Origin of the sequence: Pseudomonas sp. 65/3-MNA-CIBAN-0223 (assembly GCF_040310425.1) — a bacterium.
Classification (GTDB): domain Bacteria; phylum Pseudomonadota; class Gammaproteobacteria; order Pseudomonadales; family Pseudomonadaceae; genus Aquipseudomonas; species Aquipseudomonas gregormendelii.
Genome location: NZ_JBEOPV010000003.1, coordinates 113,588 through 170,696, shown reverse-complemented (window position 1 = coordinate 170,696; position 57,109 = coordinate 113,588). Strand labels below are relative to the sequence as shown.

The 57,109-nt window shown below is 58.9% G+C and carries 53 protein-coding genes (1 of these 53 only partly in view); 13 read left to right on the top strand and 40 right to left on the bottom strand.

Going from position 1 to position 57,109, the window contains the following annotated elements:
- From AAEZ09_RS04105 to AAEZ09_RS04080, 6 genes are all read right to left on the bottom strand, one after another.
- Positions 1-6, bottom strand: the start of a protein-coding gene (locus AAEZ09_RS04105; protein ID WP_169850674.1) for a carboxymuconolactone decarboxylase family protein. Its footprint begins 498 nt before the window's first position; only the first 6 of its 504 coding nucleotides appear in the window; the start codon lies at positions 4-6; its stop codon lies off the left edge, out of view.
- A 1-nt stretch (position 7) separates the two neighbouring features.
- A complete protein-coding gene (locus AAEZ09_RS04100; protein WP_057005054.1) occupies positions 8-1,183 on the bottom strand; it encodes a thiolase family protein in 1,176 nt (391 codons plus the stop codon).
- The gene (locus AAEZ09_RS04095) at positions 1,180-2,082 is read right to left on the bottom strand and encodes a 3-hydroxyacyl-CoA dehydrogenase (protein ID WP_057005053.1); all 903 of its coding nucleotides are present in this window, start codon (positions 2,080-2,082) and stop codon (positions 1,180-1,182) included. The genes AAEZ09_RS04100 and AAEZ09_RS04095 overlap by 4 nt, the downstream gene beginning before the upstream one ends.
- A gap of 13 nt (positions 2,083-2,095) precedes the next feature.
- Positions 2,096-2,947: a fumarylacetoacetate hydrolase family protein gene (locus AAEZ09_RS04090; protein ID WP_057005052.1), complete on the bottom strand. Its 852-nt coding sequence runs from the start codon at positions 2,945-2,947 to the stop codon at positions 2,096-2,098.
- Positions 2,947-4,011, bottom strand: coding sequence for an amidohydrolase family protein (locus AAEZ09_RS04085; protein ID WP_020300781.1), 1,065 nt, complete (start codon positions 4,009-4,011; stop codon positions 2,947-2,949). The genes AAEZ09_RS04090 and AAEZ09_RS04085 overlap by 1 nt, the downstream gene beginning before the upstream one ends.
- Before the next feature lie 346 nt (positions 4,012-4,357).
- Positions 4,358-5,089 (bottom strand): TetR/AcrR family transcriptional regulator, encoded by a 732-nt coding sequence (locus AAEZ09_RS04080; protein ID WP_057005051.1) that lies wholly within the window; start codon positions 5,087-5,089, stop codon positions 4,358-4,360.
- A gap of 183 nt (positions 5,090-5,272) precedes the next feature.
- Here AAEZ09_RS04080 and AAEZ09_RS04075 point away from each other — a divergent pair, with 183 nt between their 5' ends.
- Positions 5,273-6,904, top strand: a complete 1,632-nt coding sequence (locus tag AAEZ09_RS04075) for an ATP-dependent acyl-CoA ligase (RefSeq protein WP_057005050.1) — start codon at positions 5,273-5,275, stop codon at positions 6,902-6,904.
- A 128-nt stretch (positions 6,905-7,032) separates the two neighbouring features.
- Here AAEZ09_RS04075 and AAEZ09_RS04070 read toward each other — a convergent pair whose 3' ends face one another.
- A complete protein-coding gene (locus AAEZ09_RS04070) occupies positions 7,033-7,833 on the bottom strand; it encodes an SDR family NAD(P)-dependent oxidoreductase (protein ID WP_126588877.1) in 801 nt (266 codons plus the stop codon).
- 101 nt (positions 7,834-7,934) lie between these two features.
- Here AAEZ09_RS04070 and AAEZ09_RS04065 point away from each other — a divergent pair, with 101 nt between their 5' ends.
- The gene (locus tag AAEZ09_RS04065) at positions 7,935-8,675 is read left to right on the top strand and encodes a DUF2889 domain-containing protein (RefSeq protein ID WP_057005048.1); all 741 of its coding nucleotides are present in this window, start codon (positions 7,935-7,937) and stop codon (positions 8,673-8,675) included.
- 84 nt (positions 8,676-8,759) lie between these two features.
- On the opposite strand, the gene AAEZ09_RS04060 is transcribed toward AAEZ09_RS04065, so the two are convergent.
- The 4 genes from AAEZ09_RS04060 to AAEZ09_RS04045 form a co-directional block, all read right to left on the bottom strand.
- Complete coding sequence (locus AAEZ09_RS04060; RefSeq protein WP_057005047.1) at positions 8,760-9,335, bottom strand: aromatic-ring-hydroxylating dioxygenase subunit beta; 576 nt, start codon at positions 9,333-9,335, stop codon at positions 8,760-8,762.
- Positions 9,336-9,425: 90 nt separating this feature from the next.
- Positions 9,426-10,826, bottom strand: a complete 1,401-nt coding sequence (locus AAEZ09_RS04055; protein ID WP_057005046.1) for an aromatic ring-hydroxylating dioxygenase subunit alpha — start codon at positions 10,824-10,826, stop codon at positions 9,426-9,428.
- Between the two features lie 123 nt (positions 10,827-10,949).
- Positions 10,950-11,948 carry a fumarylacetoacetate hydrolase family protein gene (locus tag AAEZ09_RS04050; RefSeq protein ID WP_020300788.1) on the bottom strand — a complete coding sequence of 333 codons (999 nt, stop codon included), beginning with the start codon at positions 11,946-11,948 and terminating at the stop codon, positions 10,950-10,952.
- Positions 11,945-12,646 (bottom strand): SDR family NAD(P)-dependent oxidoreductase, encoded by a 702-nt coding sequence (locus AAEZ09_RS04045; protein ID WP_020300789.1) that lies wholly within the window; start codon positions 12,644-12,646, stop codon positions 11,945-11,947. The genes AAEZ09_RS04050 and AAEZ09_RS04045 overlap by 4 nt, the downstream gene beginning before the upstream one ends.
- Before the next feature lie 139 nt (positions 12,647-12,785).
- Here AAEZ09_RS04045 and AAEZ09_RS04040 point away from each other — a divergent pair, with 139 nt between their 5' ends.
- Positions 12,786-13,184 (top strand): Zn-ribbon domain-containing OB-fold protein, encoded by a 399-nt coding sequence (locus tag AAEZ09_RS04040; protein WP_020300790.1) that lies wholly within the window; start codon positions 12,786-12,788, stop codon positions 13,182-13,184.
- A complete protein-coding gene (locus AAEZ09_RS04035; protein ID WP_020300791.1) occupies positions 13,184-14,374 on the top strand; it encodes a thiolase family protein in 1,191 nt (396 codons plus the stop codon). The genes AAEZ09_RS04040 and AAEZ09_RS04035 overlap by 1 nt, the downstream gene beginning before the upstream one ends.
- Before the next feature lie 9 nt (positions 14,375-14,383).
- On the opposite strand, the gene AAEZ09_RS04030 is transcribed toward AAEZ09_RS04035, so the two are convergent.
- The 6 genes from AAEZ09_RS04030 to AAEZ09_RS04005 form a co-directional block, all read right to left on the bottom strand.
- Positions 14,384-15,169 (bottom strand): IclR family transcriptional regulator, encoded by a 786-nt coding sequence (locus tag AAEZ09_RS04030; protein WP_020300792.1) that lies wholly within the window; start codon positions 15,167-15,169, stop codon positions 14,384-14,386.
- An 88-nt stretch (positions 15,170-15,257) separates the two neighbouring features.
- Positions 15,258-16,844 (bottom strand): MFS transporter, encoded by a 1,587-nt coding sequence (locus AAEZ09_RS04025; protein ID WP_020300793.1) that lies wholly within the window; start codon positions 16,842-16,844, stop codon positions 15,258-15,260.
- 38 nt (positions 16,845-16,882) lie between these two features.
- Positions 16,883-17,767: a fumarylacetoacetate hydrolase family protein gene (locus AAEZ09_RS04020; protein ID WP_020300794.1), complete on the bottom strand. Its 885-nt coding sequence runs from the start codon at positions 17,765-17,767 to the stop codon at positions 16,883-16,885.
- Position 17,768: 1 nt separating this feature from the next.
- Complete coding sequence (locus tag AAEZ09_RS04015) at positions 17,769-18,719, bottom strand: VOC family protein (protein WP_032904513.1); 951 nt, start codon at positions 18,717-18,719, stop codon at positions 17,769-17,771.
- Positions 18,720-18,785: 66 nt separating this feature from the next.
- Entirely contained in the window at positions 18,786-19,544 is a 759-nt protein-coding gene (locus AAEZ09_RS04010) for an SDR family NAD(P)-dependent oxidoreductase (protein ID WP_020300796.1), read from the bottom strand.
- A gap of 52 nt (positions 19,545-19,596) precedes the next feature.
- The gene (locus tag AAEZ09_RS04005; RefSeq protein ID WP_020300797.1) at positions 19,597-19,833 is read right to left on the bottom strand and encodes a ferredoxin; all 237 of its coding nucleotides are present in this window, start codon (positions 19,831-19,833) and stop codon (positions 19,597-19,599) included.
- Positions 19,834-20,194: 361 nt separating this feature from the next.
- Between AAEZ09_RS04005 and AAEZ09_RS04000 the strand changes: the two genes are divergently transcribed.
- The 4 genes from AAEZ09_RS04000 (at position 20,195) to AAEZ09_RS03985 (ending at position 23,980) form a co-directional block, all read left to right on the top strand.
- Complete coding sequence (locus AAEZ09_RS04000; protein ID WP_020300798.1) at positions 20,195-21,457, top strand: MFS transporter; 1,263 nt, start codon at positions 20,195-20,197, stop codon at positions 21,455-21,457.
- A gap of 27 nt (positions 21,458-21,484) precedes the next feature.
- Positions 21,485-21,805: a 2Fe-2S iron-sulfur cluster-binding protein gene (locus AAEZ09_RS03995; RefSeq protein WP_020300799.1), complete on the top strand. Its 321-nt coding sequence runs from the start codon at positions 21,485-21,487 to the stop codon at positions 21,803-21,805.
- Between the two features lie 20 nt (positions 21,806-21,825).
- Entirely contained in the window at positions 21,826-23,061 is a 1,236-nt protein-coding gene (locus AAEZ09_RS03990; RefSeq protein WP_020300800.1) for an NAD(P)/FAD-dependent oxidoreductase, read from the top strand.
- Positions 23,062-23,146: 85 nt separating this feature from the next.
- Positions 23,147-23,980, top strand: coding sequence for an oxidoreductase (locus tag AAEZ09_RS03985; protein ID WP_020300801.1), 834 nt, complete (start codon positions 23,147-23,149; stop codon positions 23,978-23,980).
- Positions 23,981-24,023: 43 nt separating this feature from the next.
- Here the strand turns inward: AAEZ09_RS03985 and AAEZ09_RS03980 are convergent, their stop codons facing one another.
- From AAEZ09_RS03980 to AAEZ09_RS03960, 5 genes are all read right to left on the bottom strand, one after another.
- Complete coding sequence (locus AAEZ09_RS03980) at positions 24,024-24,374, bottom strand: nuclear transport factor 2 family protein (protein ID WP_020300802.1); 351 nt, start codon at positions 24,372-24,374, stop codon at positions 24,024-24,026.
- A 23-nt stretch (positions 24,375-24,397) separates the two neighbouring features.
- The gene (locus AAEZ09_RS03975; protein ID WP_057005043.1) at positions 24,398-25,699 is read right to left on the bottom strand and encodes an MFS transporter; all 1,302 of its coding nucleotides are present in this window, start codon (positions 25,697-25,699) and stop codon (positions 24,398-24,400) included.
- 32 nt (positions 25,700-25,731) lie between these two features.
- Positions 25,732-26,520, bottom strand: a complete 789-nt coding sequence (locus AAEZ09_RS03970; protein WP_020300804.1) for an SDR family NAD(P)-dependent oxidoreductase — start codon at positions 26,518-26,520, stop codon at positions 25,732-25,734.
- Between the two features lie 166 nt (positions 26,521-26,686).
- Positions 26,687-27,718: a hypothetical protein gene (locus AAEZ09_RS03965; protein WP_020300805.1), complete on the bottom strand. Its 1,032-nt coding sequence runs from the start codon at positions 27,716-27,718 to the stop codon at positions 26,687-26,689.
- A 51-nt stretch (positions 27,719-27,769) separates the two neighbouring features.
- Entirely contained in the window at positions 27,770-29,047 is a 1,278-nt protein-coding gene (locus AAEZ09_RS03960) for a cytochrome P450 (RefSeq protein WP_020300806.1), read from the bottom strand.
- Positions 29,048-29,229: 182 nt separating this feature from the next.
- Here AAEZ09_RS03960 and AAEZ09_RS03955 point away from each other — a divergent pair, with 182 nt between their 5' ends.
- Entirely contained in the window at positions 29,230-29,895 is a 666-nt protein-coding gene (locus tag AAEZ09_RS03955; protein WP_020300807.1) for a TetR/AcrR family transcriptional regulator, read from the top strand.
- Positions 29,896-29,994: 99 nt separating this feature from the next.
- Here AAEZ09_RS03955 and AAEZ09_RS03950 read toward each other — a convergent pair whose 3' ends face one another.
- The 8 genes from AAEZ09_RS03950 to AAEZ09_RS03915 form a co-directional block, all read right to left on the bottom strand.
- Complete coding sequence (locus tag AAEZ09_RS03950; protein ID WP_020300808.1) at positions 29,995-31,599, bottom strand: phytoene desaturase family protein; 1,605 nt, start codon at positions 31,597-31,599, stop codon at positions 29,995-29,997.
- A 97-nt stretch (positions 31,600-31,696) separates the two neighbouring features.
- On the bottom strand, positions 31,697-32,518 hold the full coding sequence (locus AAEZ09_RS03945) for an SDR family NAD(P)-dependent oxidoreductase (protein WP_032904481.1): 822 nt from the start codon (positions 32,516-32,518) through the stop codon (positions 31,697-31,699).
- 30 nt (positions 32,519-32,548) lie between these two features.
- The gene (locus tag AAEZ09_RS03940; RefSeq protein WP_057005042.1) at positions 32,549-33,367 is read right to left on the bottom strand and encodes an enoyl-CoA hydratase/isomerase family protein; all 819 of its coding nucleotides are present in this window, start codon (positions 33,365-33,367) and stop codon (positions 32,549-32,551) included.
- Positions 33,364-34,335 carry a VOC family protein gene (locus tag AAEZ09_RS03935; RefSeq protein WP_020300811.1) on the bottom strand — a complete coding sequence of 324 codons (972 nt, stop codon included), beginning with the start codon at positions 34,333-34,335 and terminating at the stop codon, positions 33,364-33,366. The genes AAEZ09_RS03940 and AAEZ09_RS03935 overlap by 4 nt, the downstream gene beginning before the upstream one ends.
- Before the next feature lie 46 nt (positions 34,336-34,381).
- Entirely contained in the window at positions 34,382-36,913 is a 2,532-nt protein-coding gene (locus tag AAEZ09_RS03930; protein ID WP_020300812.1) for an efflux RND transporter permease subunit, read from the bottom strand.
- A gap of 35 nt (positions 36,914-36,948) precedes the next feature.
- A complete protein-coding gene (locus AAEZ09_RS03925) occupies positions 36,949-38,079 on the bottom strand; it encodes a WD40/YVTN/BNR-like repeat-containing protein (RefSeq protein WP_020300813.1) in 1,131 nt (376 codons plus the stop codon).
- A gap of 95 nt (positions 38,080-38,174) precedes the next feature.
- Entirely contained in the window at positions 38,175-39,542 is a 1,368-nt protein-coding gene (locus tag AAEZ09_RS03920; protein ID WP_020300814.1) for a DUF1329 domain-containing protein, read from the bottom strand.
- Positions 39,543-39,572: 30 nt separating this feature from the next.
- A complete protein-coding gene (locus AAEZ09_RS03915; protein WP_149417026.1) occupies positions 39,573-41,234 on the bottom strand; it encodes a DUF1302 domain-containing protein in 1,662 nt (553 codons plus the stop codon).
- A gap of 419 nt (positions 41,235-41,653) precedes the next feature.
- Here AAEZ09_RS03915 and AAEZ09_RS03910 point away from each other — a divergent pair, with 419 nt between their 5' ends.
- Both AAEZ09_RS03910 and AAEZ09_RS03905 read left to right on the top strand, forming a co-directional pair.
- Positions 41,654-42,499 (top strand): SDR family oxidoreductase, encoded by an 846-nt coding sequence (locus tag AAEZ09_RS03910; protein ID WP_020300816.1) that lies wholly within the window; start codon positions 41,654-41,656, stop codon positions 42,497-42,499.
- Positions 42,500-42,563: 64 nt separating this feature from the next.
- Positions 42,564-43,448, top strand: a complete 885-nt coding sequence (locus AAEZ09_RS03905) for a DMT family transporter (RefSeq protein ID WP_150709208.1) — start codon at positions 42,564-42,566, stop codon at positions 43,446-43,448.
- Here the strand turns inward: AAEZ09_RS03905 and AAEZ09_RS03900 are convergent.
- The 8 genes from AAEZ09_RS03900 to AAEZ09_RS03865 form a co-directional block, all read right to left on the bottom strand.
- Positions 43,445-44,230 carry a tyrosine-protein phosphatase gene (locus AAEZ09_RS03900; RefSeq protein WP_020300818.1) on the bottom strand — a complete coding sequence of 262 codons (786 nt, stop codon included), beginning with the start codon at positions 44,228-44,230 and terminating at the stop codon, positions 43,445-43,447. The genes AAEZ09_RS03905 and AAEZ09_RS03900 overlap by 4 nt on opposite strands.
- 2 nt (positions 44,231-44,232) lie before the next feature.
- Positions 44,233-45,420 (bottom strand): phosphotransferase, encoded by a 1,188-nt coding sequence (locus AAEZ09_RS03895; RefSeq protein WP_082643858.1) that lies wholly within the window; start codon positions 45,418-45,420, stop codon positions 44,233-44,235.
- A complete protein-coding gene (locus AAEZ09_RS03890) occupies positions 45,417-46,454 on the bottom strand; it encodes an amidohydrolase family protein (protein ID WP_020300820.1) in 1,038 nt (345 codons plus the stop codon). Before AAEZ09_RS03890 ends, AAEZ09_RS03895 begins: the two co-directional genes overlap by 4 nt.
- Before the next feature lie 209 nt (positions 46,455-46,663).
- Positions 46,664-48,025, bottom strand: coding sequence for a DUF1329 domain-containing protein (locus tag AAEZ09_RS03885; protein WP_020300821.1), 1,362 nt, complete (start codon positions 48,023-48,025; stop codon positions 46,664-46,666).
- Between the two features lie 27 nt (positions 48,026-48,052).
- Positions 48,053-49,720, bottom strand: coding sequence for a DUF1302 domain-containing protein (locus AAEZ09_RS03880; protein ID WP_020300822.1), 1,668 nt, complete (start codon positions 49,718-49,720; stop codon positions 48,053-48,055).
- Positions 49,721-49,784: 64 nt separating this feature from the next.
- On the bottom strand, positions 49,785-51,275 hold the full coding sequence (locus AAEZ09_RS03875; RefSeq protein ID WP_020300823.1) for an aldehyde dehydrogenase family protein: 1,491 nt from the start codon (positions 51,273-51,275) through the stop codon (positions 49,785-49,787).
- Positions 51,272-52,891 (bottom strand): GMC family oxidoreductase, encoded by a 1,620-nt coding sequence (locus tag AAEZ09_RS03870; protein ID WP_057005038.1) that lies wholly within the window; start codon positions 52,889-52,891, stop codon positions 51,272-51,274. Before AAEZ09_RS03870 ends, AAEZ09_RS03875 begins: the two co-directional genes overlap by 4 nt.
- Positions 52,892-52,943: 52 nt before the next feature.
- The gene (locus AAEZ09_RS03865; protein WP_154220403.1) at positions 52,944-53,195 is read right to left on the bottom strand and encodes a ferredoxin; all 252 of its coding nucleotides are present in this window, start codon (positions 53,193-53,195) and stop codon (positions 52,944-52,946) included.
- A 294-nt stretch (positions 53,196-53,489) separates the two neighbouring features.
- Here AAEZ09_RS03865 and AAEZ09_RS03860 point away from each other — a divergent pair, with 294 nt between their 5' ends.
- On the top strand, positions 53,490-54,113 hold the full coding sequence (locus AAEZ09_RS03860) for a TetR/AcrR family transcriptional regulator (protein ID WP_032904483.1): 624 nt from the start codon (positions 53,490-53,492) through the stop codon (positions 54,111-54,113).
- A 5-nt stretch (positions 54,114-54,118) separates the two neighbouring features.
- On the opposite strand, the gene AAEZ09_RS03855 is transcribed toward AAEZ09_RS03860, so the two are convergent.
- Complete coding sequence (locus tag AAEZ09_RS03855) at positions 54,119-55,030, bottom strand: LysR family transcriptional regulator (RefSeq protein WP_020300825.1); 912 nt, start codon at positions 55,028-55,030, stop codon at positions 54,119-54,121.
- Between the two features lie 142 nt (positions 55,031-55,172).
- Between AAEZ09_RS03855 and AAEZ09_RS03850 the strand changes: the two genes are divergently transcribed.
- Positions 55,173-56,078, top strand: coding sequence for a helix-turn-helix domain-containing protein (locus AAEZ09_RS03850; protein WP_020300826.1), 906 nt, complete (start codon positions 55,173-55,175; stop codon positions 56,076-56,078).
- 39 nt (positions 56,079-56,117) lie between these two features.
- Here AAEZ09_RS03850 and AAEZ09_RS03845 read toward each other — a convergent pair whose 3' ends face one another.
- Complete coding sequence (locus tag AAEZ09_RS03845) at positions 56,118-57,044, bottom strand: quinone oxidoreductase family protein (RefSeq protein WP_020300827.1); 927 nt, start codon at positions 57,042-57,044, stop codon at positions 56,118-56,120.
- Positions 57,045-57,109: the final 65 nt, after the last annotated feature.

The following is a 57,109-nucleotide window of genomic DNA, read 5'->3' as shown; positions in this document are numbered from 1 at the left end:
CGCCATCTCAATCGAGCCGTTCGATAATGGTCGCCGTGCCCATGCCGCCGGCGCAGCAAATGGCTTGCAGGCCAAAACGCCCGCCGCGGCGCTCAAGCTCGTTCAACAAGGTGGTCATCAAGCGTGCACCACTGGCGCCCAATGGATGACCGAGGGCAATAGCGCCACCGTTGACGTTCAACTTGTCGTGCGACACACCGGTCTCCTGCATCCAGGCTAGCGGCACCGAGGCAAACGCTTCATTGACCTCGAACAAGTCGATGTCGTTGATGTTCAGCCCGGCCTGGCTCAACACCTTTTGGGTGGCAGCAATCGGCCCGGTGAGCATTAACGTCGGATCGGACCCGACGGTTGTGAACGCCACAATCCGCGCTCGAGCCCTGAGCCCGAGTTTTTTCGCGGTTTCGGCACTCATCAACAGCAATGCCGCTGCTCCGTCGGAGATCTGTGACGAGTTGCCAGCGGTGATTCGACCGGTGTCCGGACGAAAACTGGTTTTTAGCGTCGACAGTTTTTCCCGCGATGTATCACGGCGAATGGTTTCGTCCTCGCGCAACACAGCAACTGGCTCCGTCAGCACTTGCTCTCGTAGCTCCTCGACCGCAACCGGCACTATTTCATTATCGAAATAACCAGCATCGGACGCCGCGGCAGCACGCTGATGGCTGGCAAAAGCGAAATCATCCAGCGCATCGCGACTGAGCGCCCATTTGTCGGCGATACGTTCAGCAGCCTCGCCCTGACTGGTCAGTTCATAGCGTTGCACTGCCATCCAGCCAAACGCTTCGCCGTGAATTTCACGGTTACTGCCCATGGGCACGCGGCTCATGTTTTCCGCACCACCTGCCACCACGATATCAGCGGATCCAGCCGCGATGGCGCCAACGGCCAAATGCACGGCCACTTCGCCCGACCCACATTTACGGTCGATGGTCAGGCCCGGCACGGTGACCGGCCAACCGGCACCGAGCAAGGCTGTACGGGCGATGTTGGCGGACTGCTCGCCAATTTGCGTGACATTGCCAAATATCACATCGTCGACCAACGTCGGCGACACATCGACCCGTTCCAGCAACCGGCTGAGCACCAGCGACCCGAGGTGATCGGCGCGCACGCCGGCCAGGCTGCCGCGGAACTTGCCGATTGGCGTGCGTACCGCATCAACTATGACGATGTCTTTCATAACGCACTCGCCTTGAGCCCTGAACCTGGTACTTGTTTACCGTCTTCGTAGCGGTAAACCCCCTGCCCTGACTTTCGCCCCAGTCGCCCGGCAGCGACCATTTTGATGATCAGCGGGCACGGCCTGAATTTCTCACCCAGGGTCTGATGCAGATAACGCAGAACAGACAGCCGCGTATCCCAACCAGTCAGGTCACCCAGCTCCAATGGGCCCATCGGATGGTTAAAGCCCAGGCGCAGAGCCGTGTCGATGTCTTCAGCGGTCGCGGTGCCTTCCTGCAGCATCCACATTGCCTCGTTGCCCAACAGCGCAGACATGCGACTGGTGGTCAATCCTGGTGACTCATTGACGATGATCGAGGTTTTGCCAATCTGCTCGCACAAGGTACGCGTGCGCGCCACGACCTCATCACTGGTAGCCAGCCCCCGCACGAGCTCCACCAGTTTCATTTTGTGCACCGGATTGAAGAAGTGCATGCCGATCACGCGATCTGCACACTCCACTGACGCCGCAATTTCGGTCACGCTCAGGGCCGACGTATTGGTCGCTATAATCGCGTCCGGTGCCAGCAGTGGCGCCGCTTGCGCGAGCACCGCCTTCTTCACTGCCAACTGCTCTGAGACTGTTTCAACCAGCCAATTGGCGCCACTCGCCGCTTCAGTCAAGTCGCTGCAGGTCAGTAGATTGGCCAACGATTGCCGGGCTTTTTCTTCGCTGACTTTGCCCAGGCGCACGCCATCGGCGAGGATTTTTTCGATGCTCGCCCTGGCGTTTGTCAGGGAGGCGGCATTGGTATCGACCAACAAGGTACTGAAACCGGAGCTGGCGAACGCATGCGCAATACCGGTGCCCATCAGACCCGCACCGACGACGACTACTTTTTCTTTATTGGCGTTCATGTTTGGCTCTCGATTAGGCGCGGTTCTTTTTACTGACCACATTGCGCAACGTGCCAATGCCTTCGACGCTGGCTTCGACCACATCGCCTTCCTTGAGGAACAGACCGGTGCCCATCCCCACTCCCGCCGGCGATCCCGTGAACAACACATCGCCACAGGCAAAACTCGAGCGCTGCTGGACAAAGCGGATCAGATGATCAACACCCCAGGTCATTTCGCCGGTGGAGCCGTCCTGGCGCGTCTCACCATTTACTTTCAAGGTCAGGCGCAGCGTTGGTGACCCTTGCGCAAATTCATCCTTCGTGACGATCCAGGGACCAAGTCCAGTAGTCCGATCCTGGCTTTTGGCCGCGAACAGATCCATGCCGATGCCCGCCGGCCCACTACGCTGCAGATCGCGCGCGCTGACGTCATTGCCGACGGTGTAACCGAGCACGCAGGCAAGCGGGTTTTCCAGGTCAATCTCGTCAGTACCGATGACCGCCACCAATTCAACTTCGTGATCGAGCTCCTCAGTCAACGGTGGAAAGCGGATCGGGTCATTGGCGCCAATCAGCGCGCCATAAGCCTTGAGAAAGGCGACTGGCTGGGACGGCGCACTCAATCCAAACTCCACCAGATGCTTGGCGTAATTAGCGCCAGCCACGACCACCCGGTTGACGGGTTCTATCGGCGGCAACAGGCGCACTTTGGAAAGGGGGAGCGCTGGCCCGGCGAATCGCAACGAACTGATGCCGCGTCCGGCAGTCACGCCGGGCGCCCAATCTTTGAAATTGCCGGAAATTGGCGTCACCTGGTCCTGGGCCTCATCCACGACAGCCCAAAAAACGCCGGTAGCAAAATACTCACATCGTGCCAGCTTCATCAGGCACCTACCTTGCCCAACTTGGCAGGATCGATGTGCAGCAAGCGGCATGCGTTTTCATAGCGAATCTTGCGCAAGTCGGCGTCGGACAACTTCAGGCCATGGGTCAGGTCGTGACGCACGGCATCGCTACCGCCGAAGTTGCTGCCGTACAGCACATGGTCTGCACCGATGATATCGACCAACGCCTGGCGCATCGGTACTTCATGCAGCTCAACGTCGAAGTAGAAGTTTTTCATGTACTCGAGCAGCGGCTTTTTGTTGTATTTGACGTCGAGGTTCTCGTTGGTCTTGGCCAGACGACCGAGCTGGTACGGGACATAGCCGCCGCCATGGGTGATGTACACCTTAAGGTCAGGGAAGCGATCCAGTACGCCGCCGCAAATCAGGTTCCAGAAACAACGGCTTTCGTCGTACTGCATGCCAACGATGGCGGTGGTTTCGTAACGGTCGTCGTTGGCGTTCTTGCCCCAGGTGACCGACTGGTTGTAGCCGTGAATAAACATCGGCAGATCCAGATCACAGAGGGTTTTCCACACCACGTCGAGTTCCGGCGAATCGAACTCCAGGCCGCCGAAGTTGGCGCCGCCAGCGACCAGACCTTTAGCGCCCAGTACGGTGCAGGCGTAGCGCAATTCAGCCGCCGCCGCTTCTGGCGCATTCAAAGGCACGTGAGCCCAGAACATCAAGCGATCAGGAGCTGCGGAGCAGTATTCAGCCAATGTCTCGTTGACGGTACGGGCGAAAGGCACGGCGAATTCGGCTTCGGTCCAGTACATGTAGCAGTGGGACGGTACGGACACGACCTGCAGGTTTTGTCCCGCCGCATCCATGCCAGCCAAGCGCACTTTCGGATCAGCCCAGCGCGCAAAATACTCTTCAAGCTTGGGCCCCTTGCCGGAGCGCACGGCAGCCTTACGCTCTGGCGACCCAAGACCGAGAATCCAGTCACCGACACGCAGCTTGATATCGCCATCGGCGTGCTGCTCAAAGAACGGCCCCCAGTGAGGGTGCTGGTTGTAATAGCCAGGGTGCGGTGCGTGGGCGTGAAGATCGATAAGCATGTCTAGGTACCTCGAAGTTGGCACTTTTTGTTGGTTATTTGTGCGGTGCCTTCACGTGGCCTGGATCAAATTGCCGCGAAAAGGGGAAGCCGACGGCTCACTGCCAAGACCAGAGCTTAAGATTAAATTGAGCAGAAATCAAAATACTGTTCAATTTATTTTATTTGCGCGCGGAGAGGCCTGACCCAGAGCCCTCGACTCGCGTCGAAAAATGCTTAGAGGGGTCCAAAACTTCGAGTCAGCCTCGAAAAAGAGTGGAATGCAGGAGGGGAAAAATTAGCGTACGGAAACGCAAAGCCCCCGATAAACGGGGGCTTTTGTTTGCGCGATGGGTAGTTCTTTAAGGTCAGCGGCGGGTGCGCGAGGTAGAACCCATGATCAGCGCGCCCAGGAGTTTTTTCACCCGGACCGGGAACAATCGACGCCCCGCGGCTTCTGGCACGAGGATTTCGCTCAACACGTAACGAATGATCATTTCGCAGATCAGCTCACGGTCAAGACGCACCCCGAGGCGTTCGTCCCAGTCGTCGAAAACGATGCCCAGGCCATCCTGAAAGCGCACGATCGAATCGTGGAAAATCCGTCGGAAGAAGCCCAGCGCGTAGTCGGGTGCAACCACCAGAAGACGCCGAGCCCGACTTTGCTCCAGGTAGTTGTCGAGATAGGCAAACAGCGCATTCAAGCGCGCTTCAGGATCACTGATGTGACCGAGTTCCTGGGACAGCGAGCTGTGAAAGCTTTCGCGCTTGTGGCGTGAAAAGGTGTCCAGCAAGTCCTCTTGCGAAGCGAAATAGCGATAAAAGGTGCCACGGGAAACGCCCGCTACCTGGCACACATCCAGGATCGAAATACGATCCGCGCCAGACATCAGCACGACTTCCTCAGTGGCTTTAAGGATGTTGGCAATGGTTTCTTCCGAACGGCGATTCGGCTTGACTTTGGTTCCTGCCACTGAGTTGGCAGCAGCACGTCGCTCGACGGGTTTAGCCGGGCTCGCCCCTGCTTCAGGTGGCGCATTTTTTTTGGGTTTGCTAGCCGGCGCTGGCGCCTCTGCTTTCTTGGGTGCGGCTTTTGGCATGGCGTGACAGGCTCATGAAGAGTAAAGATTGTGCAACGTTAGCACAGGATCTGTGCATAAATAACACTATATGTTCAACTTATTGCTAAAGACATTTAAGACGTTTGTATTTAGAATCAGATTCTCTCTTCAAAATAAAATCAGGCAACCCGACCGCTTACGGATGCCTAAAGGAGAAAACTGATGGGTAGCAGTGGAAATCCAGACACCTGGGCAGTGGGAGAACGAGACACTGTCATTGACGCGTTAGATCGCGCGGTAGCAAGGCATCCAGACAAAATATTGCTGGATTTCAGCGGTGAGTTATACACATATGCTCAGGTTGACTCACTTTCCACCAAGATGGCCAACGCACTTGCCACCCTGGGCGTCAAGGCCGGTGAAACCGTGCTGACGATGCTGGATAACAATATCGATGCCGTCACCACCTGGCTGGCCATCAACAAGCTCTGCGCCGTGAGTGTGCCGATCAACACCGCGCTCAAGGGCGAGTTCCTCCGCCATCAGATCGCCGATACCGGCACCTCGGTGGTAATTTGCGAAGCAGCCTACCTGCCACGCATCACCCCGCTCGCCTCACAACTGCAGGACGTCCACCACATTCTTCACCGTGGCACCCTCGAAGCAGTTCCTGATTGCCCGATTCGTATTGCGCCACTGGATGAATGGCGTGGCCATGACGCCACCCCACTCGTCAATAAACCGCAACCTTCAGACCTCGCCTGCCTGATTTACACCTCGGGTACAACGGGCCCTTCCAAGGGCTGCATGATCAGCTACAACTTCATGTGCAATCTGGCGCGCCTGCAACTACGTGCCGGTCCGGCCAGTGCCGACGACGTCACCATCACGCCGCTGCCGCTGTTTCACATGAATGCGCTGTGTGTATCCATCATTGCCAGCATTCTGGTGGGCGCGCGCGCCGCCATTCTTGCGCGGTTCTCGGTCTCGAATTTCTGGCCGGAAGTGGAGCGCTCGGGCGCGACCATTGCCTCGATCCTGGGTGGCATGGGCGGCCTCCTCGCCCAGGCGCCAGATAACGAAGCGATGTTGCGCTGCGTCGGGCAGATCCATACCGCCCGTGGCAACCCTTATACCGAAGAAACCAAAAAGATCTGGCGCGAGCGCTTCGGCACCAAGCTGGTAGGCGGCAACGGCTATGGCCTGACCGAAGCCTGCGTTATCACTTCGCTGGCTGCCGGGGAATACGCCGCGCCCGGCTCGTCGGGTAAACGTATTGCAGATTTTGACGTTAGGATCGTCGACGACCTCGATCAGGAAGTACCGCCCAACTCCCCTGGCGAAATCGTGGTGCGCCCGCTCCGTCCCGACATCATGTTCCAGGGCTACTGGCGTCGTCCGGAGGATACCCAGAAGCTGATGCGCAACATGTGGTTCCACACCGGCGACGTTGGCAAATTCGATGATGATGGCTTCTTCTACTTTGTCGACCGCAAGAAGGACTACATGCGTCGCAGGGGGGAGAACATTTCCAGCTTTGAAATGGAAGCAGCCTTTGCTTCTCACCCGGCACTGGCCGAAGTGGCGGTGCATGCCGTGCCTTCTGATAAAGGCGAGGATGATGTGAAGGTGACTGCCGTACTGCATGAAGGCGTGACGCTAGACCCGGAGCAGCTGTTCCATTGGGCCACCGACTCGGTGCCCTACTATGCCTTGCCGCGCTACATCGAGTTTCGCAGCAGCTTGCCGAAAAACCCGCAGGGGCGGGTGTTGAAGTATCTGCTGCGCGATGAAGGTAAAACCGCCGCCACCTGGGATCTGGAAACCACATCGATCGTGGTGTCCAAAAAGTAACGGTCCTGCCCGGTATGTCTCGTCGATCCAACGTCGAAAGCCCGCTTTGAAGCGGGCTTTCGCGTCTCTTGGGCCTGGAGCCTTCTTTGCAGGAGCGAGCTTGCTCGCTCCTGCATCAACCGGGGTAATCAATACTCGCGCACGGGAATGCCTTTGGGGCGGGAGTTGTAACCGGGTAAGTGCAGGCCACCATCGACGTGAATGGTCTCGCCAGTGATAAAGCGCGACATCTCCGAAGCGAGGAATACCACCACCGGCCCGATATCAGCTTCAGGCTCGCCACAGCGCCCCAACGGACGCATCGAAGCGGACATTTCGGCAAACCCCGGGTTCTCTGCAGCGAGTTTGTGAAAGGTCGCACCCATCGCAGTCGGTGCGATGGCATTGGTTCGAATGTTGAACCGCCCCCATTCAGAAGCCGCGCTACGAGTCAGCCCCACGATCGCTGCCTTTGCCGTGTTGTAGTCGCCGTGCAACCAGGCGCCGATCTCGATATCGATGGAATAGAAGTTGATAATCTTGCCGCCGCCTCTCGCTTTCATGTGGGGCAGTGCGGCTTTCATCGCCCACCAGGCCGCCCACACTGTAGAACCGAGGGTTTTCTCCAGCATCGCGTCGGTTTTTTCTTCCAGAAGGACATTGGGTGTTGGCGCAAAGGCGTTGTTAACCAATATGTCCAGACCACCGAACTGATCAACGGCCAATTGCACGGCAGCTTCGATATCGGCCTTGCTGCACACGTCGGTCTTGATGAACACCGCTTGGGCACCCAGCGCTTTGAGTTCGGCGACTATGGCCTCGCCACTGGTGACATCCAGCTCGGCGACCACCACAGCAGCGCCCTCTTTGGCAAAGTTCAGCGCGATACCGCGGCCTATTCCGCCACCTGCACCGGTAATCAACGCGACCTGTTCGTTTAGCAGTGCCATAGCCACTCCATTTCTTGTTTTTTAGTGAACATTTTTGGTTATAGTGTTCAAATATAGCTGATTTCGTCAGCCTGAACAGCATTGAAGCAAGGATATTGAGGATGAGTGTATTTCGTCGCCGCGTAGACATCATTGCTCATCCCGGCAATGGCACGGGCGAAGTCCGAGCCGCGCTGGAAGACGACTTCCACCACTTCCGTGTCTGGGTCTGCCACCATCAAGGTGAAGTCACCGCCATTGGCGGCGAAGCGCTTCGCTACCCTTATTCCTTGTGCCCTCAGGCTTGCGATCAATTACAGCACCTGGTGGGCATGAAACTGGACCGGATAGCCCACTCGGTCACCCGTCAGACCGATGCCAGTCATCAATGCACCCATCTGCTGGACCTCGCGGGCCTCGCTGTCGCGGCGGCCGCTCGAGGCCCCCACCAGCGCCGTTATGACATCAACGTCGGCCAGCGTATTGCCAATCACACTCGCGCTACGTTGCTGTGCGACGGCGTTGAAAAGCTGAGCTGGGAAGTCGATGGCACCCTGATCGAAAGACCAGCCCCCTACTGCGGCATCAACCTTCGCGAAGGTATGGCACGCTGGGCACTGAGCACCCTCAATGAAGAAGCCGCCGAAGCGGCTCTTTTGCTTCGCCGCTGCACCCTGATTTCGATGGGGCGTGCGTACAACCTCGACGCCCAGATTCACGCCGCTACCAGCGCCCTCTGCTACAGCCAGCAACCCGAACGTGCGGAGCAGGCACTGCGCATGAAAGGCTCGACTCTGGATTTCAGCCACGAGCAGCTCAAGTTGTGCGCAGAGGATCAGCAATGGCTGAGACAACAGCAATAGCCGCTTCGCTCTTGCGTCAAGAACAGAGCGGCCAATGCCTTCAAGGTACGGCGATCCGGGTTCAAACCAGACCGCCGGTACGAACTAGAGGAAGACGGCCAGATTGGGTGTTCCAAGCACCGCCTGGTCAATGATGACTTCGCGCCGCGCCAACTTGAATCCCACTTCACTCAGGCGCAGCACATCACGCCGTTCGCCACTGATAATGTCGACGTGGTGGTCCTTGAACCGGCTACGGGTCAGCAGCAGGTAACTGGTCACCACAAACTCATCGCTCTTGTCGGTTTCTTCGACAAACACGTTGGTCACCAGACGTCGGGTACGCGAAGGAGGATCTTCCGCCCAGGCACTTTTGCCGGACAGGCGCAGGATTCGGCCCATGATCGAGCGGTAGTCATCGTGGTAATGCTGAACGCTGCGCACGATGGTGGTTTTCAACTCGGCGGCCAAGCGCGTCTGGCGTAGCGGCACTGTGTACACCAGGTCGGTGTCCAGGCGTTCGGCCCACTCCTGCAGGCGAATCTGGTCCAGCAGCGTGGCTTCCTCGTAGAGAAAGGTCACCACATCGTTGTAAATCGGCGAGCCTACCGGTACTCGCTTGGTACCGACTGGGGAACCCGGCTGGATATCCTCCACACCGCGTTGTTGAACCTGAGCCATGAGTCATTCCCTCACTTTTATTCTTGTTAATGCGGTTTCCAGCAACTGCGGCCCCTCAGGACCGCAGTCATACCAGGCGTAACAGACGCTTTACTTGTCGTCCGATGCAGTCATCAGCTCATGCCAGTACAACCACCAGTGCCACTGGGTATCGTCCTTGGTGAAACCTTCGTTGACGATGCCCGGGCCAGGCCAGCCTTCCGGCGCCCCCGTTTCAAAGACTGCCTGGTACTTCATCGTGCTCTTGCGGCCCATCGCCCCCTTGGCAGCCAGCGTCATGTGCGGCCAGGTATCGGAGTCATCCTGCTCGACCATGCCGGACGTGCCGAACAGCTGGATGGTTTGCTTGAGCATCTTGTCGCGCAATTCCGGGGAAGCGTCTTTCTCGGCAAATACCCAGTTGACGAACTCGAGCTTGTCCGGACCTTGCGGCACGTAGGCGTGCAGGGTCATCGAGCCGACGACAGTGCCATCCGGCTGCGGAATGTAGACAAAACCGAAAAGAATGTTCGGGAACATTCCACCGACTTGCGGCGGCATGCTGGTGAGCACTTTCAACTGATCTTCGGTCAAGTTGCGTGCCAGCTGTTCGACCATGTCGGCGGTCATGCCGGCAGGCGGCAATGCTTCGAGCTTCTGCTGCACACTCAACTCTGCCGGATCGAGGCCGGTCAGGCGCTTGATCTTGCGCGCCAGGTCGATGCAGCGCAGGGCATGGCCATGGGGCGAGCTGATTTCAACTCCGATCATTTCCGGGCTGAGGTCGGCTGTTTCACCCTCGCCTTTCTTGGCGTAATTGCCCACTTCGCCCAGCCAACGGTGCAAGGTCAGTGTGTGGAAACCGTCAGCCGCCGATTGCTCGCCAGCCGTTTTCCAGTTGGCGTTAACGATAAAGCGCTGCGGTGGGCCGAGTACTTCCATGCCCTTGTCGGAGCGGCAGAACAGCATGTCGTAATACCACTTGGCATCGCCGAGGAATTCGTCAAACGACGGCCCATCGATATTCCAGGTCGCAAAGACCAGACCGCCGTACAGCGTGACCCGTGCCTTTTTCAGGCCCAGTTCTTCTTTTGGCAGCATCTTGCCGTGCATGCACTCACGCTCGACGGGTGAGCCGACAAAGTCGCCATTCGGGCGGAAGGCCCAGCCGTGGTAGATGCATTTATGAATTTGCGTGTTGCCACAATCGGCGGTGCTGATGCGCATGCCGCGGTGCGGGCACACATTGAGGTTTACAAACACCTCGCCCTCTTTACCACGGGCAACAATGACCGAGTCGGAGCCCAGGTCGCGGACCATGAAGTCCCCGGAATTGGGGATCTCCGACTCGTGACCCAGGAGTACCCAGATCTTGCCGAAGATTTTTTCCATCTCCAGCTCGTAGATTTCGCGGTCAGACAACACGCGCATTTGTACTTCACGGCTAGAGGGATAGATGAGGTCAGAGACCTTGGTTCCATCAGACAATACGGGGCTTGTTCTTGTTAGCATGATTGCCTCCTGATCAGAGCGTCACGACAGTAGTCGCAGCGAAATATAAGACACTTTCTCTATTTATGTACATAGAATTCACTTTGTACTTGTAAGTGAATTCTTCCGTCATTCACGTACGCGTCAATCCTTGTTCGATGCCTTGCCCGCTTGAGTGCGCAGCACACCAATGCCGTCGATCTCCAGTTCAACCACATCGCCAGGCTTCAAATAACGCAATTGCTCCAGGCCGCAGCCGTTGCCGACCGTGCCGGAGCCCAGAAACTCGCCGGGGTACAGGGTTTCCGAGCGGGACACGTGGGCAATCACGTCTTCGAAACTCCAGCGCATATCGCGGGTATTGCCGCGCCCCCACTCCTCGCCATTGACCCGGGCGACCATGTTCAGGTCATAGGGATCACCCAGCTCATCGGCTGTCACCAGACAGGGGCCCATGATATTGGCGGTATCAAAATCCTTGCTCTTGGCCGGGCCGAGCATGCCGGGCATTTCCAGGGCCTGGGCGTCGCGGGCACTCATGTCGTTGAAGATGGTGTAGCCGACGATATGCGCCCGGGCGGCTTCACGGCTGATGTCCTTGCCGCGCTTACCGATGTAGCAACCGAACTCCAGTTCGAAATCCATCGCCCGGCTGTAGCTCGGCCATTGAAATTCATCGTCGATGCCAATCACCGCGAAACGGTTGCCCTTGTAGTAAATAGGCTGCTTGTTGAAAGTCTCGATGACCCGATCGTCAGCGCGGGTGTTCATCGCTTTCAGCGTGGCTTCCGGGTCTTCGGTACGCAGCGCACGGGCACGACGGGCCGCCGCGAAGCTCTGGCGCAGATGCAATTCGAAGCAGGAACAGTCGCGCATTTGTGGAGGCGGCTGGATCGGTGCACGCAGCTTCACGCTGGCACGCTCCAGCACCGCCGCCGAGGGTGCCTTAGCGACCAGTGAGCGGGCCAATTCCAGCGCCGGTTCGCCGGCCTCTACCAAAGCCAGAATGCTGCTCAACGCCACACTGTCACGACCTTCCAGCAAGCGGTAAGCGTGTTGCAGGTCGAGTACCTGCTGATCCCGATTGAGCAATGCACCCGCGCGCTCAAACCCTTCGGCGTCGGTATACGTCACCAGTCTCATACGCGACCACTCACGGGGAGCAGCGCACCGGTTACTGCTGCGGCTTCGTCGGATAAAAGAAACGCCACTACCGCCGCCAACGCCTGCGGAGTGACCCAGCGGCTGCTGTCAGCATCAGGCATGTCGGCGCGGTTGGCGGGGGTGTCAATGATGCTCGGCAGCACAGCGTTGACCGTTACACCACGATCCTTCAGTTCCTCGGCCAACGCCTCGGTCAACCGGGCCACACCGGCCTTGGAGGCGGCATAAGCCCCCATACCTGTTGCGGCTTTGACAGAGGCCAGCGCGCCAATGTTGACGATGCGCCCGGCCTTGGAATCCAGCAGGTGTGTCAACGCGGATTGAGAACTGACCACTGCGGTACGTACGTTCATCTGATAGAGGCGATCCCAGGTCAGCAGGCTGCCACCTTCGACGGTCTCCCAGGCAAACCCGCCCGCGACATTGACCAAACCGTCGATGCCACCCAAATGCCCCGCGACCTGCTCGAACGCAGCGCTGGCCGACTCGCTCGAAGTCAGGTCGACACCACCCAGGCACAGCAGGTTTTCCGTATCCAGCAAGGCAGCTGGGGCCTCGCTACGATCCAGCAACGCCACCCGGGCGCCTCGCGCCAGCAGAAATTTGCCAAGTGCGCTGCCGAGGGCACCAAACCCGCCGGTGACGACTACCCTCTTGTCCAATAGTGATTGGGACATCGCGAAATCCTCTTGTTGTTGTTTTACGGCGCGAACGGTCGATTCGCGCCTTTGTCCGGATGAATATATGACACTTTTAGAAAATATGTACAAATGATACCGTATGACTTCAAGTCAAACACTCACCTGCGGACCGCTGATGCCTAGAAAACTGCCTGCACTCAACGCCGACAACCGCGCCTTCTGGCAAGGCGGTCAACAGGGCGAACTGCTCGTTCATCGCTGCGCAGCCTGTAGCCGGTATTTCCACCCGCCCGCCCCGCTCTGCCCGCATTGCGCAAGCTTCGACGTGGCGCCGCAAGCGGTGTCCGGCAAGGGCACCGTACTTAGCTTCACCATCAACTATCAACCCTGGACCCCCGACCTGGAGGTGCCCTATGTGGTGGCGATCATCGAGCTCGTTGAGCAACCCGGCTTGCAGTTCGTGAGCAACGTGGTGGGCATGCCGGTCACGGATGTACATATCGACATGCCGGTACGGGTCAGCTTCCTCAATGTCGAGGATGTGTGGTTGCCTCTGTTCGAGAAGGATCAGTGATGTTCGATCATCGTTATGAAAAAGACGTAGCCATTACCGGTATCGGGCAATCAGAGATCGGCCGACCGTCTACCAAGTCAGCGATGCGCCTGACCCTGGACGCCTGCCTGGAAGCCATTGCGGACGCCGGCCTGCAACGTAGCGACATCGACGGCGTGGCCTGCTGGCCGGGTGATAACAACAATGGCGACCCGTTCTCACCGGTCGGTCCCAGTGCGCTGAAGAGCGCCCTTGGGCTCAACGTCAACTGGTTCGGTGGCGGTTATGAAGGGCCCGGCCCGCTTACCGGGGTCATTAACGGGGCCATGGCGATTGCGGCGGGCCTGTGCAAGCACGTACTGGTGTTTCGCACCATCACCGAAGCGTCAGCCCGTATGCTCAACAAACAGGCCGGCGCACTGACCAACAAAACCCAGGGTCGCGACAGCAGCTACGCCTGGCAGTGGTTTACCCCGTTCAATGTGCAATCGGGCATCAATCTGATGGCGTTGTATGCCCAGCGTCACTTCCATGAATACGGCACCCGACCGGAGCAGCTGGCGCAGATAGCCCTGACGTGTCGCCAGAACGCCATGCGCAACCCCAAGGCGCTGTACCGCACGCCGATGAGCATGGACGACTACATGGCATCGCGAATGATTTCAACGCCTCTGCGCATGTTCGACTGCGACGTGCATTGTGATGCGTCCACCGCCATCATCCTGTCCCGTCGTGATATCGCCCAGGACCAGCCAAATAAACCAATTCGCATCGAGGCCATGGGCGCAGCGTTGAACCAGCCCTGGTCGTGGGATCAGATCTCCCTGACCAAAATGGCCGCCTTCGATGTTGGCGAGATGATGTGGGCACGCACCGACTACACCCCGCAGGATGTTGAATCTGCGCAGTTGTATGACGGATTTTCGATCTTGACCCTGATCTGGCTTGAAGCCCTGGGCCTGTGCCCCATTGGGGAAAGTGGCGCGTTCGTCGAGGGTGGCACGCGCATCGCACTGGAGGGCAGCTTGCCCATCAATACCAATGGCGGGCAGCTGTCTGGCGGACGCACCCACGGCCTGGGTTACGTGCATGAAGCCTGCCTGCAACTGTGGGGTCGTGCCGAAGGCCGGCAAACCCGCGAACACCGCGTCAGTACGGTGGCAGCCGGAGGCGGCCCGCTGGGGGGTAGCCTGCTACTGGTTCGCGAGTAACGGCGCGCCTCAGTAGAGTACGCCGGCCACTTCGCTGCAGAACTCGATCAGCGCCTTGCCCAGTTCGGCAAGGCCCTCTTCATCCCGTTGGCCACGGAACATCACCGCTGACACGGTGAAATCGATGCTGTTGGTTGGTGAGAAGACCGGCGCCGCAATGGCAAGAATCCCCCCCGAAAAATGCCCATCGTCCATTGCCCAACCGCGCTCGGCGGCCTCTCTCACTTCTTCGCGATAGACCTCGAGCGACAGCGGCTGGGCCCAGCGAATCGTCTCGAAACTGCTCTGTACTTCCGGATCGTCGAGGTCGATCTGCGTAGCGAACAACCGGCCGCTGGCGCCCATCAGAATTGGCAGACGCTGACCTTCAGCCATGTCGATACGCACATCGGTCGGGCTCGCGGCGGAACTGACAATGACGATGCGGTCAGGGCTCATTTTGCGCCACAGGGTGATGGTCACCCGCTGGCGTGCAGCCAGGTTCTGCAACAGGGGTTTGGCCATTTGCACGCGGTGACCCTGAGTCACCAATTGTTCAACCAGGCGCGCCAGGCCCAGGCCCACGGTGTAACGCTTGGAAAGGGCACTGAAATCGACCACCTCCTCTTGCACCAGGGTGCGCAGGATGTTGAAGCAGGTACTTGGATTGATTTTCAGTTGCCGGGCGATGTCCACTGAACGTTCCGGCGTGCCCACCTGACTGAGATAGCGCAAGATGCGTATGGCGTTGGATACAGGCTTGACGAGGGTTGCGCCGGCCGATTTGCTGCTGTCGTTGACGTCAGTGAGTTCCATGCCCAATCCAGTAACTTTAGAGTGGCGCCATTCTAACCTGAGAATGATTGGCGCCGTAAAAGTTTTATCTGGGAATTACTCGAACACTTCAATCGGTTAATTTCACTGGCGGCTGATAGATCAAACGACGGGTTTGCAGATCTTCGCGACGAAAACGCTCGATGAGACGCTCTTGGGCCTGGTCGGCCTGGGTCACCCGAACCTGTTGGCGCAAGTATTCCAGCCATGACTCGACAATAAAGCGCTCGCTGTAGAGTTGCGGGTCCGCCATGTCGCGGTACAAACGCCAGTTTTGCGCACCGTTGCGCCGTCGCGCCTTGCCTACCGCGTATACGGCAGCCAGAAATTCATCGCGGTCCGGCGCCGCCACCTGGTACACAATCTCCACCGATACCGGTCCTTCGGAATGGGACACCGGACTGGCCAGCTGGAGTGTGTCGGTCAACTGCACCTCGGCAAAGTCTGCTTCCTGGCCCAGTTCCACATGGCCATTTCGGGTCAGCGCGATGCCGACCAGCAACAACAGTGTCGAGAGCAGCAAGCTCTGGCTCAATCCCAGATACTCGGCCAATGCCCCCCATATCGCACCGCCGGCCGCCATCGCGCCCATCAGGATCAACACATAGACCGATGCGACCCGTGCGCGCACCCAATTGGCGGCATAGGTTTGCACCACCGTTGAAATGGTCGCGTTGACCGCCATCCAGCCGAACCCTGCCAGCAGCAGCATTGCGCAGACCGCGTAGCGGTTGTTGGATAGCGCGGCAGTGAGGGTGGCGAGGGCAAAGGAAATGGCGCCGCAAACCAGCAGATGACGCATGCCCAATACGCGATACAACCGCGGCAAGCTCAGCGCAGCCAATACTGCACCGGCACCAAGAAACGCCATGAGCAAGCCATAACCACCAGCGTCCATACCCAATTCCTGCTTGGCCACCAGTGGCAGCAAGGCCCATAAAGCACTGGCACTCATGGTGAACACAAGAACCTGCTTCATGGCGCTGAACAGGACCGCTGAATGCCGGATATAGCGCAGGCCACTGCGCATGCCACCGGTCAGGGTTTCCGGTGGCAAGCCCACGGCAGGCGGGTTGGGCGCGATACGAAAGAGGAAGAGGAGCACCGCGAACATACACAGCGCGATCACCAGAAATACCGAGGTCGTGTTCCAGTATGCAATCAGTGCACCCGCCAACGCGGGGCCCAAAGCCCGGGTGGCATTGATGGAAATTCCGTTCAAGGACACTGCAGCCGGCACCTGGTCGCGAGGCAGTACGCCGACCATGGTCACCATCCACGCCGACATGCCCAGCGCACTGCCAGTACCGAGCACAAAGGTAAACGCCAACAAGCCCCAGGTTTCCATGTGCGCGCTGTACGCCAGCACACACAACACCAGTGCGGCGAACAGCATCATGCACTGGGTAATGATCAGCCAACTGCGACGGTCTACCCGATCGGCAATCACCCCACCGGGAAAGGCAAACAGAAATACCGGTAGGGTCACGGCGGTTTGCACCAGAGAGACCATGGCTGCCGACGTCGTCAATGTGGTCATGATCCACGCCGCGGCGACCGTCTGCATCCAGATAGCCATGTTGACCACTGCGGCTGCCAGCCATAAACCGCGGAACGCTTTGTTGCGAAACGGCGCCCACGCCGAACCCTCGCTCATCATCACTCCTCAGCGGCTACGCCAGTCAGTTTCAGGGATTACTTGTCCAGCGGCTGACCCAGTCGCCCCGCCGCACGGGCGGGGATGAGTTGGCGTGGCGCAGCGATGGTATTGCTCTGTCGACCGATACCTGCAATCTCAGCCTCGACCCGATCACCCGGCCGTAAAAAACGCCCGCTTTCCAGTCCTACGCCGTGGGTGGATCCGGTAAACACCAGGTCGCCAGGACGCAGACTGATGCGTGCATCCAGATAATTGAGCAACTCATCCAGGGGAAAAATCATCTGCCGGGTATTGTCCTGCTGGCGCAGTTCATAGTTAACGCTCAGGCGCATATCTAAAGCCGGTTGCCCCGTTACACCCAGTTCGTCCGCGGTCACGATCCATGGACCTACCGGTGTGGTGCGGTCCATGGCTTTCTGGGTCAACAGGTCCAGACGACCAATCTGCTTGCCGGCATCGCGCGCACTTATGTCATTGCCCACCGTATACCCCAGCAGGCAGTCGCTGGCATGCGGTTCATCCAGCAACGGGCGGCCCACTACGGCGACCAGTTCCACCTCGTAATCAAGCTGGGTGGTCAGCGGCGAATAATCGATCTCGTCATAGGCACCAACCAGCGCTGACTCCGGTTTCATGTACGCCAACGGGTGCGCCGGAGAATCACTGCCAAGGCGCTTGAGGTGGCTGAGGTAATTGAGGCCCACACCAAAAACCCGGCTACCGGGTTCCAATGGCGCAAGCAGGCGCGCAGCCGACAACGGCAACCATTCGCCACTCGGGTCGAGGGCGTCTGGCGCAAGATCCGCCCCTAGCCCGGCCCAGTGGGCGAAAGGAGCATTAATTCGCCGAAAGCAATCAGCTTGCGCATTCAGCAACGCCCAGAACGCTTGCCCGGCAACTTCGACCCGCGCCAGACGCATGTCAGCGCTTGGCCAAGTAGGTCGGCAGGTACTCGGCGTCGAGCACTTCTTCCGGCGTCTTGACGCTGGCGCCGAGAATTGGCCCGACCATTTCGTGGCCCCACAGGCTGAGTTTTTCTGGATTCAGCTCATAGGGATCGCCTTGCCATGGCTCGATTTCAGCAATGGTCTCGAAGGCGAACCCGGACGGATTGAAATGGTAGAACGACAGATGGGGGTCCTGGGCATGTTGGCCGAGGGTCATCATCATCGGCAGTTCACGCTGACGCACGATGTCGTAGGTCTCACCGACATCACGCACGTTGCGTACAAACAGCCCGACATGCTGCACGCCCATGCGACCCGGTCCGTGACCATAAGCGATGTCATGGCTGGTGTGATGGTTGAGTTTGGAGCGGAAGAAACCGGTTCGTCCCTTGCCCGCACCAGCGCCATACCAGCTGAAACCCATGACATTAAGCAGGAAGTCTTCCAGTTCCGGAGTGTAGTCCGGGGTGATCAGCACCACATGACCCGCACCCCGTTCGTCGGCAAGGAAACCACTGTGCGGGCGGCCCGGCTGGAACGAGCGCGGCAGCCATTTTTGCCCGTAAAACAATTCGTGCTGATACCCCACCGGGTCACGAAAACGCACTAATTCACGCACGCCACGCTTTTCGCACAGCTCAGCATCACCGCGAGTGAAGTCGACATTGGCGGCTGCCAGCTTCTTGATGCCGTCCTCGAACGCCATGCGCCCCACCGCTTCCCAACCGATGTAGACAATGCGGTCTACCTTGCCAGGATGAAAAGCGAAGCGATGCCGACGATCATCGATCTTGAAGTACAGCGAATCGGGATCACTCTCGGGGTTCTTGCCTATGCCAAAACCCATCACCTGAGGGCCGTACTCACGCCACGCTTGGAGATTGGGGGTCTCAAAGCCCATGTAACCGATACCGATGATGTCCACGTTATTCACCTTGTTATTGTTCGAGATGAAAGGGTGCCGGTAGCCCATGCCAGGGCGCCGCGCGTGCTAGATCGCGAGTAACCCGCCATCGATGACGAAGTCCGAACCGGTAATGAATGAAGCCTCATCCGAGGCGACAAAGACCGCCATTGCCACCACTTCCTCGGGTTCGCCGGGGCGATCCATCAATACGCCATCCAGCAGCATGGCGCGCATTTTGGGGTCTTCCAGAAAAGGCCGGGTGCCAGGCGTCGCGACAAATCCCGGGCTCAAACTGACCGCACGTATACCGAACGGCGCCCCTTCTACCGCCAACTGGCGAGTGAAGGACACCACAGCGCCCTTTGCAGCCGAATGCGCGGAAATGCCGGCCACTTTCGAGCCACCCCATGCAGCGGTGGACGATACATTGATGATCACTCCGCGCTGTTCGGCCAAGTGGTGCCATGCATATTTGGTGGTATAGAACAGCAGGTCGATTTCGTTGCGCATGGTGTACTGCCAATCTTCGATCGACAGCTCGCTGACCAGCCCGAAGCGTGCGGCGGAAGCGTTGTTGTACAGGATGTCGATGCGCCCGTGTTCAGCCACGGCGGCATCGATCCAGGCCTTGGCCTGTTCATGATCACCCAGGTCCACGGGTGCCGAGCCGTACAGGGTAAAACCCTCGGCCTGCATCAACGCTGCAGTCTCCTCGTGACCTTCGGCATTGAAATCGCAACCGACCACAATCGCCCCTTCACGGGCAAAACGTAGCGCCGCAGCCCTGCCCTGGCCGCCGCCTGTACCGGTTATCAGCGCGACCTTGTTTGGTAATCGACCCATTAGCACATCCTCACCTCAGTGGTTATCACGTTTGCGGCAGGCGCTCACGCCATCAAACGGCTTCGTCATCCGGGGTGATGGGCTCAAGCCAGATGGCCTCCGCGGGGCAAGCGGCTGCACCCTCACGAGCCTCCTCCTCCAACTCCGGCGGCACGCGGGCATCGTCGAGGTACACCATGCCATCGGCATCAAGCTTGTACAGGCTGGGGCAAATCGCAGCACACAAACCATAACCACAGCAGCGGCTTCGGTCGGCCACCGCTTTGAACTGCGCTTTTTCTGAACTCATTTTTTTCTCCTTTATCAGGTTCAGCTTTTGCAAATTATGAACACTTATTTATTTTATGTGCAATTAATTTTTAACGCGGATATGCTGAGGCTCATCCGCTGTCCCTGATCATTGCCTTGGCTTAAAAAAAGGGAATCGCAGCAGGATGTTGAACACGGCTGGCTTCAGAGTGATTCAACCGTGGGTGCAACGCATGAAATTCGTTTGTCCGTTAGTCAGATAGCTGCGCTGGACAAAGCCGAATTTCTGATTTTATTCTGATTAAAAAACCAGATTCTGTTCAAAGAATCTGCTGGCGGTGATTCACATCACCACTTGTAGCAGTGCTTGGCTCAACAAAACCTATAAGGAAGCCAACTCCATGCACCCGTCTAGAAACGAAGCGGCAATCGATCTGCGCGAATTCCGCCAAAGCTGGAAAATCCTGATTTTGTCGGTCGCCGGAGTGGCCATCAGCATCAACGCCGCCCTGCTCTATGGTTTCGGCACACTGGTCGTGCCGCTCGGCGATGCCTTTGGCTGGAGCAAAAGTGAGCTGCAAGCCTGCATCACCTTTCTGTTTGGCGGCGCGGTGGTGTCATTGCAGTTGGTGGGTTGGTTCAACCTGCGCTACGGCATGAAGCGCGTTACCGTTATTTCCCTGCTGTTGTTGTCACTCGGTTACCTGGCAACCACGCAGCTGACCCAATCGATCTGGTCGATGTACATCGCCTTTGCACTGCTGCCCATCGTCGGCATGGGCGCGCTGGCCGTAACCTGGACCCAGCTGATCAGTCTTTGGTTCGACAGCAATCGCGGCCTGGCGCTCGCCATTGGTCTGTCCGGGACTGGTGTCACTGCCGCCATCATTCCCCGGCTGATGGCCTGGGGCATCGAGCAATGGGACTGGCGCGCGGCCTTCGTGATTCTCGCGCTGCTCAATCTGTTGGTGCTGCTGCCGCTGATTCTGCTGTGGTTCAAACTACCCTCTGTTGCCGGTCACCGTGACGGCGGGCGTGCGCTGGAGCAATTGCCCGGCATGTCTTTTCGTGAAGGCATGGGCTCGCTGAAATTCTGGACCTGTAACCTGGCGCTCAGCCTGGTGATTTCTTCGATTGTCGGCATGGTCACCAGCACCGTACCCATGCTGCAAGCCCGAGGCCTATCCGCGGGGGACGCGGCCACCATTTTCAGCTGCTTTGGTATTTCGCTGATCTTCGGCCGCATGCTTATCGGCTATCTGCTCGATCGTCTGTGGCCGCCGATTGTGTCTGCGATCAGCCTGGTGCTGCCCGCTATCGGTTGTTTCATCTACCTGAGCCCGACCACCGAATTTGCCCCGCTCATGCTGGCGGCGGTGCTGGTTGGTTTTGGCGCCGGGGCGGAGTTCGATATTGCCGCGTTCCTGATTGCCCGCTACTTCGGCTTGCGCGAATACGGCCGCCTGTTCGGCGTGCATCAGGGCCTCAATACCGTGGCTTCGGCGCTGGCGCCGTTGCTCTTTGCGTACATGCTGGCGCGCACCGGATCGTATAACGCCATGCTGGTTTATAGCGCCGCCTGCTGCCTGATCGGTCCGCTGTTGCTACTGACCCTTGGGCGAGTGCCGCACTTCAACGTGCAAACCATTCCCAGCCAATCCTGAGCCCCCTAACAAGAATCGGAGCAGAACATGCCCACATTGACATTTATTGAACACAACGGCACCGCCCATCAAGTCAAAGGCGACATCGGCCAGTCGGTGATGCAAGCCGCGACCTTCGCCTCGGTGCCGGGTATTTCTGCCGACTGCGGTGGTGCCTGCAGTTGCGCCACCTGTCACACCTATGTCGACGAGGCCTGGCTGGGCAAGGTGCAAGCGGCGGAAGGCATGGAGAACGACATGCTCGAGTACGCTTTCGAACGTCGCGACAGCAGCCGCTTGAGCTGTCAAATGATCATCAGCGAAGACATGGACGGCATGGTTTTGCACCTGCCGTCGTCGCAATTCTGAATGCGCGTGAAGGAGTTCCCATGACCCTCGCCTCAGTCGTTATCGTCGGTGCTGGCCAGGCCGGATTTCAGGTCGCTGCCTCCCTGCGCCAGGAAGGCTTTGACGGGCGCATCACCCTGATCGGCGATGAGCCAGGCCTGCCCTACCAGCGCCCGCCATTGTCCAAAGCCTATCTGCTCGGCAAGATCCAGGCGACCAATCTGCTGTTTCGTCCTGCTGATTTCTACACCACCCAGCGCATTGAACTGCTGCATGACCAGGCGACCGCGATCGACCGCCTGAACCGACGCGTGGTGTTAGCCTCGGGTGCTGCTGTCAGTTACGACCATCTGGTACTGGCGACCGGAGCCCACAACCGCCCCCTGCCGGTTCCCGGCGCAGAGTTGCCGCAAGTGTTCGGTATCAAAACCAAAGCCGATGCCGACGCCCTGGCGCCGCTGGCGAAAGAAGCGCGCAACGTGGTGGTGATTGGAGCCGGGTTTATCGGCCTCGAGTTTGCGGCGGTGGCCGCTGCCCTAGGGGCTAATGTGCACGTACTGGAGCTGGGCGAGCGTCCCATGGCTCGTGCCGTGTCGCGGGAAATGTCGGAATTGTTTCGCCAGGCCCATGAAGCGTGGGGCGTCCATTTTGACTTCCGCCAGGGTTTAAGCCGCATCGACGGCGATAACGGCAAGGTGTGCGCGGTACAAACCGGTGACGGACGTGCACTCCCTGCTGACCTGGTGGTGTTTGGTATCGGTGTGATTCCCAATGCGCAGCTGGCGACTGAAGCCGGTCTGGACATCGAGAACGGCATCAAGGTGGACGCCAGCCTGCTGACCTCTGACCCGCAAATTTCCGCGGTAGGCGATGTCGCCAGCTTCCCGTGCCTGCAAAACAATGAGTTACACACCCGCCTCGAGTCGGTGCAGAACGCCATCGACCAGGCCCGCACAGTGGCTGCACGCTTGATGGGTAAACCGGCACCTTATAGCGCCCTGCCCTGGTTCTGGACCGATCAAGGCAACTTGAAACTGCAGATCGCCGGACTCTCGCATGGCTATGACAGTACCGTCGTGCTCGGTTCAGTCGAAGAACATCAAGCGTCTGTGCTGTGTTTCCGCAATGACCGTCTGGTGGCCGTGGAGTCCTGCAATCGCATGGGCGATCACATGGCGGCGCGCAAGATTCTTGCTCGCGCGCCCAAGCTGACGGCAGTTGAGGCCGCCACTGACGGGTTCGATCTGAAAGCTTGGGAAGCGGCCAACCGCGACTGAACGTCGTACTGATCTTTCACACCCGCTGCCGCGCCCGCCTTAAAGCTGACGCGGCATTTTTTTGCACAACGACTGGAGCGATGCAATGAACAAAGTCTGGTTTATTACCGGTGCGGCCCGAGGCTTGGGTGCTGCCATTGCCAAAGCCGCATTGGCTGATGGTGACAGCGTGGTGGTCAGCGCCCGGCGTATCGAACCGCTGGAAATTGTCTTTGCCGAGTACGGCGAACGCGTGCTGGCAGTGGCCCTGGATGTGACCGACGAAGCCCAGGCACTGGCTGCCGTAGAAACTGCCGTGGCGCGTTTTGGCCGAATCGATGTGCTGGTCAACAACGCCGGTTATGGACAACTGGCGCCGTTTGAAGACAATTTCGCCAGCGACGCCGACCAGCAGTTCGCGACCAATGTGTTCGGTGTGTTCAACGTCTGCCGCGCCGTGCTGCCTGTCATGCGTCAGCAACGCAGTGGCCGGGTGTTCAACGTGTCTTCAATGGGTGGCATGGTCGGGATGGGTGGTGCGGCGCTGTACTGCGCGTCTAAATTTGCTGTGGAAGGTTTTTCCGAATCCCTGGCCCAGGAAGTGGCGCAGTTCGGGATCAAGGTCACGCTGGTGGAGCCCGGGGTTTTCCGTACCGACTTTCTCGACCCCAGCTCCGCGGTCTTCGGTACACGCGGGTTGGAGGATTACGCTGCATTCACCGCCAAGGTCAAAGGCGCTTCGGCCGCCTACAACCATCAGCAAACCGGCAACCCGGCTAAACTGGGCGATGCGCTGGTGCTCCTGGCCAACAGCGAACATCCACCGTTGCGTTACCTGGCGGGTTCAGACGCTTATCAGCAGGTCAGCGACAAGCTCAACAGGATGCTCGCGGAAATCGAGCAATGGCAGCAGCTGTCCCATTCCACCGATGGCGTCTAGGCGACGACGCGCACAGCCTTTCTGACAAGGCTGTGCGCAACGATTACTGGTTGATGAAGTAACGTACGGACAACTTTCCTTCTTCAAACCGATACAACTCGATCGTCTCGATACCGCCTTCCTGCTCGCGAAAGGCGTTCAGGTGATGGCACGCCGCTTCATTGCCATTGACGATGCACTGGCGCACTTCAACGCGAATCTTCGGTTGCTGCTGCGCCCACATGCCTTCCAGTACCTGCCAGGCATCGGCCTGGGGCTTGCCGACGTATTCGATACTCAAGCCGTTGGCCGAGACGCTGCGGTAGTGAGCGAAAAAGCCGTCTTTGTCGCCCCGGTTCCAGCAGTCGATCTGCCCGTGCAGAAAGTGCTCGATGGTGTGTTTGTCCATGCTCATTTCACGTTCATCCTCAAGTGGGTTCAGGCATGTGGTCGTAGCTGGAGGTTTTGCTGACGGGCGAGGAATTTTGGCTCCATTCTCAACCACAGCAGAATGGTCGGGCCGACAATGGCGCAGCAGAAACAGCACACCAGCACAGCGGAATAGCTGCCGTACAGGTCATAGAGATGGCCGAACAGCATGGGTACCAGACCGGAGACAATGGTGATCAGGCACAGGTGCAGACCAAATATCCGCGCGTAGTCTTTCAAGCCGAAATAGCGCGCCATCAGGAATGCCGCCAGATCGAACTCAGCTCCGGCACTGGCGCCGATGCACAGGGTCGCCAGCACCAGCAACGGTGTGTTTTGCGCCCCGCCAAAGAGAAAGATCGCGCAGCCCAATGCGGGTAGCGCCAGGCTCACGGCGGCCACTACTGAAGGTGAATAGCGGTCCAGCAGATAACCCACCAACAAGCGCCCGCCGATGATGGAAATACCAAAGGTACTGAAGATCTGACTGGCTTGCTGCGCACTCAGGCCCTTGCTTTGCAGCATCGGCACCATGTTGGTGACCATGCCGACGGTCAACGACACCGACAATATCAATGCAACGTTAAAGCCCCAGTACATCCCTGAGCGCACTGCTTGTTTGAAGGACATGCCGGACAGCTCCGGAAGTTCCTTCTGCGTTGTCGCGTCAGGACTGGCGAGCAGCGCCGGCATGCGCAGCCACATCAATGACAAGGGCAACGTAAACAACAAAGGCATCGCCCCCAGCGCAATAAACCCGGCTTGCCAACCGTAGGCGGCAATCAGCCGCGACAACAGCGGTGGCAGAATCATCGCCATCAGCCCGGTGCCACACAGAATCACGGCCAGCGCCAAACCACGGTTACGCTCGAACCAGAGGTTGACCAGTTGCGTCCAGGTGATCGCAATGGTTCCGGCACAAATGATCGGCATGCTGAAAAACGCCAGGTACAACCAGCCGATCGAACCCTCAATCCGCGTGATCGCAAAGTAACCGACGATCTGCAGCACGATCGAAACAATCGCTACCCGGCGCAGCCCGAACCGACGGTACAGCCAGCCGACCAGTTGCGTGGAAATCGCCACACCGGCGAACAGAAAGGTGATGGAGGCCTGCAAGTCGCCCCGGCTCCAGCCGAACGCCTGTTCCAGCGGAATCACCAGGGTGCCGAAGGCGTACAGCAACGCAGCGGTAATACTGGTGCAGATGCCAAACAGGCCCAGGACAACCACGCGCCAGCCGCGCTTGAACTCGGAAAAATCATTGCCGGCGTGGGCCGTGGTGTTGCTACTGCGTGTATCCGATGTCATGACCTGACTCCCATCGCGGACGTGCGGGTTGATTAATGGCCCTTGAGGATTTCTTCGACCTTGGGCAGCGCGATCATGGTGGCGCCGCCATCCACCAGCAGCGAAGTGCCAGTGATATAGGAAGCCTCGTTGGAGGTCAGAAACAGCACGGCGTTGGCAATGTCGGCGGACTCGCCCAGACGCCCTACCGGGAAATGTGCAGCGAGTTTATGCGGCAGTTCATTGCCCAGGGTTTCGAGCATGTGATCAGTGCCGATCAGTCCGGGCTCGACGACGTTGACCAGAATATTCATGGCACCGAATTCCACCGCCAGGCCGCGGGCGAAGGCATTCATGAAGGCTTTGCTGGAACCATAGGCAATCAGGCGAGGGGTGTATTTGCGGTTGGCTTCGCCGGACGAGATGAAAATCAGCCGGCCTTTGTCGGCTGCTTTCGACAGATAAGGTGCGCAGTCCTTGGCCAACCAGAACAACGATTGAATATTGCTGCGAACGATGTGATCAAACGTATCATCGGCCATTTCGGCGATCAGCCCGTGACTGGTATCGGCAGCGCAATGCACCACGATGTCCAGGCCACCAAAGTGCTCTACACCATCTTGCACCATTGACTTGATCGCCTCGCGGTCGGCGATGTCGCCACCGACCAGGCAGGCTTGCGCGCCCAGGGCCTTGATCTGTGCGATCGTTTCTTCACCGTATCGAGCGGTGCGTGCCGACACCACCACCTTGGCGCCTTCTCGGGCATAGGCCAGGGCAATGGCGCGACCCATGCCTCGACCTGCACCGGTGACCAGCACGACTTTGTCGCGGAATTTCATCGTGATTCCTCATTGTTGTTATTGGTGGAGGCTACTGATACAACGCGTACGCTCCCCTGTAGGAGCTGCCGAAGGCTGCGATCTTTTGATCTTGCCTTCAAAAGTCAAAGTCAAAAGATCGCAGCCTTCGGCAGCTCCTACAGGGGTAAAGGTTTCGGTCAACTGTTTACAGGTCTTTGCCTGGCACATTGCGGGCCGAGCCATTACGCCGGTCCGATTCACCCCAGCCCAGCCAGTGTGAAGGCTCACGGGTATCGCCAACCCGACGCCAACGGCCTTCCTGCTGCGCAGTGATCGGGAAGCCACCGACGAAGTCGATCATCTCGCCCTTCTCATCAGGCAAAAACTCCCACTCTTCCTTGCCTTCCAGCACGATTTTCGCGGATTTGAGGAAGTAGCTTCCGTCCTTGTGTTCGGTGTTTCCTTCGATATCGGTGGTGACCCGAACCTCGCCTTTTTCATTGTTGAAAATGGCGTAGCCCAAGTGGTCGTGACCGACCATGAAAGAGCCGGTATCCCAGGTGCCATCTTTATAAACGGTGACGAAGGACCACCAGATCACATGCTTGTTGTTGTTCACCACCAAGTCTTTCTTGAAGTGAATGGCGCCGCCTTCGGCCATGTAGAACTGGTCCAGCGCCATGGCGCCTTTCACCGGACGCCCCTCGCAGACACCGGCGATATCCCACAACTGCGAAACATAAAAGGTGCCCCATTCCACGCCTGGCAGGTACCACTGCAAACCTGGGCCAAGCAGTCGGCCTTCGAGGTGAAACAGGCCTTCTTCCTTCCAGGTCAGGCGTTCGCTGCTGGCGGTGATCTCCCAAGAGTTGCCGGGTTCGCCCGGGTGGCTGGCCCAACGTGCGACATCGCCTTCCAGGCTGTGTACCGGCAGTGGTGTCAGCGCCTGGCGGGCCATTTTTTCGTGGTCCATGCGCAGGTTGACGTTATCGACGTGATTGTTCAGGTAGAAGAACTTGGTTGGGTTGGGGGTGCCATTGGGCGCCATCAGCGACCGTACGAATGAGTAAATGTTGCCTTGCTCATCGCGCACAGAACCGAACGGCGAACTTTTGCTCAGGTGCAGGCCGAAGAAGCCGCGTTCGGCTGACATCGAAGCGCCGGTGACCTTGTGCGGCCCAACCAGTTGTTGAAAGCCGAAATCACCGCGTTCTGGAATGGTTTTAAACGTTCTCATGATGCCCTCTGTTGTTTTTGTTGAGGCAGGGAAACGGGATTACAGCGTGATTCAGTCCCAGATCACCGGGAGCGTGGACACGCCTCGCAATTGCGCTCCGCCGATCTGCGGGACGGGTTGGCTCGGGTCGAGTCGCAAGTTGGGAAAGAGGTCGAGGATGGCGTTGACAGCGCAGCTGATTTCCACTTTGGCGACGAACTGACCGATACACATGTGCGGGCCGAAGCCAAAACCAAAGGAGGGTTTTGGCTTGCGATCAATGTCGAATACCTCAGGGTTTTCAAACGCATCTTCGTCGCGGTTGGCGGACACCACCATGCACTGGACGAACGAACCCTTGGGGATTTTCACGCCGTGAAATTCCACTTCCCGGGCGGTTTCGCGCACCTTGAAAGTGGCCACGGGTTCAAAGCGCGTGGTTTCGTCCATCAGCTTGCCGATCAATGAGCGGTCGGCCTTGACGCGTTCCAGCAAGCCGGGCGTGGTCAAGAGCAAAGTCATTACCGAGCCAAACATGCGCGTGGTGGTTTCGCCCGCGGCTGGCAAAAGCGAGCGAGTGAAGGTGATCACCTCGTGGTCATCCAGCGTGCGCCCTTCGTACTCCGCGCGCAGCAAACGCCCGACCACATCATCGCCCTGGCTGCCCTCGGCACGACGTTGCACCACCACCTCGGCAAGCGCGTCGTACAGACCTTTGACAGCGATGCCGGCCTGACGTCGCGCTTCAACCATTTTGCTCGGGTCAATCTGGTTGCCGCCGACAATGGCCAAGGCCCACGCGGCGTATTGCTTGTACTTGGAGGGCTCATCCGAGGGGAAGCCCATCAAAGCGTACATGACGCGAATCGGCAGCTCGAGGCCGAACTTCATCAAGTCGGCCTTCTTTGCCGGCAACATCGGCTGGATGTACTCCTCGCGAATCACTTGATCGATCTGCGGGCGCCACTTGTTCACGGTCTCCGGCATAAAGGCCGGTTGCAGCAAGGCGCGCACCTTACGGTGCTCGTCACCGTCCATGGCAAGAATGATCAAACCATCGAAAAACGCGCCAAGACCTTCGGCAATAAAACCGCTGGTATAGGTCGCACCATCGCGCAGGACAGTCATTACATCCTGGTATTTGAACAAGGCGAAGGTCGGGCGAGTGCCCTGCTGGGTGCCGGCATTCGTCGGCACGCCAAACTGGGTGATGAAGTCGCCTTCATAGATGGGCGATTTCAGCCGTTGCTCGCGGCACACCGCGTGAATATCCAGGTCGGTGCCCCGATACATTTCCGACACAGCGGAGTATGCGGTTGCCAGGTCCAGTGCTGCGCTTTCGTTGCTCATCAGGAGCTCCTGTCTTGTTTTTATTCTTCTTGCACACCAAGATTGTCCGGCTGCCGACCCATGGTATGTGGTTGTGTCTGCGCCGGTAGTCCGCTTCGTTTGACTTGGGGTCAAACGAAGGCCCCCGGGGAAATGCTTCAAGGTGTGAATAACCTGGCCAAAACTGGCATGAGGAGGACGAGGTGGCGGTAAAGGCAGGAGAAGGTGGCGAACAGGGCAAACGCAATACGATGAATCGCCTGCTCGCGGCAGCGCGCGTGGAGTTCGCCAGAAAAGGCCTGGCCGGTGCGCGCGTGGAAGAAATTGCCCGGGAAGCCGGCGTTACCAAACAGCTGGTCTACCACTACTACAACTCCAAGGAAGGCCTGTTTGTAGCGGTACTGGATGAGTCTTCGGACAACATCATGTCCGAGCTGGTCAACCTCAATGTCGAAGAGCTTTCACCGCCAGTGGCGATGCGCGCCGTGCTCAATCATTTTTTTGACCAGTACCGTCTGGACCCCTTCCTCGGCAGCCTGGCGCTGGAAGGCATTCGCTACCATGACACCCACGAAACACCTCGCAACCATTTTCTGGAAATGGCACCGAAGCTGATCGCCAAGCTCGACGCGATTTTGTTGCGGGGTGCGGCCAGTGGTGATTTTCGCGCAGACATCAACCCGCGCCTGTTGTTGGCCAGCGCTTCGCTGGTGACTACTGGCTGGTTCACCAACCGCTATTCGATGTCGGCACTTGCCGGGCTGGATACGGACTCGGAGCAAGGCATGGCCACCTGGCGTCAGTACTCGGCGGATTTTGTGCTGGCGAGTATTTCGCTGGGCGCAGAAAAAAACGTCGACGGCGTTTAAGCACCGTTCACACACTCTCGCCCAATGAGCTTTCCCTGTGGAAGCAGGCTTGTTCCCACAGGGGGGGGTTGCTTAGGGGCTTGGAATCAGCGACCCGCTTCAGTCAGCCTTTTTACGCAAATACTTGCTCACCCGCTTGGCCGCCAACCGCCCGGCCATGCCGTTTACCCCACCGCCCGGATGAATGCCGGCACTCCCTAAATACAGTCCCGCCACCGGCAAGGTATCGCCTCCCAAACCGTACGCCGGGCGCATGGTGCTCGAGCGCATCGAGGTGGTGTCGATATGCACCACGCAGCCATTCACCGTGTTCAAGCGCGCAGTAAAATCCGGAGCAGCCTCGATATGTCGGCCAATCACCTGCCCCTCGATCCCATCGATGTAGTCATACAGCTGTTCCTGCACCTGGTCGGCCACCCGCTCACGCAGCGCGTCCCAACCTTCATTGGGATTCACCGGCATCACCGGCGGATAGATGTACAACACATCCTGCCCGGTTGGCGCTTGTGAAGGGTCGGCCGCACTGGGTGCGGCCACGGTGATATAGGGCAACTTCGGTACTTCACCACGGGCGCAGGCGGCGAAGTTTTCCAGCACGGCTTCTTCGGTGCCGATCAGCATGACGGTTTTACGCAAATCCACGCCATCGCCGCGAATGGCAGCAAAACGCGGCAAAGAAATCTGCCCACGCAGGGCAACATCCACCTTCAATGGTCCCGACCCTCTGCCGTTAGCAGGTGCCATGGCGATACGGGTCAGCAGGTGTTGAGGGATTTCACCACGGGTAACCATGTCCAACGCCGGCTTGGGGTGGCAGCCGGCAATGACCGCACGTGCGGTGAACTGACGACCATCAGCCAGTTTCACGCCTTTGATCAGACCGTCCCTGGCAACGATTTCACTGACGCTGGCCGACACCAGCACTTGCCCGCCCAGCTCTTCCAGTCGAGTCTGCATGGCATTGCTCAACTGCTGCATGCCACCCAATACCCGGCCCACGCCAAAACGATGAAGGAAACCGAGCAAGGCGTAATAGATGCCACCGCCATCGGCGCTGATATCCCCTGCCAGCCCAGTGAGTGCACACATCGCGGAAATGGTCACCGGATGCTCGAAGCGCTCACGTGCCGCCTGCAACGCGGAGCCTGTCATCAGCGCCATCAGCTCGGGTTTCAGCGCTTTGTGTTTGATGGCGGTGCCAAGCATTTTCAGCTTCACGCCGAGGTTTGTTTTGGCCGGGTCGACACGCATCATCGGCAGCGCGATATCGAGGAACATGTCGATGACTTTCATGAACTGCAGAAACGCCTCGGCATCCTTGCTGCTGAACCGGCGGATCTCGGCGGCGGTTTTCTCGCGATCGCGCCAGAAGATCAGAGATTGGCCATCCGGATGCAAGTACACATACCCCGGCGCAAGCTCTATCGATTTGAAACCGTGTCGATCAAGTCCCAGCTCCGCTGGCACATGGGAATGCACGCGCATCGACATCATGTCCAGGGCACAGGGATGAACCAGATGCTGCGGCGCTTCGGGTATCAGGTAACCCGAGGAGGCCATCCCGCCGACCTTGTCCAATGCCTCCAGAACCAGCACCTTCTTGCCTTCCAGGCCCAGGTAGCAGCCAGCCGAAAGGCCATTGGTGCCACCGCCGACGATGATCACATCAAAATCCGTAGTGCTCGCATTTTGGTTCTGGTTCATCAATTAATTCCAAGTCGAGTTCAACCACAGCGGCGCGCGGCGGCTATGGCGGCAAAGATCAGCCGCGGCGCACCGCACGGGATGCGCCGGGCAAGGGTTACATGCCGGTGCGGCCCATCTGCGCAAACAGCGCGCGCATCGCCACCAGGGAGGGGGTGTGGCTGCTGAAACCACCATCAGCGACCAGCGTGGTGCCCGTGACAAATGAGGATTCGTCACTGGCCAGGAACGCCACCACATCGGCAATCTGCCGAGGCGTGCCCAGCTCGGCAGTGCAGTGGTTGTCGCGCAGGATGTCGAGCAAGGGTTCAGGCATGGCGTGTTCCGAAGGCGCCAGGCCGATCTGCACGGCGTTGCCGCGAATGCCTTGTTTGCCGTATTGCGAGGCGACCATGCGCGGCAGCATCATCAGCCCCGCCTTGGAGGTGGCGTAGCCGGTCAGGGACATATCGCCCTGCATGCCCAGACCCGAGGTGGCGAAGATAATCGAGCCCTTGCCGTTCTCCAGCATGACCGGAATCACATGCTTGGTGCACAGCACCGCGCCACGCAGGTTGACGGCGATGGCGCGGTCCCAGGCCTGCATGTCGAGGTTGACGAAATCGCGGTCTAGCTGACGTTGCTCGGCGTTCAGGATCGCCGCGTTGTTGTGCAGAATGTCGATACGGCCGAAATGCTGTTTAACCTGAGCAACCATCGCGCGCACGGCGTCTTCCGAGGAGACGTCGGTGGCGATCGCCAAGGCTTGATGCCCCTCGGCGAGGAGTGACTGGGCCACAGCTGTGGCCCCCTCGAAATTGATATCGACCACCGCAATACTTGCACCATGCGACGCCAGCACCCGTGCGCACTCAGCGCCCAGGCCGCCACCGGAGCCGGTAATAATGGCCACTCGTCCTGCCAGTTTTCCTGTGCTCATGCTCTGTTCCTTATTGTTTTGAGTGGCGCTTTACTCGCCGGTAAATCGCGGTTCGCGCCGTTCACTGAACGCCTGGGCCGCCTCGCGGGCATCCTTGGTCGGGGCCAGCAAGGCGAACAGATCAAGCTCCAGGTCCAGGCCACGTTTGAGGTCCATGTCCAGCGCCGCCCGTGCTGCCTGTTTGACAAACGCCGACGCGGTGGGTGGTTTGACGGCGATGCGCTGAGCAAAGGCCCGTACTTCGTCCAGCAGGCTGGCGTTGTCGCTGGCCAGGCGGCTGACCAGACCAATGCGCTGCGCTTGTTCGGCGCCCACCCGGTCACCGGTGAGCAACATGTCCAATGCCTGACCCGGCGCCACCACTCGGGACAGTCGTTGCGTACCGCCGCCGCCGGGAATCAGCCCCAGGCCGGTTTCCGGCAGGGCGAACACGGCATCGGGCGCGGCGAAGCGGATGTCACACGCCAGCACCAGTTCCAACCCACCGCCCATGCAATAACCATGAATGGCAGCGATCACCGGTTTGCTGATGCCATCCAGCGCTTCGATCCAGCGCACCTGTTCCATGCGCTGCCGCACTTGCAGGCTCGATTCCGGGCCACGACGCTCCTTGATATCAGCACCCGCACAAAAGCCTCGCTCACCTTCCCCGCGAATCACGATCACGCGAATGTCCGGGTCTTGCTGCAACAGCGCCAGTGCTTGCGGCACGCCCTGACGAATATCGTCGTTGATGGCGTTGATCTGCCGGGGCCGGGTCAGTACCACCCAACCCACCATGGCATCACGCTCAAGGCGCACCGCATCGTTGATCAAAACGGGAGACTGCGGTTCTTGCGCTGTGCTCATACAGGGCACTCCTCGAACTCGAAGACCTGGCCATTGAGTTCTTGTGGGTCGATCTTGATCAACGCACGGCCGCCGACGGCCTCGGAGGATTCGATCCACTGGAACCGCGTGCCGCGTGACCGCAGATCCTCGGCCTTGGCAGCCAGATCGTTGACACCGATGCGGATGTAGTACGGACCCGGCCCCCAGTTATTGACGTAGTGGCCGGCGTCGGTGTTCCAGTAGGTCGCCTCGAGGACATCGAGGGTGGCACTGTTCGGCACGGTGAAACCCATACGCGCACGGCGGTAACCTTCGCTGCCGATGCTCTCGACCGGCCCGCTCGGTTCCCAATCGAGGTTGGTCGAGACCTTACGCAGGGTTTCATCGAGGTCGCGTACCAGGAAGCCACGGGCGGTGACGCGGACCATGTCGCCGGGCTTGAGATCACGCGGCTGCATCGGTGGCAACTGATACGTTTCCGGCGGCATCTGCAAAGGCTCGGTCGGCATGATCTCAATGCACAAACCGCCATCCACCGTGGGCTGGTAATACGGTTGCTCGGGAGTGGCACCCAGCCATAAGCGGTCGAAGGGCATTTCCGGGGTGCGCTGCGCCATGCGGAAAGGCAAGCGACGACGCATCAGTTTGTCTACCAGCGCGTCGAACTTGTCCCCGTGCAGGGCCAGCACGATGGAGTGCGTGATCATCGGCCGATGATGCCCCTGGAAATCCTTCAGGCTTTCCAGAAAGTCATGGAACAACGGATCACCGGGGTTCGGCCGATCCAGGTGCCACTGCGGTTCGATGCGCGTAGGCGACACCGCGAGGGATTTGTGTACCCGCAGGAAATGCGCAATATACGGGTGATTATCGAACGCCTGGCGCCAGCGTTCGTGTTTGTAGATGCCGAGCTTGTCGACCAACATTTCCGTCATGCCGTCCGGGTCCGGAACCATCATGTCGGCACTCATCAATAACTCGAACATTGTTCTCTCCTTGCAGTTGCCAGCCAGGTCTGTGCCCGGCTATTAGTCAGCGGACACGCCGGGGTAAGGCGAGCTCGGTCAATTGGGGTGCAGGTGCGCTGGCCGCGGGTTTGCGCGGTTCCTGTTGGGCGCGCGCGTCCTCCAGATCGAGGGTCACGCCGGCCTTGGAGTTGCCTTTCGGGTTGAGCAGGTAATGCGAGAGGGCCGGGATCAGCACCAGCGCACCGAGCATGTTCCACAGGAACATGAAGGTCAGCAGAATGCCCATGTCCGCCTGGAACTTGATCGGCGACCAGGCCCAGGTAATCACCCCGGCGGCCATGGTCAGGCCAACGAGCGCCACGACCCGACCGGTGAAATCCAGCGAGCGGCGATACGCAACCGCCAGGCTTCCACCGCGTTCCTGCACCGCCAGTTGCACACTGAGCAGATACAGCGCGTAGTCCACGCCGACACCGACACCCACGGCGATTACCGGCAAGGTGGCTACTTTCAGGCCGATCCCCAACCAGACCATCAGCGCCTTGCAGATGATCGTAGTCATCAGCAAAGGAATCAGCGCCACCAGGGTTGCGCGCCAACTGCGGAAGGTCAGCAGGCAGAGCAAGGCCGTAGCGCCATACACGGCCAGGTACATGGTGATGATGCCCTTCTCTACCTCAATGTTAGTGGCGGCCTCGATCCCGGCATTACCCGCAGCCAGGAGGAATTCCACAGGCTGCTCGGCGCCAGCGGGTGTGTTGTTTTCCTTGGCGAACTCTTCAGAAACTTTCAACACCCGGCTCAGTGTGTCGGCTTTGTGATCAGCCAGGTAGGCGATCAATGGAGTGACCGAGCACTGCTGGTTGGTGATGCCCGGTGCAGAAATCATCGCGGCATCCACCGCCGAGTTGGTGATCGCCTGGTCGCGGCTGATGCTCAACCATTTCGGGCTGCCTTCAGCCATGCCGGAGCTGATCATGCGCACGGTTTCGGCCAGCGACTGGGTGGTTTGTACACCAGGCGTCTGGCGCAGGCGCCAGGCCAGTTTGTCCATGCTTTGCAGCGACTGGTACAGACGGCAGCTGTCTTCGTTGGTCTTCATGATGACCACGAACTGGTCACTGGAAAGTCCGTAGTGGCTGGTGATGTAGGCGTTATCGCGGTTATAGCGCGAATCCGCACGCAACTCCGGTGCACCGGGATCCAGATCACCGACCTTGAGGTGCATCATCACCACGCTGCCAATCAGCGTCACCACCAGCGATACGGCAATCACCGCCGTGGCCATCGGCCGTTCGGTGAAGCGATCCAGGCCGCTCCACAGACGCCCGAGAAAACCGCGGTTTTCTGCGCCGGCCTGATCTTTGGCGATGGCGATACGCGCGGCTTTCTTACTGACGCCCAGGTACGACAACGCCACCGGAATCAGCAGCAACTTGGTGAAAATCAGCACGGCGACACCAATGCTGGTGGTCAGTGCCAGGTCGCGAATCACCGGAATATCAATGATCACCAGCACGGCAAAACCAACGATATTGGTCAGGAGCGCAGTCAAGCCAGTGAGAAACAAGCGGCGGAAGGTATAGCGCGCAGCAATGTATTTATGGGTGCCACGGCCAATGTCCTGAAGAATGCCGTTCATTTTTTGCGTGCCGTGGGAGATCCCGATGGCAAAAATCAGGAACGGCACCAGGATGGAGTAAGGGTCCAGTTCGTAGCCGAGGAGTTGCATCAAACCCAGCAACCACACCACCCCCGCCACTGCCACGCTCACCAGCAGCAAGGTACTGCGCAGGCAGCGTGTATAGAAATAGACGAACAACCCGGCGATCAGTACCGATGCGCCAAAGAACAGCATGACCGAATACAGGCCGTCGATCAGGTCGCCCACCAGCTTGCTGAAACCCACAATGTGGATGCCCACTTTGTCACTTTCCAGCGAGCGAATCTGCGCTTCCAGTTGCTTGGAAAAATCACCGTAATCCAGGGGTTGTCCGGTCTGCGGATTGGTATCGAGCAGCGGCGCGACAATCATGCTCGACCGGCCGTCGTTCGCCACCAGGTTGCCAATGATCCCGGAACGCATAATGTTGCGGCGCAAGGCCGTGATCGATTTGTCACTGCCGTCGTAATCCGATGGCATGACCGCACCGCCATCAATGCCCTCCTCCGTCACTTCTTTCCAGCGAACGATGGGCATCCACAGCGATTTCATCCAGGAGCGGTCGATGCCTGGAATCAGGTACAGGGTGTCGTTGACCTTTTGCAGCGCCAGCAGATAGTCGGCGTCGTAGATATCACCGGATTTGTTTTCCACCACGACGCGAATGCTGTTGCCCAGGCCTGGCAACTGGTTTTTATACGCCAGGTAATTCTTGATGTAAGGGCTGGAGCTGGGAATCATTTTTTCGAAGCTGGCATTGACTTGCAGCCGTGTAGCGAAGAAGCCCAGCACCACAGTGGCGAGCAAGCAGGCAACGACGACCACCATGCGATGACGGAATATGACCCGTTCAAACCAGCCACCGGAGTTTTTGTCAAAGTCCTCCAGGTTGGCAATCACTGGCATCCCGCTGTTGAATTTTTGCTCGACCATTTTTTCTTTCTCGTAGGGGAATCGTGCCGGGGGCTTTAGTTGGCCTGGGCGATATCGATGACCTTGGCGCCGCTGAAGCGCGTGACAAGCAGGCTCCCAGCCTGTTTGGTGGCACTGGCTGCATACACCTCGCCTACCCGCGCATCTGCCAGCGGGGTGACCTGCAAACTCTGCCGGTCAACGCTGACCAGTTGCCCACCCTGGCTCACGACGATCAAGGCATCACCCTGCTCGACAATGCTGACCAGGCTGCTATTGAGATTGGTTGCCACAGGCTGCCATTGCTGGCCGTCATCACGGCTGGCAAACAGGTTGCCGCGCAGCCCGTACGCCAGCAGCAGACCGTCGAAGGCGCGGACGCCGAAGTAAGTGCCGGTGTAGGGCGTATCGATTTTCACGAAACGTTGTTGCGGACCATCCAGACGCAGCAGCAAACCCTGCTCCCCGCCGATGTAAAAAGTGCCCGCTTGTTCCGCCAGTCCATACAGGTGCATGCGCCGATCGTTATCACTGCGCTCGGTCCACGGCTGCCAGTTCTGGCCGTCATCCGTGCTGTGCAACAACATGCCGAAGGCACCCACGGCAAATCCGTTGCCGTGCTCATCGAACATCACATCGAGAAAGGGTGCGGCCAACACGTCCGGCGTCGCCGAGGTACTGGCGGCCATAGCCACTTCCTTAAGCATCTGGGCTGCGGCTTCATCACCTTGTTCGGCCCGTGGGCCGTAGTAAGCGTTGAGCAAGGTCAACAAGCGGCGCCCGTCGAGCTGCACTTGCCAGCTTTGACCGCCATCGGTGGTGTGCATGACCACCGCATCGTGACCGACGATCCAGCCATGACGCTCGTCGCGAAACCGCACTTGCACAAGATCGCTGGACACCGGGCTATCGACCTGTTGCCAGGTGCGGCCCTCATCGATGGAGCGCTGGATCAACCCGTGCAGGCCGACGCCAATCATCGCGTCGCCCGCTGTGGCGACCGACAGCAAGGGTGCGGGCAGGTGTTCATCGATCCGCTGCGCCGGCACGTCGAGCGAATCGGCCGACAACGCGACGGCGCTGTAGGCAGGCGTCGTCAGCAATGAGCTCGCGCCGACCGCAAACGCGACTGCCAGGAGCAGACGCGAAGTGCAGAGAAGAAAAGAAGCAGGGCAAGGGCTAGTCATTATTTTTATTCCTTAACCATCCCGCGTGGCAAACACACCTGTTCTGCCTGCCCGGCTTGATGCGCAAACCGGCAGGCAGGACAGGCGAAATCACATCAGCGCTGGGTGACCCGAGCCACAATGGCTTCAGGATTCATGTCACGCTCGGAGAGTGGTTTGTCGATGAACTTGTAGCCGCCCTTCAAACCATCGTTGAGCAACGCGTACATGCCTTTGTTGAAGTCATACACGACGTTTTTCACGTTATAGGGAATGTTTTTGTCGTAGAGCTGGACGCCGCTGAGGAAGATCGAGCGATACAACGCGCCGCTCTTGTCCCAGGCGTCATACAGGCCGACGCCGAAAGTATCTTCATCCAGGTAGTAGGTGCGTTTGCTGTAGACATGGCGCATACCCGGCTTCAACGTGGCTTCCACGACCCACACCCGATGCAGCTCCCAACGCTCGTTCGCCGGGTTGGCGTGGTGCGGCATGAACTGGTCTTCCTGCTTGCCGACGCCGAAGTAGAATTTGTAGGCGTTGTACGGGATGTACATTTCCTTGCGACCGACCAGCTTGTAGTCAAAGCGGTCCTGGCTCCCGGAAAACATTTGCAGTTCGTCGAACAGCGTCACGCCACCCTGGCTGGCAACGGGTGTATCAAAGGCAAATTCCGGTGCGAGTTTTACCCGGCGCTGGCCTGGGGAATAACTGAACGAACGACGGGCCTTCGCCAATGGATCGAGGAAGTCAGTGAGCACCACCACTTCACCGGAGCGCCGCGCCGGATAGTCGTTGCGCGAGAACACTCGTGCGTACATCAGTGGATCGCGATCCGCCTGAGTCACCTGGTAGTACGGGGTTTCTTCGAATGTCGCCTGTTCAGCGGTCTTGGTGATCGAGCCGTTGGCGTCGACTACCCAGCTGTTGGACGAAGTCGTGGTCGAGTAGCCGGTGCCGATTTTGTAGCGCACCTGCTGGTTCCACATCACTTCATTGCCGGTCTTCGGAATCGGGAACGGCAGGCCGCCACGGCAAGATGGATCAACGGCCAGGCCATCTTTCTGGATCGCGCAGCTGCTGGCGTTTCGCACGGTGGCATCGAGTACCGCTTTGGGATAGGCAGTCGTGCGATGGCTTGGGTAAATGTCGATGTAGTAAGTCGGGTATTTCTTGATCAGGGTTTTCTGCCCCTCACTGAGCTTGTCCGCATACTTGTCGACGTTTTTGGCGTCAATGCGAAACAGTGGCTTTTCATCTTTGAACGGATCAACCCAAAACCCGCTGTCGGGCTTGAAACCCGCCGGAGCGGTGGTAAGGCCGCCCTCGTAAGCGGGGATCGTGCCATCGGCGTTACCGGCCTGAATCGCTCCGAACTGCGTCAGGCTCTTACCCAGGTCCGAGGCGTCGCCAGCAGCGGCGGCTGTGAGGCTACAGGTCGCAAAACTCATCAGGACGGCAGTTAATGCAAGTGGACGTTTCATGAACACGTTCTCCGATTCTTGTTTGATTTATCAGAAGGAGGTCTTGAAGGTAAAAGCCAGCCAGCCGCGGTCTTCACCGCCTACGTTGCCGTTACCGGCGACGGTGCCATTGGCCAGGTTCTTCGGTTGGGCCGCTGTGTCGGCATAACGCAGGCCGAACTCATACAGCTGGGCATAAGTGAGTTTGACGCCGACGGAGTAAGCCAGCGCGCCTTCGCTGCCGCCACCGGCTGTTGGTGCGTTGCCATGCAGGCCGTAGTTGACGGTGAGAGGTACATCCATGTCCCAGGAGGGGAAGATCGAGATGTATTGCGGAGTGTAGTTGACCGCGACCGCATAATAATCTTTCGAGGAGCAGCCATCCGACTCGCTGCCGGACCCGGCGATACCTGGCGTTCTGGCATTGGTACAAGCGGCTTTTCCGACACCTTTATAGAGCTCTTCGTGTTCAGTCACGCGATCCAGGTGGCTGTAGGCGAACTCACCCACTAGGGTCGCGTTGTTCGAAATGAAGTTACGCGGCACGCCGTAAACGGCGTTGGCAATAAAGTGAATGGTGTCGCCGCGCGGGCCTTCGTCGTCCAGCGCGCTGACGCCAGTGGCATTCAAGGCACCGTTCATGCGGTAGGACAGTTCAGAGCCGACCGCAACCGTGTTGAAAACCCGAGCAAAACTGACGCCTGCCAGCTTCACGCCACGCGGGTAAACAACCCGGTACGAACCCAGCGCTGCCTTGACCTGTGGGGCCAGCCAAGGCTGGTAGTCGTCGAACTGGCGATAGTAGGCGCCGAACGTCGATTCGACATCTTCAACGTTGAGTTTGGCCATCACGCCCCAGTTTTTGCCATCGCGACCGAAGCGCGAATCCTGACGCTGCAACGTCGCTCCGTTAGGCGCTACCGGCAGTTGGTCCGGACCTTCGAACAAAGGGTCGGCCGCGCCGAAATAGGTACCCCCATAAGGAATGCGCGTGGGCTCCCATTCGTAGAAGTATTGACCGGCAACCGAAAGGTGATCAGTGACCTGGGCCTTGGCCGAGATCTGCCCCACCGGCAGAAACACTTCCTTGGTTTCGATACCCGGGCTGGTCGAGGCTTTCACGCCATCGCTGGGGGCCTGGGAGTAGGACACGGCGTGAGCGCCGAACAACAGGCTTTCACCCCAATAGTTGGTGTGACGACCGACTTTCACGTTGACCGGTGTGTCGCCGATGTTGAAGTTGCGCCAGACAAAGGCATCGAGAATCTCTCCCGACGGGCCGTTCATGTAGCGCTTCACTTCGTCGCTGTAACGATTGTTGTGATAGCTGGTGGCGTAGCCGGGAACGTTACTTTTCACATCGTGATCGTTATAGGCCTGGTCAAACCAGCCGGCACCACTGAGGCGTCCACCCCACTCGTTGAGGTAGGAAAAGTCGAGTTCGCTCAACACATCGAGACGATTTGTAACAATGTCGCCTTTATCGAACTTGCCGTCGGACTCGTCGAAGTTCGGCGTGTTCATGATGCGACTGTCCTGACTGTCAGTCCGCATGCCCAGGTTGTAGCGGACCGTGTTGTCCCAACGCAGGCGATAATCAGGGTTCGGCAGATCGAAAGAGAGCGCCATGACGCCTTGAGAGCCGCCAACCATCATCAGCGTAAGCGCACCTTGAGCCAGTACCAGCCGACTCTGCTTGGTCTTATGATTCATACACACTACCTTTTATTGTTATTTTCAGTCGCTATGTGCGTTCAAACGGTCGCTCCAGCGATATGCGCTACCCCACAATATCGTTGAATGTCTCGCCTGGACAGTCCGCTGAAGAGGTCTGGCACGCATCCAGACCCACTTTCCTCCTCAGTTGAAAGTCACCGTAACGGATCACAAAATAAAATTCCACATAAAGATTTGCATTCTCCATATAGAATTTCACACCCGTCAAGGTGAAGAATCGTTCCAGCAAAGGCGTTTCGCCGGTAAATACTGCACACAAAACAGATAACCGTTCAAATAAACTTTGACGCTTTTGTGCTTTGGGCTTTCAATAGCCCCTGCCATCCCACAGAACGCCTGGCGTTGCGCGGGTAAAACGGCAGTGAACCGCCAGAAGAAAAACAAGAGGAGCCACCATGAATATTGATTTGAGTGCCAAACGCGTGATCATCACGGGCGCTTCGCGGGGCATTGGTCTGGCCATCGCCCGGGCATTCGCAGCTGAAGGGGCGCGGGTAGCGATATGCGCCCGTAGTGCGTCAGACGTCCGGGAAGTCGGCGCGCAACTTGCGGAACACGCCCAGGCGGTGATTGCCCGGGCTGTCGACGTGACGGACAGTGAGGGGGTCAAGGCGTTTGTTGCTGAAGTTGCACACGCGTGGGGCGGGGTCGATGTGTTGGTGAACAACGCCGGTCAAGGCCGTGGCGGCAACCTCGACACCCTCACTCCGGAAGTCATCCTCGAACATGCCAACATTCTGCAGATGGGGCATTTCCGATTCGTGCAGGCGGTGGTGCCGTTCATGCGTGAACAGCGCTGGGGACGGATCATCGAAATCAACGCCTTGGCCGGGGTGATTCCGACGCCCGACGGAATTCCCTCAGTAATCAATCGCGCATCGTGCATCGCCCTCTCCCGCTCATTGGGCATGTCACTGCCCAAAGACAATATCCTGGTCAACAGCCTGAACATGGGTTGGATCGATACCGGTCAATGGGATCGTCACTACAAGGAAATGGGACCTGGCGTCAGTCGCGAGGAGTTCGACGCCATGGTGATGAAGGTGGTACCGCTCGGGCGTTATGGCAAACCTGAAGACGTTGCCGGTATGGCGCTGTTCCTGGCCAGTGAATATGCCAGCTTCATCAGCGCCGCCTCGATTGACATTGCCGGCGGCATGGGTGGGCAGATTGCCTACTTTCCAACCCTCAAACGCGATTTTGCCGCGACGATTGCGGCACGTAACGCTGCCAGCGAATAACACCAAAACATATCGACAAACTCTCCGGTGCGTAGTGCGCACCCTCAACGTTGGCGCCCCCGTGATGAACTTGCTGTTCCCTGTTCTTGCCACGCTGATCTGGGCCGCCAGTACCGTGGTCAATTGCCTTTCGGTTGGGGTGATTGACCCCGCAGCCATTTCCTTTTACCGCTGGCTGGTCGCGTTGCTGGTGTTGTCACCGGTGATGTTGCCCAAGGTCTGGCGGTTGCGGCAGCAGATTCGGCCGCACCTGCCCAAGTTGTGGCTGCTGGGCTTGCTCGGCATGTCGCTGTACCAGTCGCTGGCCTATTTCGCCGCGCACACTGTCAGCGCCACTTCCATGGGCCTGATCCTGGCGACCATGCCCCTGCTCACCGTGCTGCTCGCCTTTCCCCTGCTCAATACCCAACCGACCGCGACGTTATTGGTCGGTGCTCTGGTGTCGTTTGCCGGGCTGACGTGGTTGCTGGCCGCAGGCGACCTGCCCTCGCTCTGGGCACACGGGGTTGGCCAAGGGGAATTGATGATGTTGCTGGCCTCGCTGTCGTACGCGTTGTACTGCGTGCTGGTCAAGCGCTGGCAGATTCCCCTGCCGACCTGGGAAAGCCTTTACGTGCAAATAATCTGCGGCACCCTGCTGTTGGTGCCGCCCTTTGTGCTGGCCCCTTCGATAGCCCTGACAACCGCAAATGTCCCGCTGGTGTTGTTCGCGGGTCTGTTTGCCTCAGCGCTGGCGCCCGGCTTGTGGATGCGTGGTTTGCAAACCCTGGGGCCAGAAAAAACCGCCGTGCTGATGAACCTGGTCCCGTTATTTACCGCGGTGTTGGCGATTGTGTTGCTGGGGGAAACATTGCACCTGTACCACGCGGTCGGAGGCGGATTGATTTTACTGGGAATTGGATTGGCGCAATGGAAACCCGCGCGGGTAGTGACCGAAGTCGTGACCTAGGCGACCAGCAAGGTATCGCGCAATGTCTGCAAGCCTTTCTGGCTCAAACCACTGAAGCGCTGCAGGTAAAGATCCAGTCCACCGTACTCGGCGTCGATCACTGCATACGCAGCATTCAAGTACTCGGGACGGGCATCCAGCACTGCATCAATGGCCGCCTCGCTGACCGCTTGGCCGACCAGGTGGCTCACCGTGGTGCTCATGGCCTGCTGACGCGCCACCTCCAGCTGACTGAAGCGACGTGCCGAGAGCACATAGTCGGCCATGATGTGCTCCGGTGCGACGCCCAGTGCGTGCAGCAGCAACATCACCGCGACCCCGGTGCGGTCCTTGCCCGCCGTGCAATGAATGAGCACCGATGCATTGCGGGTAGAGAACAGCTCGAACAGCGCTGGCAACAACGGCGCCAACAGGTGCGGAAGTTGCCGGTAGACCTCCAACATCATGTTTCGCGCGCCCTGAGTCTCTGGATTATCAGCGAGCATGGCGGCAATCCGTGGGTCGGCACGAACATCACCAAGCACCTCCAGGTGGAGTTGCGCGATAGCCGAATCGGGTACGCCGCTCGGGTAACGCTCACGCTCTGCGGCGCTGCGTAAATCGCAGACGGTTGTCAGGCCGATCCGCCGCAAGGTCTGCCAGTCTTCAGCGGTCAGTCGATCCAGCTGTTCTGCCCGTAACAGGTAATGGTCGCCGATACGACGACCACAACCGGTGGGAATACCTTTGAGGCTGCGAAAGTTATCCGCACCCTGCAAGCGCAACTCTTCCTGCCCGACCATTCTCAATCCTCCAGTAGATGTTGATAGGCCTGCGTTAACGGACGCGCGCCCTGCCCCAGTGTCGGCGTACGGCGAGGCTTACGCCCATGTGTGAGCAAACGCACGGTATCAAAATCTTCTGCAGCGGCGAAGAAACGTTCCACCATCGGCAAACCGTCCTGCCCCCAGTCATCCATATTCGACATCCAGGTCTGCATCCCCCAAACCGGCCAACGGCGAAACTGTTCCCAGGCAGCGTCCTGGTCAAGCACGCCTTCGGCACCGAGGCTGATCAGTTTTTCGCGGTACACCCGCAGCAGGCGTTGCGCATCGGCGCGCCGTTCCTCGACGGTTAAGGCCCCCAGCATAAAATAGGCGATATCGCGCCATGGCCGGCCACGCCTCGACAGTTGCCAATCCAGCCAGATACGTTGGCCGTCGCTGCGTAAAAAACTGTTGCCCTGATGCGAATCACCATGGATCAGGCAGCTGGGTGACGACTGTTCGCGCTCGAAAGCTGCCAATTCATCAAACGCATGGCTGAACAACTCCGGTGTCTCATACATCCATTTCGGCAACAGGCGTTGGTACTCCGGTTTGCGCAGATTGACCTTGATGTAGTTGTACATACGCAGCAGGCCGTCGCAGTCCACCGGGTTGGCCATTGACACCGGCAGCCAGCCCTGGCCCCGTAGCTGCGGACTGTTCCAGGTGGCAGCATGCAACGTCGCCAGTGACTCCAGCCCCCGAGCGACGCCATCCACGCCCAGGTGATCGGTGCTATGGCCAAATTTCCCGGCGGCCAGACCAAGGTCTTCCATCATCACCACGCCTCGACCGCCGCCATCGGCGTCCCAGTCGGTGAGATAGGTGTCTGGCAGTGGCGCATCGGACCAGCCGTGCGCCAAATGATAAAAGCGCGCTTCCAGCTCACAGATATCGCCGCTCTCGAAACCCTCGGACCAATTCGACTTCAGGCACACGTGCGCAGGAATACCCGCGTGCTGACCGACCTCATTCAACTCAAGCCTGACGCGGAATTTGGTGGTGTGACCGTTTCGAACTTCCACTGCCGTTAACGCCAGCACCTCGACGCCCGGATAACGCGGCTGCAATAGCTGAGTTAGCCAGGCTGCGGTAATTTCGCTCAGGTGCCGTGGCAACCGTCCGCTGCGCTGCGGGTAGGGCCGCCCCAGCGAGCTATCCGTCACGGCGTCAGCACCCGACCAGCGTTGGCCGGCACCTTCAGCTTGAGCAGTTCGATCGCGTTACCGCTGCGAATCCGCTCGCGGTCTTCAGCGGACAAGCCGATGCCTTCGGTCAGATCGCCATGGTCGTAGGCCCCGCCAAAGTTAGTGCCGTACAACAGGCGCTCCGCCCCCACCACCTCGGCAACGCCACGACGCAAGCCCGGCGCATGAACGTCAAGGTCGAAGTAAAAGTTCTGCAGGTAATCCATCAACGGACGCTGATTGCGCGAGTCCGGTGCCATGGCCCGGTTCAGTTCGCTCAGGCGCCCCAACTGGAAAACCGCCATGCCACCGGCATGGGTGATGTAGGTTTTCAAGGTCGGGAAAACATCCAGCGCGCCACCGCAGATCAGGTACCAGAAGAACAGTGTTTCATCGACGCAGTCACCGACGATGGAGGTGGTTTCAAACTTGTCGTCCGTGTGTTTTTCGCCCCAGTAAATCGACTGATTGAAGCCATGCACCATGATCGGTACATCCAGCTGGGTGAGTTTTTCCCAGACGGGGAACAGGCGTTCGTCGTGAGCCTCCAGGCCATTGAAGTTGGCCCCGCCGACGCACACACCCTTGGCGCCCAACTGAGTCACTGCGCGTTCAATTTCCTTGGCCGCATTCAGCGGATCCGCGAGGTTGGCGTGGCACCAGAAATCGAAGTGGTCGGGATCAGCCCGACAAAATGCCGACAACTCGTCATTGCAGATGCGCGCGTATTCGTTAGCGAAATCTCCCGCCCAATACATAAAGCAATGAGACGGCGTGGACATCACCAGTTTGTCGACACCCCGCTCGGCCATCAGCTGGCGACGGCTGGCGTGGCTCATGCGCGCGAGGATATTGGCCTGCGCTTCGGCATCCGTCGCGGCTTTGACCGGTTGCTTGGTGCCGAGGGAAAAATGCCCCACGGTCAGCCCCTGCACTTTCATGAATGGCCCCCAGAACTCGTGACGGTTCAGCATGCCCTCAGTCAGCAAGTGGGCGTGGACATCAATCAGCATGGCGTTCTCCTTGTTGTAATTAGCCAGCAGACCGAACGACCCGCTCGCAGGGCATCCGGATCAATTTAAGGGATAACTGCACCCTCAATAATATAAACACATTTCTAATATGTGTTCATTTAAATATGAGTCGCAGGGCTACCTTTTATAAAATCCGCACAAAAAAAAGCGGCCCTCTCAGGCCGCAAATGCGTGTTCAACCGATGAAATCAGCGTTGGGTCTCCTGGGAAACAATCGACTCAGGCTTCATGTCACGCTCCGATAACGGCGTGTCGTGCACCCGATATCCGCCCTTGAGGCCATCGTTGAGCAAAGACCACATGCCTTTGTTGAAGTCATAGCTGACGTTTTTTACCGTGTACGGCAGGTTTTTGTCGTACAGCTGCACGCCACTCTGGAACAGCGCGCGATACAGCACCCCGCCCTGGTCCCAGGCGTCATACAGGCCGGCACCAAACGTGTCTTCGTCGAGGTAGTAGGTGCGCTTGCTGTAGACGTGGCGTTTGCCCGGTTTCAGAGTCGCTTCCACCACCCACACCCGGTGCAGTTCCCAGCGCTCGCAAGCCGGGTTGGCATGATGCGGCTTGAACTGTTCTTCCTGGCCGCAACTGAAGTAGAACTTGTAGGCGTTGTACGGGATATACATCTCCTTGCGGCCCACCAGTTTGTAGTCGAAACGGTCCTGGCTACCGGAGAACATCTGCAATTCGTCGAACAGGTTCACACCGCCCTGGTTGGGCACCGGCGTGTCGTAGGCGAACTCCGGCGCCAACTTGATGCGGCGCATGCCTGGGGTGTAGCTCCAGGCACGCCGTGGCTGGCTTTGCGGGTCGAGGTAGTCAGCGAGGATGATCAGTTGCCCGGCGCTGCGGGCCGGATAACTGTCCAGTGCCCAGGCGCGGTAGTACAACTGCGGATCGCGATCGGTCTGTTGAGTCTGGTAGTACGGCGCCTCCTCCATGGTCGCGGACTCGGCGGTCTTGGTCACCGAACCCTGAGAATCCACTACCCAACTGTTGGACGAAGCCGTGGTGGTGTAACCCGTTCCCTTGTAGCGCAGTTGTTGATTCCAGATGACTTCATTGCCGTTCTGCGGAAGCGGGAACGGCAGCCCGCCTCGGCATGCCGGATCGACTGCGAGGTTGTCCTTGGTCGTGCGGCAGTTACTGGCGTTGCGCACAGAGGCATCGAGCAACGCTTGCGGGTACGCCGCGGTCCGGTGGGTCGGGTAAATATCCAGGTAGTAGTCGGGAAATTTACTCAGCAGCATTTTTTGCCCGCCGCTCAAGCGGTCGGCGTATTGCTCCATGTTTTTCGAGTTGATCCGCAGCAGCGGTTTTTCATCCTCGAAGGGGTCGGCCCAGAAGCCGCTGTCGGGCTTGAAGCCTGGCGGGCTCTGCGTCAGGCCGCCGGTATAGGGAGGAATGCTGCCATCGGCATTGCCCGCGATAATTGCGCCGAACGGCGTCAGGGTTTTTCCGATCTGTGCAACCTGGTCGGCCGGTGCCGCAGCCAGGCTGGCGGTGGCGATGCTCAACAGCGCCACCGCCCATGCAAATTGTCCTTTCATAAACAGATACTCCGCTTCTTGGCTTTTTTAGATGGAGGTTTTGAAGGTGAAGGCCAGCCAGCCACGGTCGGTTCCGCCCACGGCGCCGTTGCCCCCGACGGTGTCCCCGGGAATGTTCTTCGTTTGAGCGTCTGTATCGGAATAACGCAAACCAAATTCATAACGCTGGGCATACGTCATCTGCACGCCGGCAGACCAGGTCAGCGCGCCTTCGTTACCACCGCCGGCACTGGCTGCGTTGCCCGACAGGCCATAATTGACGGTCAACGGTACGGTCATGTCCCAGGACGGGAGTACCGACAGGTATTGCGGTGTGTAATTGACGGCGATGGCCGCGTAATCCCGGGTCGAACAACCGTCGCGCTTGTCCCCTGAACCGGGTGTGCCGACGCGGGGGTCAACGCAGTTATTGTTGTTTTCACCCAGATAAAGCTCTTCGTGCTCGGTCACTTTGCGCAGGTGGCTGTAGGCGAACTCGCCGATCAGCGTGGCGTTGTTGGCGATAAAGTTACGCGGCACGCCATACACAGCGTTGGCGACGAAGTGGTACGTATCGCCACGCGGTCCTTCGTTGTCGGAAGGATCAACGCCGACCGCGTTCAACGCACCGCCCTTGCGATAGGAGATCTCGCTGCCGATCGACACCGTGTCGAGCACGGTCGAAAGACTCAGGCCGACCAGTTTGACGCTGCGCGGGTACACCAGGCGGTAGCTGCCGGTAGCGGCCGAAACTTCTGGCGCCAACCAGGGTTGGTAGTCATCGAACTGGCGGTAGTAAGCGCCCACCGTCGATTGAATCGCCTCGACGTCGTATTTGGCCATTACGCCCCAGTTGGCGGAGTCACGACCGTATTTGGACTTCTCCCGGTTAAAGGAAAAACCAGGTGCTACAGGCAAACGGTCCGGGCCTTCGAAGAACGGGTCCGCTGCGCCGAAGTAGGTGCCGCCGTACGGAATGCGCGTGTAGTCCCATTCGTAGAAATATTGAGCGGCCAGTGTCAGGTTGTCGGTGGCCTGAGCTTTGACGGATATCTGCCCGATGGGCAAGAACACTTCCTTGGTTTCAATGCCAGGACTGGTCACTGCCTTGGCACCATCCAGAGGCGCTTGCGAGTAGGAAATCGCATGGGCACCGAACAGTAGCCCCTCGCCCCAGTAATTGGTATGCCGGCCGATCTTGACGTTCACCGAAGCATCGCCCAGGCGCAGGTTTTTCCAGACGAAGGCATCGAGGATTTCCCCTGAAGGGCCTTCGACGTAACGCTTCACTTCAGAGCTGTAGTGGTCGTTGTCGTAGCTGGTCTGGTACCCGGCAACATGACTGCGCACCGTGTCATTGTGGTACGCCTGGTCGTACCAGCCGGCGGCGCTGAGGCGTGCCCCCCAGTCTTTACGGTAGGCAAAATCGAGTTCAGTGAGCAAGTCGATGCGGTTGGTGACGATGTCACCCTTGTCGAACTTGCCGTCCGATTCATCGTAGTTAGGGTTGTTCATGATGCGCCGGTCTTGCCCCTCCGTTCGCATCCCCAGGTTGTAGCGCAGGGTGTTATCCCAACGCAGATGAAAGTCTGGATTAGCCAGTTCGATCGGCGCAGCCATCACCGCTCCACCGTAACCAAACGCCATTTTCCCTACCGCCAGCAGTACCATGGCCCGCTGGGCTCGCATGCGTCCCTGTTTGCTCATCTTTTTCATGCAAACCACCTTTTGTTTTTATTGTCAGTCGTTTTGTCTGCTCCCCGCTCGCGGGGTGTCATGGCTAGCGGCCGATGGGGTAGATGATGGATTTCTCCTGGGTGAATTCTTTAAGCCAGTTCGGCCCGAACTCACGGCCCAGTCCTGAACGTTTGAAGCCGCCGATGGGCGCATAAGGCAAGCTGCCGCTACCCCCATTGAGGTACACACTGCCGGCACGAATTCGTCGAGCCATGGCATAGGCGGTGGCGGCATCTGCAGAGGAAACAGCGGCGTTGAGGCCAAACCGCGAATCGTTGGCAATGGCAACCGCCTCGTCATCACTGTCGAAACCGATCACCACCCCCACCGGCCCGAAGATTTCCTCCTGGGCGATGAGCATGTCGTTGCTTACGTCATCGAACAGGGTGATGTCGCTGAAGAAGCCCTGGCGCAGATGCGCAGGTCGTCCACCACCGCAGACCAGCGTGGCCCCGGCGTCGCGGCCGCTGGCGATGAAATGCTCGACCTTGGCGCGCTGCGACTCGCGGATCAGCGGGCCCATCATCACGCTCGGGTCCGCCGGGTCACCGACCTTCCACTGCCCGGCAATGGCTTTGGCGCACTGCACGAATTGCTCGCGTACCGAGTGATGCACAACGAAGCGGGTGAGCAATGCACAGCCCTGCCCCGCGTTGACCGCCAGCCCGGCGACAGCTCCCAGCGCGGTGGCCTGAATGTCGGCATCGGCGCGCACGATCAACGCCGATTTGCCGCCCAGTTCCAGATGCACGCGCTTCAGGGTCGGCGCCGCCTGACTCATGATGCTCATGCCGACCGTTTCCGAACCGGTGAACGAGACCATGTCCACCCGCGGGTCGCTGCTCAACAAGCCGCCCACTTCAATACCGCCGGTGACAATGTTGAGTACGCCCTGGGGCAGGCCGATTTCTTCAGCGATCTGACCGAACAACAGCGCCGAGTACGGGGTAAATGGCGAAGGCTTGAGCACCAGGGTGTTGCCGGCCAGCAAGGCCGGAAACACCTTGGCCAGGTTAAGAAGAAACGGAAAGTTATAGCCGGTGATGCCGGCCACCACGCCGATGGCCTCACGCTCCACCGTGCCGCTGCCGAGAATCATCGGCCCTGCCGGGTTGAACGGATTGGGATTGGCCTGCACCGGAATCTGCAAGCTGTCGCTGTGCACAGACTGCTCGATCGCGGTCAGCACATGGCCCAGCGGCATGTCCACCTGCATGGCATAAGTCACGCCTTGGGAACAGCCGACCTCAGCGATAATCAGCGCGGCAATTTCCTCCCTTTTTGCCACCAAAGCTGCGTGCATCCGCCGCATGTACCCGGCCCGTTCGGCCATGCTCAACCAGGGCCAAGGGCCGTTATCAAAGGCGTTGCGTGCGGCGGCGATGGCTGCGTCGGCGCTCTGCAGATCACCATTCGGTGCATGACCGATGACCGCTTCGGTGGCCGGGTTGAGCACTGCTTCGCGCGGACCGTCAACATCCACCCACGCGCCATCGATGTACAGCTTGTCCAGCTGGGTAAAGGGAACACTCATGGTGTTGGATCTCCTGAGACTTTGCCGGTGATAATTTCTGCAGCGCGCATGGCAATGGCCATGGCCGGGGCATTGGTGTTACCGGAAACCAGGCACGGCATCACCGAAGTGTCGACCACACGCAGGCCCTCGACGCCGCGCACACGCAGTTGCGGATCGAGCACCGACGCGCTGTCGGCACCCATGCGACAGGTCCCGGAAACGTGATAGGCGGTCTGGCCGAAGCGGCGGAACGCAGCAAGAATTTGCGCGTCGCTTTCTACCTCCGGTCCCGGTGTCAGCTCGCCGACAATGAATGGCTTGAGCACCGGCTGTGCAGCCAGACGGCGGAACCAGCGAAACAAGGCAATTGCGGAAGTGCGATCGATCTCGGCGCTCAAATAATTGGCGTTGATCCGGGGTGGAACCGTGGCGTCCGCCGATTGAATGCGCACCTCACCCTGGCTCTGCGGACGCAGGAAATAGCCACCGATGGTCAGGCCGGGCTCCTTGTCGATTTCGACCTTGTTACCGTCGCCATCCATGGAATAGAGGCTGACGCCGATTTGCGCGTCCGGACGATCCAGCTCCGGGCGCGTCTTGATGAAACCACCGGCCTCGTGAGCGGCGTGGGTCATCGGTCCTTTCTTGCGCAAAAAGTATTGGGCCACTGCACCGAGTAACCCAATCCCATGGAAGCAGTGATTGAAGCTGCCACGGGTGACCCGATACTGCATGGCCATGTACACGTGCTCACGCAGGTTACGCCCGACCTCGGGGGCGTCGTGCAGCACACTGATACCCAGCGAGTTCAACAGTGCGGCCGGGCCGATGCCAGACAGTTGCAACAGCTTCGGCGATTCAATGGCACCGGCGCACAACAACACCTCGCGGCGCACTTCGAAGCGTTCCTTGCCGGCGCTGTTGTTGACCTGCACGGCACAGGCACGGTGATTGCTGAACTCGATGCGTTGAACATCCGTGCCGGTCATTAACGTCAAATTCGGACGTGCGCGCACCGGATCGAGAAAGGCCTTGGCGGCACTGAATCGCTGGCCTTTCCAGGTGGTTTGCGGCTGATAGCCGAAGCCACCCTGAGTGACCGAGTCGATATGATTGGTGTCTTCAGTGCGCGCCACACCCAGCTCACCGGCCGCGCTGATGACGGCATCGCACAGGGCGTGGCCCGATGGGTGCACCGTGACTTTGAGCGGGCCACCGACTCCGCGCCATTGGCTCTTGCCCAACTGGTGGTCTTCGAGGGCGACAAACTGCCGGCCCATGTCTTTCCAGCCCCAGCCCGCGCAGCCTTGCGCTTCCCAATGATCATAATCAGCGGGTGCTCCCCGTACATAGACCATGCCGTTGACCGAACTGGAGCCGCCAATCGTTTTGCCTTTGAGCCATTGCTCATCGCTCATACCCTCACCGCGTGCAGCCTTGTAGCTCCACACATGCGGATTGCCGGGGCTGAGCAGTTTGCCAATGCCACGGGGCATGGCAATCAACGGACTGGTGTGATCCGGTCCGCTCTCGATCAGCAGCACCGAAACGTTCGTGTCGGCAGACAAGCGATTGGCCAGGACGCAGCCGGATGACCCCGCACCGATGATGATGTAGTCGTAGGTTTTGCTCATTGTTGTTCTTCTTTTGCGGGTTGCTGAAAGTCTTCCATTACCAAGGCGGCACTCACCGGTGTTCGTCGGATGTATCGCGAACCTCGATGACCCGTTCCGGGCAGGCACGGGCACCGCGGGTTGCCAGCCGCTCTTGCCCAATCGGCACACTTAAGCCGTTGCTGGCGATGTAGCCGTTGTTATCGAGTGGATAGAGCGCGGGCGCGACGTTGTTGCAGCGGGCATGACCTACGCAGCCGGATTGGTTGATAGGCGTTTTCGCCGTGGGCGGTGAGCTCTGCCCATAGATCGAAATCGCGGGCAAGGTGCTTGGGAATGTGCGCAGGAACAGGTGCAGGCGTTTCAGGAGCGTTATTCATTATTGTTCTCCAGGTCTCTATCGGACTGGAGAAACGGTAAGGCCGCAGACGCAAAGCCACAACGAACAGAAGCGCAAATCTGTACGGCATAGACGGAATTAATTAACACTTTCGCCGAATATGTTCTAAAAATAATCCTGCTGGTGCAAAAAATCCTCTGTCATTGTGTTCTGATCACCGCCGGGAAGCTCTTGTACCCGCCGTCATGAAACCAATAAAAAGCGCTGCCGAGGTTAAGAATGTCTCACCTAGCTTCCGTGCAAACAGCCGATAAAAATCACGCCAGTCAACGCCACGCCTTGCGTTCCCAACGCACCCGGGAATTGTTGCTGGACCACATGTATCGCCTGGCGCTGGAAAAGGGCTACGAAGGAATTACGGTCCAGCAATTACTGGACAGTACAGGGGTCGCGCGCTCCACCTTCTACGCGCACTTTCGCGACAAGGAGGACCTGATCGTCGCCGGGTACGAAGCCATTGGCGTTCCCTCGACCAAGGTCACCGAAGTTGATGGCGACCGCCGTGTCCTGCTGGATGTTTCGGCCTGGCTGTTCAGCGCCACCGAACGTCATGCGGCACTGACAACGGCGTTCTTCAGCGGCCCGGGACAGAACGTGATTCTCGCGCACCTGGAAAATATCCTGATCATCCAGGTCCGGGAACACTACCGGAAACAGGGCCTGTACCAAATCGATCAACTGCGTGGCGAGGCCGCCGTGCGCTGTTTCGTCGGTGCCCTGGTGGGGCTGTGGTTGTGGTGGGTGCGCCACGACTATCCGAACCCGGCGCGGGAAATGACCGAAACCTTCGACAGCCTGATGAACAACGGCACCTGGCCGCCTGACAACAACGTGCGCCAGTAGCGGGATCAAGAGGCGCAGGCCATGATCAGAAACTGTCGGAATGCCTGGGTCGGTGCCGACAAACAGTTATCCGGCAGCCAGATCAGCCCCAGTTCCATGGGTGGAATCACATCCACCAGCGGCCGGATTTCAATCTTCTTGCCTTCCAGAGACCAGGCCCGGTACAGCATGTCCGAGAGAATGGTCACACCGAAACCATGCCCCACCAGCCCGCGCAATGCCTCCATGGATGAGGTACGAAAAGCCACCTTGGGTGCCAGTCCGCGGGATTCCCAATAGCGCATGGTCGAGGTCTCCCCCTCATCGACCGTGGCCAGGATATAGGCATGCTCGGCGACGTCTTCGAGATTGATCGAGGTGGCAGACATCAATGGGTGCTGACTTGCCAGCCAGAGTTGGCGGCGCGAACGAATTAGCACATGGTGAGCGAAACCGTGCAAGTTCGGCGTATTGGAGACAATTGCCAGGCCCAAGTCGAGGTCGCCATTGCTCAGGGCCGCTTCAATGCTCTGGCGGTCCATGTCGATCAGGTCGATCTCTACCTGAGGGTAGCTACGTTTGAAGCGTGCCAGCAGCGCTGGCAGAAAGTAACCGAGCACCGTGTAGGAGGCACCCACACGCACGGTTCCTTGCATCGCATGGCCGAGAAACAGCGGTTCACTGAGAGCGTCCTGCAGCGTGTCGAGAATGTGCCGCGCATGCTGGGAAAACTTGTTGCCTTCAGCGGTCAGCGCCACGCCATGGGGCAAGCGGTCGAACAAGCTGACGCCCAAGGACTGTTCCAGATGCAACACCGCCGCAGTAATCGCCGACTGCGATACATGCGCCTTCAGCGCCGCCTGGGAAAACTGGCCGGCGTCGGCGGCGGCAACGAAATAGCGCAGTTGGCGCATGGAAATATCTTTGCCTTTCGTCATCTGATTTTCTGATACCTGCCGCCTGAATATATGAAACAGCTCGGTCCACGGGCTGGTTACACTCGAGACCGGGTAGCTGCCCTGACGTATCGTTATCCTTCGAATTTCAGCGCCAATAATAAAAATGGCTGAAGGTTGAAAAATGAACGCGATCCACTACAGCGAGTACGACTGTGAAGCGTCAGGTAATTTCCTGACCGAAGCTTCATTGGCCAGGCAAGGCTTCGACATCCGGGTCGAACACGCGCAATGGTCCAACACTGGCACTGCCTTGATAGAAACCGGCGACAGTTGCCTGTTGCGCTTGATGCTGCCGGCCAGCTCGCAGATCAAGCCTAACTGCGGCGGTTTTTCCAGCCACGGTGCGCCTCAATTCCAACCCCTGGGCAAGCTGTTGTTCATTCCCCATGGCACCGAGTTCCACCTGCGTCACGATGCCGGAGAGCAAAAGGCCCTTGTGTGTCTATTCGACCCCTCCTCACTCGGCGTCCTGGGCAGCTATCGCTGGAACTGGCAGGACAACGTCAGCGCAGCCATGCTCAACCTGCAAAGCGGCTACTTGCACGCCTCGTTGCAACGGCTGGCCGAAGAAGTCGCCAACCCCGGCTTCGCCAGCGAGCTGCACACCGAGTGCCTGCTCACCAGCATTGCCCTGGACCTGCGCCGCGAATTTATCGACGCGCCCGACGATGCCACTTGTTCCTCACACTGCGCTGAAAAACTCAGCCATCGTCAACTCAACATCCTGCGTGAATTGCTCGACAGCGCCAGTGACGAAGGCCGCTCACTGGGCCACTTGGCGCGGGCCTGCGAACTGCCGTTGCGGACCCTGTCCAGTCGCTGCAAAAACACCACCGGCATGACCTTGCGCCAGTACGCCGCGCAAACCCGTTTGCAAAAAGCCGTGGCGCTGTTGGCTGACCCACGGTTGCTGATCAAACAAGTGGCCTATCAGGCCGGCTTCAACAACGCCGCCGCTTTCAGCGCGGCCTTCCGTAAAGAGCTCGGTGTCACACCCGAGGAATTTCGCCACCAGCGCCAGCGCTGAAAGGCACCCGGACAAGGGCGCCTTCCAGCAATACGGGCTTTAACGACGAATCGTGGCGGTGATTTTGGCGTGTGGCCCATTGACCTGCGCGGCCCAGGCTTCAGCCGCCTGATCGAGGGTAAAATCCAGGTAATCCACCTGAATCTGCTGCTCTTTGGCGATCTTCAGCAGACGCAGCCAGATCTGTTCACGGTCTGCGGGCGGGCGCTGGCCAGTGCCGATGCACGACAGATTGCGAAACAACAGATCGGCAATATCCAGATTGAGCTGGCGGCCGGCTCCCGTGCCAATGGTCATGATCCGTGCGCCCCAGTTGGTGGCCTTCAGCGACGTCAACATCGGTTGACCGCACACGAGGTCGAGCACCACATCAAATCCGCCATCGGCCGCATCCTTGAGCGCCGCGACGTCATCGCTGCCACCCAGGGTCACCACTTCATCGGCAAGGCCTCGCGACTTCAACCGCCCCAGTGCTTCAGCGGACCGGGCAGCACCGACCACTTTGCCTGCACCCAGACCGCGCGCCAGTTGCAGGGCGATCTGGCCGAGCGTGCCGGTGGCGCCCAGGATCAGCACCTTCTCACCCTTCTGAATCGCGGCTTTTTCCAGGGGCACGATGGCGCCGGTCGCAGCGATGCCCATGCTGATCGCGGTTTTATCGTCCACGTCGTCCGGCACATTCCATACTTCGGCTTGCGGCACCAGGGTGCGCTCTGCCCAGGCACCAAACGGCAACACCGAGCGCTCGCCGAAATACACCCGGCGGCCATCCGGCGCACGGCCAACGCCTTCTCCGCGAATGACACAGGGATATTCAACACCCAGACGGTAGGCGCCGAGTACATCCCAGCCACCAAGGCCAGCGGTATCGACATCGATCAGCACCGAGCCGTCTAGCGGCTGCGGATCACGAAACTCGCCCACTACCGGCGGCGCATTGCGCTCGGAAATGATTGCTGCACGCATGGCATTCTCCTTGTCTGTTTTATTGTCAGGCTGCACTCGAGGCAATAATTGAACATTATTCTGTT

Bases quoted from the DNA above. Each gene is read 5' to 3' on its own strand.
- AAEZ09_RS04100 (WP_057005054.1), bottom strand. From the start codon at position 1,183: ATGAAAGACATCGTCATAGTTGATGCGGTACGCACGCCAATCGGCAAG.
- AAEZ09_RS04095 (WP_057005053.1), bottom strand. From the start codon at position 2,082: ATGAACGCCAATAAAGAAAAAGTAGTCGTCGTCGGTGCGGGTCTGATG.
- AAEZ09_RS04090 (WP_057005052.1), bottom strand. From the start codon at position 2,947: ATGAAGCTGGCACGATGTGAGTATTTTGCTACCGGCGTTTTTTGGGCT.
- AAEZ09_RS04085 (WP_020300781.1), bottom strand. From the start codon at position 4,011: ATGCTTATCGATCTTCACGCCCACGCACCGCACCCTGGCTATTACAAC.
- AAEZ09_RS04080 (WP_057005051.1), bottom strand. From the start codon at position 5,089: ATGCCAAAAGCCGCACCCAAGAAAGCAGAGGCGCCAGCGCCGGCTAGC.
- AAEZ09_RS04075 (WP_057005050.1), top strand. From the start codon at position 5,273: ATGGGTAGCAGTGGAAATCCAGACACCTGGGCAGTGGGAGAACGAGAC.
- AAEZ09_RS04070 (WP_126588877.1), bottom strand. From the start codon at position 7,833: ATGGCACTGCTAAACGAACAGGTCGCGTTGATTACCGGTGCAGGTGGC.
- AAEZ09_RS04065 (WP_057005048.1), top strand. From the start codon at position 7,935: ATGAGTGTATTTCGTCGCCGCGTAGACATCATTGCTCATCCCGGCAAT.
- AAEZ09_RS04060 (WP_057005047.1), bottom strand. From the start codon at position 9,335: ATGGCTCAGGTTCAACAACGCGGTGTGGAGGATATCCAGCCGGGTTCC.
- AAEZ09_RS04055 (WP_057005046.1), bottom strand. From the start codon at position 10,826: ATGCTAACAAGAACAAGCCCCGTATTGTCTGATGGAACCAAGGTCTCT.
- AAEZ09_RS04050 (WP_020300788.1), bottom strand. From the start codon at position 11,948: ATGAGACTGGTGACGTATACCGACGCCGAAGGGTTTGAGCGCGCGGGT.
- AAEZ09_RS04045 (WP_020300789.1), bottom strand. From the start codon at position 12,646: ATGTCCCAATCACTATTGGACAAGAGGGTAGTCGTCACCGGCGGGTTT.
- AAEZ09_RS04040 (WP_020300790.1), top strand. From the start codon at position 12,786: ATGCCTAGAAAACTGCCTGCACTCAACGCCGACAACCGCGCCTTCTGG.
- AAEZ09_RS04035 (WP_020300791.1), top strand. From the start codon at position 13,184: ATGTTCGATCATCGTTATGAAAAAGACGTAGCCATTACCGGTATCGGG.
- AAEZ09_RS04030 (WP_020300792.1), bottom strand. From the start codon at position 15,169: ATGGAACTCACTGACGTCAACGACAGCAGCAAATCGGCCGGCGCAACC.
- AAEZ09_RS04025 (WP_020300793.1), bottom strand. From the start codon at position 16,844: ATGAGCGAGGGTTCGGCGTGGGCGCCGTTTCGCAACAAAGCGTTCCGC.
- AAEZ09_RS04020 (WP_020300794.1), bottom strand. From the start codon at position 17,767: ATGCGTCTGGCGCGGGTCGAAGTTGCCGGGCAAGCGTTCTGGGCGTTG.
- AAEZ09_RS04010 (WP_020300796.1), bottom strand. From the start codon at position 19,544: ATGGGTCGATTACCAAACAAGGTCGCGCTGATAACCGGTACAGGCGGC.
- AAEZ09_RS04005 (WP_020300797.1), bottom strand. From the start codon at position 19,833: ATGAGTTCAGAAAAAGCGCAGTTCAAAGCGGTGGCCGACCGAAGCCGC.
- AAEZ09_RS04000 (WP_020300798.1), top strand. From the start codon at position 20,195: ATGCACCCGTCTAGAAACGAAGCGGCAATCGATCTGCGCGAATTCCGC.
- AAEZ09_RS03995 (WP_020300799.1), top strand. From the start codon at position 21,485: ATGCCCACATTGACATTTATTGAACACAACGGCACCGCCCATCAAGTC.
- AAEZ09_RS03990 (WP_020300800.1), top strand. From the start codon at position 21,826: ATGACCCTCGCCTCAGTCGTTATCGTCGGTGCTGGCCAGGCCGGATTT.
- AAEZ09_RS03985 (WP_020300801.1), top strand. From the start codon at position 23,147: ATGAACAAAGTCTGGTTTATTACCGGTGCGGCCCGAGGCTTGGGTGCT.
- AAEZ09_RS03980 (WP_020300802.1), bottom strand. From the start codon at position 24,374: ATGAGCATGGACAAACACACCATCGAGCACTTTCTGCACGGGCAGATC.
- AAEZ09_RS03975 (WP_057005043.1), bottom strand. From the start codon at position 25,699: ATGACATCGGATACACGCAGTAGCAACACCACGGCCCACGCCGGCAAT.
- AAEZ09_RS03970 (WP_020300804.1), bottom strand. From the start codon at position 26,520: ATGAAATTCCGCGACAAAGTCGTGCTGGTCACCGGTGCAGGTCGAGGC.
- AAEZ09_RS03965 (WP_020300805.1), bottom strand. From the start codon at position 27,718: ATGAGAACGTTTAAAACCATTCCAGAACGCGGTGATTTCGGCTTTCAA.
- AAEZ09_RS03960 (WP_020300806.1), bottom strand. From the start codon at position 29,047: ATGAGCAACGAAAGCGCAGCACTGGACCTGGCAACCGCATACTCCGCT.
- AAEZ09_RS03950 (WP_020300808.1), bottom strand. From the start codon at position 31,599: ATGAACCAGAACCAAAATGCGAGCACTACGGATTTTGATGTGATCATC.
- AAEZ09_RS03945 (WP_032904481.1), bottom strand. From the start codon at position 32,518: ATGAGCACAGGAAAACTGGCAGGACGAGTGGCCATTATTACCGGCTCC.
- AAEZ09_RS03940 (WP_057005042.1), bottom strand. From the start codon at position 33,367: ATGAGCACAGCGCAAGAACCGCAGTCTCCCGTTTTGATCAACGATGCG.
- AAEZ09_RS03935 (WP_020300811.1), bottom strand. From the start codon at position 34,335: ATGTTCGAGTTATTGATGAGTGCCGACATGATGGTTCCGGACCCGGAC.
- AAEZ09_RS03930 (WP_020300812.1), bottom strand. From the start codon at position 36,913: ATGGTCGAGCAAAAATTCAACAGCGGGATGCCAGTGATTGCCAACCTG.
- AAEZ09_RS03925 (WP_020300813.1), bottom strand. From the start codon at position 38,079: ATGACTAGCCCTTGCCCTGCTTCTTTTCTTCTCTGCACTTCGCGTCTG.
- AAEZ09_RS03920 (WP_020300814.1), bottom strand. From the start codon at position 39,542: ATGAAACGTCCACTTGCATTAACTGCCGTCCTGATGAGTTTTGCGACC.
- AAEZ09_RS03915 (WP_149417026.1), bottom strand. From the start codon at position 41,234: ATGAATCATAAGACCAAGCAGAGTCGGCTGGTACTGGCTCAAGGTGCG.
- AAEZ09_RS03910 (WP_020300816.1), top strand. From the start codon at position 41,654: ATGAATATTGATTTGAGTGCCAAACGCGTGATCATCACGGGCGCTTCG.
- AAEZ09_RS03905 (WP_150709208.1), top strand. From the start codon at position 42,564: ATGAACTTGCTGTTCCCTGTTCTTGCCACGCTGATCTGGGCCGCCAGT.
- AAEZ09_RS03900 (WP_020300818.1), bottom strand. From the start codon at position 44,230: ATGGTCGGGCAGGAAGAGTTGCGCTTGCAGGGTGCGGATAACTTTCGC.
- AAEZ09_RS03890 (WP_020300820.1), bottom strand. From the start codon at position 46,454: ATGCTGATTGATGTCCACGCCCACTTGCTGACTGAGGGCATGCTGAAC.
- AAEZ09_RS03885 (WP_020300821.1), bottom strand. From the start codon at position 48,025: ATGAAAGGACAATTTGCATGGGCGGTGGCGCTGTTGAGCATCGCCACC.
- AAEZ09_RS03880 (WP_020300822.1), bottom strand. From the start codon at position 49,720: ATGAAAAAGATGAGCAAACAGGGACGCATGCGAGCCCAGCGGGCCATG.
- AAEZ09_RS03875 (WP_020300823.1), bottom strand. From the start codon at position 51,275: ATGAGTGTTCCCTTTACCCAGCTGGACAAGCTGTACATCGATGGCGCG.
- AAEZ09_RS03870 (WP_057005038.1), bottom strand. From the start codon at position 52,891: ATGAGCAAAACCTACGACTACATCATCATCGGTGCGGGGTCATCCGGC.
- AAEZ09_RS03860 (WP_032904483.1), top strand. From the start codon at position 53,490: ATGTCTCACCTAGCTTCCGTGCAAACAGCCGATAAAAATCACGCCAGT.
- AAEZ09_RS03855 (WP_020300825.1), bottom strand. From the start codon at position 55,030: ATGACGAAAGGCAAAGATATTTCCATGCGCCAACTGCGCTATTTCGTT.
- AAEZ09_RS03850 (WP_020300826.1), top strand. From the start codon at position 55,173: ATGAACGCGATCCACTACAGCGAGTACGACTGTGAAGCGTCAGGTAAT.
- AAEZ09_RS03845 (WP_020300827.1), bottom strand. From the start codon at position 57,044: ATGCGTGCAGCAATCATTTCCGAGCGCAATGCGCCGCCGGTAGTGGGC.